At 68.5% G+C, this 40672-nt stretch carries 42 protein-coding genes; 17 read left to right on the top strand and 25 right to left on the bottom strand.

Features of this window, described 5'->3' with window-relative positions; all coding sequences use genetic code 11:
- The coding region (locus WBA97_RS06115; protein ID WP_424229708.1) for a LuxR C-terminal-related transcriptional regulator at positions 1–1637 on the top strand (1637 nt) is incomplete at its 5' end.
- On the top strand, positions 1638–2837 hold the full coding sequence (locus WBA97_RS06110; RefSeq protein ID WP_424229707.1) for a D-arabinono-1,4-lactone oxidase: 1200 nt from the start codon (positions 1638–1640) through the stop codon (positions 2835–2837). It abuts the gene before it with no gap.
- 385 nt (positions 2838–3222) lie between these two features.
- On the opposite strand, the gene WBA97_RS06105 is transcribed toward WBA97_RS06110, so the two are convergent.
- Positions 3223–4707 (bottom strand): FAD-dependent oxidoreductase, encoded by a 1485-nt coding sequence (locus WBA97_RS06105; RefSeq protein WP_424229706.1) that lies wholly within the window; start codon positions 4705–4707, stop codon positions 3223–3225.
- Between the two features lie 161 nt (positions 4708–4868).
- Between WBA97_RS06105 and WBA97_RS06100 the strand changes: the two genes are divergently transcribed.
- From WBA97_RS06100 to WBA97_RS06080, 5 genes are all read left to right on the top strand, one after another.
- Positions 4869–5492: a response regulator gene (locus WBA97_RS06100; RefSeq protein WP_424229705.1), complete on the top strand. Its 624-nt coding sequence runs from the start codon at positions 4869–4871 to the stop codon at positions 5490–5492.
- Positions 5493–5582: 90 nt separating this feature from the next.
- Complete coding sequence (locus WBA97_RS06095) at positions 5583–5981, top strand: ATP-binding protein (protein ID WP_424229704.1); 399 nt, start codon at positions 5583–5585, stop codon at positions 5979–5981.
- Positions 5982–6018: 37 nt separating this feature from the next.
- Positions 6019–7452: a PAS domain-containing sensor histidine kinase gene (locus WBA97_RS06090; RefSeq protein ID WP_424229703.1), complete on the top strand. Its 1434-nt coding sequence runs from the start codon at positions 6019–6021 to the stop codon at positions 7450–7452.
- The gene (locus tag WBA97_RS06085) at positions 7449–7844 is read left to right on the top strand and encodes a response regulator (protein ID WP_424229702.1); all 396 of its coding nucleotides are present in this window, start codon (positions 7449–7451) and stop codon (positions 7842–7844) included. Before WBA97_RS06090 ends, WBA97_RS06085 begins: the two co-directional genes overlap by 4 nt.
- A gap of 198 nt (positions 7845–8042) precedes the next feature.
- A complete protein-coding gene (locus WBA97_RS06080; RefSeq protein ID WP_424229701.1) occupies positions 8043–8441 on the top strand; it encodes an STAS domain-containing protein in 399 nt (132 codons plus the stop codon).
- 50 nt (positions 8442–8491) lie between these two features.
- Here the strand turns inward: WBA97_RS06080 and WBA97_RS06075 are convergent, their stop codons facing one another.
- Complete coding sequence (locus tag WBA97_RS06075) at positions 8492–9067, bottom strand: PRC-barrel domain-containing protein (RefSeq protein WP_424229700.1); 576 nt, start codon at positions 9065–9067, stop codon at positions 8492–8494.
- A gap of 138 nt (positions 9068–9205) precedes the next feature.
- On the opposite strand from WBA97_RS06075, the gene WBA97_RS06070 reads away from it, so the two are divergent.
- A complete protein-coding gene (locus tag WBA97_RS06070; protein WP_424229699.1) occupies positions 9206–9415 on the top strand; it encodes a CDGSH iron-sulfur domain-containing protein in 210 nt (69 codons plus the stop codon).
- A 246-nt stretch (positions 9416–9661) separates the two neighbouring features.
- Here WBA97_RS06070 and WBA97_RS06065 read toward each other — a convergent pair whose 3' ends face one another.
- The 3 genes from WBA97_RS06065 to WBA97_RS06055 are packed head-to-tail and all read right to left on the bottom strand — an operon-like array spanning position 9662 to position 12113.
- On the bottom strand, positions 9662–10594 hold the full coding sequence (locus WBA97_RS06065; RefSeq protein ID WP_424229698.1) for a carbohydrate kinase family protein: 933 nt from the start codon (positions 10592–10594) through the stop codon (positions 9662–9664).
- The gene (locus tag WBA97_RS06060; protein WP_424229697.1) at positions 10591–10920 is read right to left on the bottom strand and encodes a hypothetical protein; all 330 of its coding nucleotides are present in this window, start codon (positions 10918–10920) and stop codon (positions 10591–10593) included. The genes WBA97_RS06065 and WBA97_RS06060 overlap by 4 nt, the downstream gene beginning before the upstream one ends.
- Entirely contained in the window at positions 10920–12113 is a 1194-nt protein-coding gene (locus WBA97_RS06055) for a hypothetical protein (RefSeq protein WP_424229696.1), read from the bottom strand. The genes WBA97_RS06060 and WBA97_RS06055 overlap by 1 nt, the downstream gene beginning before the upstream one ends.
- Before the next feature lie 214 nt (positions 12114–12327).
- Between WBA97_RS06055 and WBA97_RS06050 the strand changes: the two genes are divergently transcribed.
- On the top strand, positions 12328–15264 hold the full coding sequence (locus WBA97_RS06050) for a BTAD domain-containing putative transcriptional regulator (protein WP_424229695.1): 2937 nt from the start codon (positions 12328–12330) through the stop codon (positions 15262–15264).
- Here WBA97_RS06050 and WBA97_RS06045 read toward each other — a convergent pair.
- The 4 genes from WBA97_RS06045 to WBA97_RS06030 all read right to left on the bottom strand — a co-directional run bounded on the left by WBA97_RS06045 (position 15261) and on the right by WBA97_RS06030 (position 16795).
- Positions 15261–15422, bottom strand: coding sequence for a hypothetical protein (locus tag WBA97_RS06045; RefSeq protein WP_424229694.1), 162 nt, complete (start codon positions 15420–15422; stop codon positions 15261–15263). The two genes, WBA97_RS06050 and WBA97_RS06045, sit on opposite strands and share 4 nt — an antisense overlap.
- A 463-nt stretch (positions 15423–15885) precedes the next feature.
- A complete protein-coding gene (locus tag WBA97_RS06040) occupies positions 15886–16035 on the bottom strand; it encodes a hypothetical protein (protein ID WP_424229693.1) in 150 nt (49 codons plus the stop codon).
- A 93-nt stretch (positions 16036–16128) separates the two neighbouring features.
- A complete protein-coding gene (locus tag WBA97_RS06035) occupies positions 16129–16347 on the bottom strand; it encodes a hypothetical protein (protein ID WP_424229692.1) in 219 nt (72 codons plus the stop codon).
- A 157-nt stretch (positions 16348–16504) separates the two neighbouring features.
- Positions 16505–16795 carry a hypothetical protein gene (locus WBA97_RS06030; protein ID WP_424229691.1) on the bottom strand — a complete coding sequence of 97 codons (291 nt, stop codon included), beginning with the start codon at positions 16793–16795 and terminating at the stop codon, positions 16505–16507.
- Between the two features lie 584 nt (positions 16796–17379).
- Here WBA97_RS06030 and WBA97_RS06025 point away from each other — a divergent pair.
- Together WBA97_RS06025 and WBA97_RS06020 are read left to right on the top strand one after the other, a co-directional pair.
- Positions 17380–18420, top strand: coding sequence for a zinc-dependent alcohol dehydrogenase family protein (locus tag WBA97_RS06025; protein ID WP_424229690.1), 1041 nt, complete (start codon positions 17380–17382; stop codon positions 18418–18420).
- Positions 18421–18437: 17 nt separating this feature from the next.
- Positions 18438–18683 carry an aldo/keto reductase gene (locus WBA97_RS06020; protein ID WP_424229689.1) on the top strand — a complete coding sequence of 82 codons (246 nt, stop codon included), beginning with the start codon at positions 18438–18440 and terminating at the stop codon, positions 18681–18683.
- On the opposite strand, the gene WBA97_RS06015 is transcribed toward WBA97_RS06020, so the two are convergent.
- From WBA97_RS06015 to WBA97_RS06005, 3 genes are read right to left on the bottom strand one after another with little or no spacing between them, the layout of a single operon-like run.
- Complete coding sequence (locus tag WBA97_RS06015; RefSeq protein ID WP_424229688.1) at positions 18659–20023, bottom strand: dipeptidase; 1365 nt, start codon at positions 20021–20023, stop codon at positions 18659–18661. The genes WBA97_RS06020 and WBA97_RS06015 overlap by 25 nt on opposite strands.
- 12 nt (positions 20024–20035) lie before the next feature.
- Entirely contained in the window at positions 20036–20470 is a 435-nt protein-coding gene (locus WBA97_RS06010; RefSeq protein WP_424229687.1) for a hypothetical protein, read from the bottom strand.
- Positions 20467–21927 carry an APC family permease gene (locus WBA97_RS06005; protein WP_424229686.1) on the bottom strand — a complete coding sequence of 487 codons (1461 nt, stop codon included), beginning with the start codon at positions 21925–21927 and terminating at the stop codon, positions 20467–20469. Before WBA97_RS06005 ends, WBA97_RS06010 begins: the two co-directional genes overlap by 4 nt.
- A 204-nt stretch (positions 21928–22131) precedes the next feature.
- Here WBA97_RS06005 and WBA97_RS06000 point away from each other — a divergent pair, with 204 nt between their 5' ends.
- Positions 22132–23637 carry an MFS transporter gene (locus WBA97_RS06000; RefSeq protein WP_424229685.1) on the top strand — a complete coding sequence of 502 codons (1506 nt, stop codon included), beginning with the start codon at positions 22132–22134 and terminating at the stop codon, positions 23635–23637.
- Between the two features lie 90 nt (positions 23638–23727).
- On the opposite strand, the gene WBA97_RS05995 is transcribed toward WBA97_RS06000, so the two are convergent.
- Positions 23728–24504, bottom strand: coding sequence for a hypothetical protein (locus WBA97_RS05995; protein ID WP_424229684.1), 777 nt, complete (start codon positions 24502–24504; stop codon positions 23728–23730).
- Between the two features lie 155 nt (positions 24505–24659).
- On the opposite strand from WBA97_RS05995, the gene WBA97_RS05990 reads away from it, so the two are divergent.
- Positions 24660–25310, top strand: a complete 651-nt coding sequence (locus tag WBA97_RS05990; protein ID WP_424229683.1) for a D-sedoheptulose-7-phosphate isomerase — start codon at positions 24660–24662, stop codon at positions 25308–25310.
- Between the two features lie 12 nt (positions 25311–25322).
- On the opposite strand, the gene WBA97_RS05985 is transcribed toward WBA97_RS05990, so the two are convergent.
- The 5 genes from WBA97_RS05985 to WBA97_RS05965 form a co-directional block, all read right to left on the bottom strand.
- Positions 25323–25991, bottom strand: coding sequence for an HAD family hydrolase (locus WBA97_RS05985; protein ID WP_424229682.1), 669 nt, complete (start codon positions 25989–25991; stop codon positions 25323–25325).
- 20 nt (positions 25992–26011) lie between these two features.
- Entirely contained in the window at positions 26012–27502 is a 1491-nt protein-coding gene (locus tag WBA97_RS05980) for a trehalose-6-phosphate synthase (protein ID WP_424229681.1), read from the bottom strand.
- Positions 27503–27987: 485 nt separating this feature from the next.
- Positions 27988–28377 (bottom strand): hypothetical protein, encoded by a 390-nt coding sequence (locus tag WBA97_RS05975; protein ID WP_424229680.1) that lies wholly within the window; start codon positions 28375–28377, stop codon positions 27988–27990.
- A gap of 165 nt (positions 28378–28542) precedes the next feature.
- Positions 28543–29358 carry a pentapeptide repeat-containing protein gene (locus WBA97_RS05970; protein WP_424229679.1) on the bottom strand — a complete coding sequence of 272 codons (816 nt, stop codon included), beginning with the start codon at positions 29356–29358 and terminating at the stop codon, positions 28543–28545.
- A 41-nt stretch (positions 29359–29399) separates the two neighbouring features.
- Positions 29400–29873: a hypothetical protein gene (locus tag WBA97_RS05965; RefSeq protein WP_424229678.1), complete on the bottom strand. Its 474-nt coding sequence runs from the start codon at positions 29871–29873 to the stop codon at positions 29400–29402.
- An 81-nt stretch (positions 29874–29954) separates the two neighbouring features.
- On the opposite strand from WBA97_RS05965, the gene WBA97_RS05960 reads away from it, so the two are divergent.
- Positions 29955–30695 carry a maleylpyruvate isomerase family mycothiol-dependent enzyme gene (locus WBA97_RS05960; RefSeq protein WP_424229677.1) on the top strand — a complete coding sequence of 247 codons (741 nt, stop codon included), beginning with the start codon at positions 29955–29957 and terminating at the stop codon, positions 30693–30695.
- Between the two features lie 103 nt (positions 30696–30798).
- Here WBA97_RS05960 and WBA97_RS05955 read toward each other — a convergent pair whose 3' ends face one another.
- From WBA97_RS05955 to WBA97_RS05945, 3 genes are all read right to left on the bottom strand, one after another.
- Positions 30799–31020: a hypothetical protein gene (locus WBA97_RS05955; protein WP_424229676.1), complete on the bottom strand. Its 222-nt coding sequence runs from the start codon at positions 31018–31020 to the stop codon at positions 30799–30801.
- A 25-nt stretch (positions 31021–31045) separates the two neighbouring features.
- Positions 31046–32518, bottom strand: coding sequence for a hypothetical protein (locus WBA97_RS05950; protein WP_424229675.1), 1473 nt, complete (start codon positions 32516–32518; stop codon positions 31046–31048).
- A 135-nt stretch (positions 32519–32653) separates the two neighbouring features.
- Positions 32654–33742: an FAD-dependent oxidoreductase gene (locus WBA97_RS05945; RefSeq protein ID WP_424229674.1), complete on the bottom strand. Its 1089-nt coding sequence runs from the start codon at positions 33740–33742 to the stop codon at positions 32654–32656.
- A 227-nt stretch (positions 33743–33969) separates the two neighbouring features.
- Between WBA97_RS05945 and WBA97_RS05940 the strand changes: the two genes are divergently transcribed.
- The gene (locus tag WBA97_RS05940) at positions 33970–34992 is read left to right on the top strand and encodes a DUF6801 domain-containing protein (protein WP_424229673.1); all 1023 of its coding nucleotides are present in this window, start codon (positions 33970–33972) and stop codon (positions 34990–34992) included.
- 39 nt (positions 34993–35031) lie between these two features.
- The gene (locus WBA97_RS05935; protein ID WP_424229672.1) at positions 35032–37677 is read left to right on the top strand and encodes a TIR domain-containing protein; all 2646 of its coding nucleotides are present in this window, start codon (positions 35032–35034) and stop codon (positions 37675–37677) included.
- 60 nt (positions 37678–37737) lie between these two features.
- Here the strand turns inward: WBA97_RS05935 and WBA97_RS05930 are convergent, their stop codons facing one another.
- The gene (locus tag WBA97_RS05930; RefSeq protein WP_424229671.1) at positions 37738–38712 is read right to left on the bottom strand and encodes a hypothetical protein; all 975 of its coding nucleotides are present in this window, start codon (positions 38710–38712) and stop codon (positions 37738–37740) included.
- Positions 38713–38845: 133 nt separating this feature from the next.
- On the opposite strand from WBA97_RS05930, the gene WBA97_RS05925 reads away from it, so the two are divergent.
- Complete coding sequence (locus WBA97_RS05925; protein WP_424229670.1) at positions 38846–38986, top strand: hypothetical protein; 141 nt, start codon at positions 38846–38848, stop codon at positions 38984–38986.
- A 9-nt stretch (positions 38987–38995) separates the two neighbouring features.
- Here the strand turns inward: WBA97_RS05925 and WBA97_RS05920 are convergent, their stop codons facing one another.
- From WBA97_RS05920 to WBA97_RS05910, 3 genes are all read right to left on the bottom strand, one after another.
- Complete coding sequence (locus WBA97_RS05920) at positions 38996–39745, bottom strand: AzlC family ABC transporter permease (protein ID WP_424229669.1); 750 nt, start codon at positions 39743–39745, stop codon at positions 38996–38998.
- Positions 39742–40059 (bottom strand): AzlD domain-containing protein, encoded by a 318-nt coding sequence (locus tag WBA97_RS05915; protein ID WP_424229668.1) that lies wholly within the window; start codon positions 40057–40059, stop codon positions 39742–39744. The genes WBA97_RS05920 and WBA97_RS05915 overlap by 4 nt, the downstream gene beginning before the upstream one ends.
- Positions 40056–40672 (bottom strand): hypothetical protein (locus tag WBA97_RS05910; protein ID WP_424229667.1); only part of this gene is annotated, 617 nt, incomplete at its 5' end. The genes WBA97_RS05910 and WBA97_RS05915, both read right to left, overlap by 4 nt.

Here is a 40672-nt window from a genome sequence, read left to right as displayed (position 1 = left end):
CCGCGGCCCACGCCAACTACGAGCGGGCGCTGCGCCGCTGGCCGGACGTCGCCGACCCCGAGACGGCGACGGGCATCGACCACGACACGCTGCTGGAGCGCGCCGCCGAGGCCGCGAGCCTCGCGGGCCACAACCAGCGCGCGCTCGAGCTGACCCGTGAGCGGCTGACCGGGCTACGCGACCCGGAACGGATCGCGCACGCCTACGAACAGCTCTCCTACCAGGCCCGCAGTGTCGGCAACTGGGAGCTGGCAAGGCACGCGAGCGCCGAGACCGTGCGGCTACTGCCGGACGGCTCGCCCGCCCGGCTGCGGGTCGAGTCGTGGCAGATGATGCTCGACATGCTCGGCGCCCGGCACCTGGACGCGGTGCGGCACGCCGAGCGGATCCTGCCGCAGGCGCCAGAGGATCCGGCGGAGGACCTGGTGCCGCGCAACCGTGCGCTGACCGTGCTCGGCACCGCACACGTCATGCTCGGCCACGTCGACGATGGCGCCGGGTTCCTCGCGCGGCACCGCGAGTTCGGTGCGCGGACCGGGGTGCCGAGGTTCGTCGGCGTCGGGTACGTGAACACGTCGGAGAGCCTGATCTGGGCGGACCGGCACGACGAGGCGCTCGCGCTCGCCCGCGACGGCATCACACGGGCTAGTGAGCTGGGCTTCGCGATCTACCTGCTGCCGATCCTGGGCAACGCCGTCCGGGCGCTCGCCGAACTGTCCAGGTGGGACGAGGCGCTCGACACCGGGGCCGACCCCGACGACCCGGCCGCCGACCCGTTCAACTGGATCTTCGTGGACCTGCCGCGCGCGGAGGTCCTGCTGCGACGCGGAGATCTCGGTGCGGCGGCCGCACTGCTGACCCGGGCGGGCGCGGTGCTCGACGGCCAGGACGACGCGCAGTACGGCACCGAGCTGGCCCACCTGCGGGCGCGGCTCGCGGGTGCGGAGGGCAGGCACGTCGACGGGCTGGCCGTGGTCCGGGCGGGCCTCGAGATCGCCCTCGCCGCGCACGACATGTGGCTGGTCGCGCGGCTCGTGGCGACCGGCGCGTGGCTGGCGGTGGCCGCCGGGGACGCGACGACCGCGGACGAGCTGCTGTCGGCGGGCCGGGCGCACCGGGAGAACCTGACCGCCCAGGGCGCGGTGGCACTGCCGAGAACCCGGCGGGCGGAGGCGTTGGCGGTGGCCGAACGCAGCCGTCTCGGCAGGCCGGACCCGGCGGCGTGGGCGGCGGTCGACGGTGGCCCCGACCGGTACCTGACCGCGTACGCGCGGTTCCGCGAGGCTGAGTCCGTGTTGGGTGCCAAGGGCTCCCGCACCAGGGCGGCGGAGTTGCTGGCGTCGGCGGCCACGACCGCGGCGGGACTGTCCGCGACACCGCTGACCGCACTGGTGACCGCGCTCGGCGAACGGGCCCGGCTCGCCCCGCCCGCCGCGACACCGGTACTGGGCCTCACCGCCCGCGAGGCGGAGATCTTCTCCCTCGTGGGGCAGGGCAAGACGAACGCGGAGATCGCGGCGGAGCTGTTCATCAGTACGAAGACGGCGAGCGTGCACGTCTCCAACATCCTGCGGAAGCTCGGGGTCAAGAGCAGGATCCAGGCTGCCGCGCTGGCACACAGACAGGAGCGGTCGTAGGTGGAGCACAACTGGGCAGGCAACATCGAGTACCGGGCGCGGGAGGTGGCGCGGCCTCGGTCGGTCGGCGCGCTGCGGGAGCTGGTGGCGGACCGGGACCGGGTGCGTGCGCTGGGGTCGCGGCACTCGTTCAACGACCTGGCGGACGGGCCGGGCACCCTGGTGTCGCTGGAGGAGCTGCCCGACGAGATCGTCGTGACCGGGCAGCAGGCGTCGGTGCCCGCCGGAGTCCGGTACGGGGTGCTGGCGGAGTTCCTGCAGGAACGCCGGCTGGCGCTGCCGAACATGGCTTCACTGCCGCACATCTCGGTGGCAGGCGCGATCGCGACCGGCACCCACGGCTCCGGCGACGGCAACGGCTGCCTGTCGACGACGGTGGCCGGGCTGGAGCTGGTGACGGCGTCGGGTGGGCTGCGCACACTGTGGCGCGGCGACCCGGAGTTCGCGGGCAGCGTGGTCGCACTGGGCGCGCTCGGCGTGGTCACCAGGGTGACCTTGGACGTACGCCCGACCTTCGAGGTGCGCCAACAGGTCTACGTGGACGTGCCGTGGCCCGAGGTGATCGGCGACCTCGCCGGGGTGTTCGCCAGCGGGTACAGCGTCAGCGTGTTCACCGACTGGACCGGCCCGGTGCAGGTGTGGGTGAAGAGCACTGCGCCCGTGACACTCCCGTTCACCCCGGCGGACGGCCCGGTGCACATGCTGCCGGGCGAGTCGGTGGCGGCGGTGACCGAACAGGGCGGGGTACCTGGCCCGTGGCTGGACCGGTTGCCGCACTTCAGGTTGGGACACAAGCCAAGCGCGGGCGCGGAGCTGCAGAGCGAGTACCTGGTGCCAAGGGACTCGGCCGAGGAGGCACTGGCGCGGATGCGGGAGATGGCACCGAGGATCGCCCCGCTGCTACAGATCACGGAACTACGCACGGTGGCGGCCGACAACCTGTGGCTGTCCCCGGCAGGCGGGCGGGACGTACTGGGCATCCACTTCACGTGGAAGCTGGACGTCCCGGGCGTGACCGGACTACTCCCCGACATCGAGGCGGCCCTGCTACCACTGGGCGCCCGCCCTCACTGGGGGAAACTGTTCCACACCAACGAAATCAGCAAACTGTACCCCCGCTGGCCAGACTTCACAGAACTACGCACCCACCACGACCCCAAAGCCAAGTTCACCAACCGATACCTGGACCACCTGACCTAATCCACCAGTTTCTCGGTCTGGTCGCGCGATGGACATCGACCTGGTCAACCCCGCACCCACAGGGTGCGATGCCGATGTCCCGAAAGGCGTTTTCAGGTCATTGAGCGTCCCAAAAGCGCCTTTCGGACATCGCGTCCGCGAGGGCGCAAGCCCTTCACCCACAAGGGGCTCCCTGCCATCCCGGAGACCTGCCCCTCCGGCGAGGAGCCGCCGGAGGCAAACCCGGAACCGACCTATCGAGGCCCGCCAGGCCCGAGAGGGTCCGGTTCGGACGGAGGCCTCGGGTCCGGACCCGGGGGCACGGGCGGCTGAGGCGGGTCGGTGGGCACAGGAGTGGGCTCGCCAGGCTGCGGAAGCGGTTGCGGCGCGGGAGGAATCGGCTCGGTCATCGTTGTTCCTTTCCGTTGACTGGGCGTAGCGGATGTACCGCGGGCCCCTGGATCACCTGTCCGTCCACATCGAACCGGGAGCCGTGGCACGGGCAGTCCCATGTGCGCTCGGCATTGTTGAACGCCACCAGGCAGCCGAGGTGCGTGCAGTGCGCACGCACGGCGTGCAGCGCCCCGCTCTCGTCCCGGTACGCGGCGACCATCGACGTCCCCTGCCGGGTCACCGTCGCCTCGCCCGGCGGCAGGTCTCCCAGGCCGGCCGCGTTGAGCGCCCGCAGGTGGTCACCGGCCAGGAACTTCGCCACCGTCGCGTTGGCCGTCACCAGCCCGGCCGCGGCACGCAGTGAGAACCGGTTGGGGTCGTACAGGTCCTGGTACTCGTTGTCGTTCCCCACCACCAGGTCGCGCAGCAGCAACCCCGCCGCGGTGCCGCCCGTCATGCCCCACTGGCCAAAGCCCGTCGCCACCCAGAGGTGCCGGGCGCGCGGGTGGTAGCGGCCGACGTACGGCACGCTGTCCACGGTCGACAGGTCGTGCGCCGACCAGCGGTAGCGGACCTCCGTCATGCCCACGTGCTCACGGGCCCACGCCTCCAGCCGGGCGAACCGGGCGGTGACGTCGACGTGGTCGCCGACCCGGTAGTGCTCGCCGCCGACGATCACCTGCTGGCCGTCGGGGGTGGGCACACCGCGCACCGAGTGGTGGGTCCGCGCGTCCAGGTAGGTGCCGGTGACCGTCCGGGTCGCGGGCCCGGCGACGACCAGGTCCCTGGTCGGTTCCAGCCGGGCGAAGAAGAGCCCTCGGTCGAAGACCGGGTAGTGGGTCGCCACGACGACCTCCGCCGCGCGCACGGCGCCCGCGGTCGTCCGCACGATCGACGGGCTGCCTTCCTGGAGGCCGGTGGCGCGGACCCCCTCGATGATCCGCCCGTCGGCCGCCTCCGTCAGCGCGGCGAGACCGAGCAGCCACTTGCGGGGGTGGAACTGCGCCTGGTCACGGAATCGCACGGCACCCACCGCACCAAGCGGCGGTTCGATCCCGGCCACGAACTCGGCGGGCAGCCCGGCGGCGACCGCGGCCGCCGCCTCCGCACGCAGCGTGGGCAGCTGCCCGGGGTCGGTCGTGTGGACGTGACTGTCGGTGCGTTCCAGGTCGCAGTCGATGCCCTTGGCCGCCGCCGTGGCGGCGATCCACTCGAGCGCGGCCAGCTGGCTTCCGCCGTACCGGGCCGCGGCGGGCCCGAGGCGGTGGTAGATCAGCTCGTGCTGCGCGGTGACCTTCGCGGTCGTGTGGCCGGTGACCCCGCCGCCGATCTCGCCCGCCTCCAGCACCAGCACGGACCGGCCCGCCTCGGCGAGCAGGTACGCGGTGGTCAGGCCCGCGATACCGGCGCCGAGCACCACCACGTCGGCGGTGGCGGGCAGCGGCGGTTCCCTGCGGGCCGTCCCTTGCGTGGTGTCGAGCCACAGCGAGCGGGTCATGGGGGCGGAATAGCCAGGTCATCCGAGGGCTAAACGGACACCGGGTTGGGTAGCCCGTCCGTGGACGGGGGAGACTGACAAGCGCTGACGCGCTCTCACAACCACGCGGGAGAACCTTGCCACCGGGAGACAGTCCATACGCGGACGAGAAGGATCGGGCCGTGACGCCGACTCGCGTCGTCCTGGTGGAGGACCACGACATGGTCGCCGAAGCGATGACGCTCGCCATGGCGCGGGCCAACGACATCGAGATCGTCGCCAGGGCTCACTCGATCGCGACAGCCGTCGAGTCGGTGCGCGAACACGAGCCGGACGTGGTGCTGCTGGACCGCAGGCTGCCCGACGGCGACGCGATCGAGTCGATCGGCGTGCTGAGCCAGTCCGGCGCCCGGGTGCTGGTGCTGACCGGGGAGGCGACGGCGACGGTCGCCGCGCGGGTCGCCGAGGCGGGCGGGTCCGGCCTCGTACTCAAGTCGTCGGGCCTCGACGAGCTGGAGGACGCGGTCCGGCGGGTCGCCGACGGTGAGGCGGTGTACGGGGCGGAGTTCCTGGCCGGGGTGCTGAACCGGCTGACCGGCCGCACCCCGAGCGCGACCCTCACCACCCGCGAACGGCAGACGCTGACCCTGCTCGCGGACGGCGCGAGCGCCGCCGACGTCGCGACCCGCATGGGCATCGCCCACAACACGGCCCGCAACCACGTGCAACGCGTCCTGGAGAAGCTGGGCGCCCGCTCGAAGCTCGAAGCGGTGGCCATCGCCCGCCGGGAAGGTCTGCTCGACTGATCGTCATGGGTGGAACTGATGCACTTGCACTATGACGCAGGCGACAGCCGCATCTCGCCTGTGGAGGGGTTGTCCATCGAAGGTGGTGTCGTGGAGACACGTGCACCGGCGGTAGCCGAACTCCGCCTCGCTGAGCGGGACACCAGTGCCGCTCTCGCACGCCAGTTCACGCGGTCCACACTGGCCTCGTGGCGGAGCCGCTGCTCGCATGACGACTTCGTACTGGCCGTATCGGAGCTGGTCACCAACGCTCTCCTGCACGGGCACGGCTCCCCCTTGGTCCGGCTCATCGAGGGCGACGACCGGGTCCGCGTCGAGGTGTGCGACGACAGTCCCCTGCTTCCGGTGTCACACCGGATGACGCCGACGACCGGCCTCGGCCTGCGGGTCGTCGAGCAGATCTCGTCCGCCTGGGGTGCCTCGCGCCGCGGCCGAGGGAAGGTGGTGTGGTGTGAGCTGGCCACACCCGCGAACGGCAACCCTGCCTGACGGGCCAGACCGCCAGCAGGTGGTGCACAGTTGGGACATGCAACCCGATGACGGGTACCGGCTCCTGGTGCGCAATGTCAGGGACTACGGCGTTTTCCTGCTCGACCCGGCCGGTCACATCATCAGCTGGAATATCGGCGCCGAACGCATCAAGGGCTACCATGAAGAAGAAATCCTCGGCAAACACTTCTCCGTCTTCTACCCACCGGAGGACATCGCCGACGGAAAACCGGAACGCGAACTCCGCAAAGCCATCGCCGACGGCCGAGTCGAGGACGAAGGCTGGCGCCTCCGCAAGGACGGCACCCGATTCTGGGCCAACGTGGTCATCACCGCACTCTTCGACGACACCGGAAAACTACGCGGCTTCGGCAAGATCATCCGCGACATGACCGACCGCCGCATGGACGACGAAGCGCTGCGGGCGAGCGAGGAACGGTTCCGCCTGCTCGTTCAGGGCGTGCGCGACTACGGCATCTTCATGCTCGACCGGACCGGCCACATCATCAGCTGGAATATCGGCGCCGAACGCATCAAGGGCTACCGCGAACAAGAAATCCTCGGCAAACACTTCTCCGTCTTCTACCCACCGGAGGACATCGCCGACGGAAAACCGGAACGCGAACTCCGCGAAGCCATCGCCGACGGCCGGCTCGAGGACGAAGGCTGGCGCCTCCGCAAGGACGGCACCAGATTCTGGGCCAACGTGGTCATCACCGCACTCTGGGACGACACCGGGAAACTACGCGGCTTCGGCAAGGTCACCCGCGACATGACGGAGCGGCGCAACGCCGAGGCGACTCTCACCGAGCGGCGGCGGCTGTTGAGCCACCTCGTCGAGGCCCAGGAGCTGGAGCGCCGCCGCATCGCGTGGGACGTGCATGACGACTCGATCCAGGCGATGGTCGCCGTCGGCATGCGGCTGCAACTGCTCGCCGCACGCCTGCCCGAGGAGCAGCGCACCGTCGCGGCACAGCTGGAGGAGTCGGTGCGGGCGTCGGTCGGGCGGCTGCGCAGCCTGGTGGTGCACCTGCGGCCGACCGCGATCGACGTTCACGGTCTGGTGCCCGCGCTCACCGGGTACCTGACCGACGTGGTGGCGGGGTGGGGGTTCGAGGCGGACCTGTCGACGGCCGGCCTGACCACCGAGCCGCAGACGGCGACCGCCATCACGATCTTCCGGATCTGCCAGGAGGCACTCAGCAACGTGCGCAAGCACGCGGACGCGGCCCGGGTCGACCTCAGGCTCTCCACCAGGGACGGCGGCACGCTGGTGCGGGTCCACGACGACGGCCGCGGCTTCCCCAACTCGGTCACACCCGAGAAAAACCGGCATTTCGGGCTGATCGAGATGCGGGAGCGGGCCGAGACCGCGGGCGGCTGGTGGTCGGTGACCAGCTCGCCAGGGAACGGCACGACCGTCCAGTTCTGGCTGCCCAACCCGCCTGCGTCGGCAGGGGATGGGTCATGACGTTCGAGATGCGGATGCCGCTGCGGGTCCTCGTCGCGGACGACGACCCGATGATCCGGCTCGCACTGTCCGAGGTGCTGGCGGCGGAGACAGACCTGCAGGTGGTGGCGATCGCGGAGGACGCGGTCCAGGCCGTCGACCTCGCTGTGACACACAGCCCGGACGTGGCGGTACTGGACGTGCGGATGCCCGGTGGCGGCGGCTCGCACGCGGCACGGGAGATCCGGCTCCACTCGCCACGCACGCAGCTGCTGGCGTTCTCCGCCTACGACGATTCGGGCACAGTGGACGAGCTGAAGCGCCTCGGCGTGCGGGAGTACCTGGTCAAAGGCGTCACGAACGCCGAGATCGTGGCGGCGGTGCGCCGCGCGGGTGCGGCCATCGAGGCCTGACCTGCGGTGGTGGACACGTCTGCCACACCATGGGATCCTGGGGTGAGGTTGAGCAGACAGCCGAGTTCACGAGACGCTAAATCGCGAAAGTCCTCTGCCAAGGTGGCAGGCGGCGGTGGCAGAGCCGCACCACCAGCATGTCAGCTGTGGTGGTTCTTCCTTTCTGGCGCTCACGATCAACCGGTTCAGGGAGATCCGATGAGCAACAACACGCACAGGCGTGTTACGCGCAGGGAAAGCGCGCTCCAGCACCTCACCGTGATGCAGATCCACGCCCGCGATGACATCGAGCAGATTCATCCGGTTGGCGAGATCGACCTTTGCACAGCACCCGCCCTGCGGGACGCACTCACCGACACCGAGCGGCGCCAGGTGCCGAACGTGCTGGTGGACCTGTCGGAGGTGCACTTCCTCGCGCTGGTCGGCGTGCAGGTTCTACGGGCGGCGGGCGAACGCTGCGCCGCCGAGCAACGCAGGCTGGTACTGGCCGCCCCGACGCAACCCGTGCAGCGGGTACTCAGCCTCACCGAAGCCACGAACGACCTCGAAGTCCACCTGACGCTGGCGAGCGCGCTGTCCGCGCTGTCGCACGTCTGACGCACACCCAACCGGGGTCCGCGTTCTTCGCGGGCCCCGGTTTCGTGCGATCAGCGGCCCTTTTTCGGACCGTCGCCGAGATCAGTCCGTTTCTCGCGCGTCACGGGCCGCTGCTGTTCGGTGACCACGTGCTTCACGAGCCGGACCCTGCCGGTCTCCACCTGCCCGGTGCCGGCCTTCGGCTGCGTCGTCGTCCCGCCGCCGGGCGGCCGGGGGTGACTGGTGGGTCCTCTGCCACGGCCCGGGTACTCCCCTGGCTGCTGGCTCATGCCCGGCCGTCGAATGGGGTGCCGGTCCCTCGGCCCGCCCTGCGGGCCGAACCCGTAGTGGCGGTACAGCGCGGCCTGCTCGTCATCGGTCATGTGGTCGTGGGTCGCCTCGATTCTCGGCGAGCCCTTGACCTGTTCCTTCTCCACCGGCACCCGAAGGTGGTCGTCGCGCAACTCCGCACGCTGCAACGGGACGAACGACTCCTTCAACCCGAACAGGCCGGTGTGCACGGACGCCCACAACGGGTCGCCGGTCTGCCCGTCCAGCCACACCCGCTTGACGGAGCCGATCTTCTCACCCCTCGGGTCCACGACTTGGCAGTCGTACAACCGGTTGACCATGTCCTGACCGATCACGGTTCTCACCCTCCACTGTCGACGTCGAGCTCTGCCGCTCCGGCTTGCCCGGCCAGCACAACGGCTATTCCTGGGTAACCGGCATCTCACCCGCGGGTGACGGTGTTTGACCTGGTCAGGGGGTGGCACCCTGACGCCATGTCACTGACGCCGGAGTCCGCCGACCGCACGCCACGCAGGGTGCGCGTCGTGCCGGACGGCCCGCTGCTCGTCGAGGGGCCGGTGGAAGTGGTCACCGAGGACGGCAGTTCCGTCACGTCCGACCGGTTCGTGGTGGCGGTGTGCACGTGCCGCCGCAGCAAGCGCTACCCGTTGTGCGACACCAGCCACCGCAAGCGGGTTCGGTAGTGCCCCGTCAAGGTGAAGTGGGTCGTTTGTCCGTGGATCCAGGTGGTCGCTGGCAAGGCGCGGGAAAGCCGCTCGTACCGGGTTGTACTTGGGCTTTCCCGCAACGCCGCCAGCGGCCGCCTGGGCCGCGGAGAAACGTGCCCTCCTCGCCTTGACGGGGCACTGGTGCCCCGTCAAGGCGGATACGGCACGATTCTCGACGGCCCCGCCGCCCATCACCCCAATCCAACTGGACGGGGCACCAGATCATCGCACTCGGTGTACTTCTGGTTCACCGTGCCGGACACCCAGGTCCGCGAGTTGCCGGGCCGACAGGTCGAACTCGTAGTCGGCACCGCCTCCGATCATCCACCCGGCGGCCAGCGCGGCCGAGCGCAACGCGGGCACAGGCTCACCGTGATCGAGGTAGTGGTAGAGGAACGCGGCGAGCAGAGTGTCTCCCGCTCCCCCGACGTATCGGACGCCACGTGTCGGCGCAGCGGCGACATGCCACACAGCACGGTCGTGGCACAAAGCGACAAGCGCCCCGTCGGCACCACAGCCGACGATCGTGACTGGCGTCGCGAACCGATGCCACAACGCCTCGATCCACGCCATCGGTCCACCGGCCAGCCGCTCATGCGAACAGCTGATGATCGTCGCCGCGCGCAACCAGTCCTGTTTGCGTGGGTAGTCCGCGTCGATCACGCACTGCATATCCGTGGCGATCGGCACCTGCCTCGCCACCGTGACATCGATGAGCGGCCGGGTGAACCCCACGCTGCCCAGCAGCACAACCTCGGGGTTCTGGTCGTCCAGTACCGATTCGTACACGTCCACCGGATAGCGCAGATCCCATGTCGCCCGTAGATCCGAGGTCGCGCAGCGGGTTCCGGCAGCGTCGTACAGGACCAGGGACCGTGGTTGCTCGGCGCACAGCTGAATGCCGTTGTCGAACCATCCCCTCGCACGAAGACCGTGCTCGACCATCCGCCCAGGCAGATCAACACCCACGTACGTCACGAGGCGCACATCCGCACCGAGGGCGCGCAGCGCGGTCGCCGCGGCCCAGCCCGCACCCGCGACACGCAGTCCGACCCCGCCGCTGATCACGTCGCTGGATACCAGCGGCACCGGAAACCCCTCCACCTGCTTGCTGAGCCGGACGCTGACCACGCCGGCGACGACAACACGAGTCATGAACGACCTCCCACACCACATATCCAGAGCTGATACACGAGCCGGCCGACCTCGGCGGCGTGAGCCTCGCCAGAAGAACCAACCGGTAGATGGATGGCGGGTCCGGGCCACCCGAGCACCATCCAGCGGCCACGCCGCGACCAGGACACGGCGACAACACAGCCCGGGAACTGGCGGCGGATCGACTCCACCCATCGGCGAGCCCCTCGACGACTACGGCGCTGCCCGATGATCACGTCGGCAGCCTGCAGCCGGGCGCGGTCGCCGGTACGGACGTCGACGACGACCACGTCGATGGGGTCCACGTGATTCTCGGTCACGACCATCACCTCCTCACCAAATCCGGTACCGGCACGGGCTCGGGAGCGCGATGACGGCCGGGTGCCGGCATTTTCAGCAGCCGGTACATCTCCTCGCGGAGCAACCGATGCGCCTCGCCAGGGCGCGAGGTGAGCCGGGCGGCGATGCTGCCGTCCGGCTGTGATGCCAGCCAGGCCGCGGCAGTCCGGAGCTGAGCCTCGATGGGCTTGGCACGGACGAGCCGGGGTGCCTCCATACCGAGCAGCGCTTGCGGAGACCTCGGATTGAGGTGCTCCAGCGGAAGGTCCGCGCACAGAACCGGTTTCCCGATCGCGGCGGCGTAGGCGGTCGTCGAGCCATGGTCACCGACAACGTAGTCGGCGGCGATTGCCGCTACCCGCCAGTCCAGTTCCGGATCGATCAGCATCAATCCGGCCGCGCGTGCACCCGAAAGCCAGGCCCTCAGCTGCCGGCGCCCGTGCGCGGCCCACACTCCGGGATGCACCAGCATCGCCACCTGATGGCGTTCCGGATCCAGCTGCTTGATCAGCTCGGGCAGATACTGCTCGAGCCGCCCGAACAGCGAATGGCGGCCCCACGTTGAAGCGATGACGATCAGCTCGCTATGGGCGCGGACGCCAAGTGCCCACCGGTATTCGTCGCGGTGCGGAAGGCTCGCGACCATCCGGTCGTAGCAGGGATCCCCTGCGACGCGTGCGACGCTCAACGCTTCCGGACACTGCTCCGCCAACACCCTTCGGTCGGCCTCGTGCGACAACACGAGCGTTGTCGGTATCGGCTTGCCGTCGCGGAGCAGCCGGCCCGCGTCCAGTCCGTAGACCTGCCCGGTCCCGCCTGATCGCTTACCCCAGGCCGCACCGTGCTGGATTGCCATAACCGGCGCGTGCAACTCGTCAATCGCCGCGTATGCGGCGGACAATGCAAGATCGAAACGCTCACGCACGGCTTGCGCCCAGGGAATTTGCAGCGCCCCGACAGAATCCAAATACTCGGACACACCTGCGCCGAGCACTGCAGGAGCCCTGCTGTATATGAGCTGAATCCGCGGATCAGTCTCGATCAACTCAACGACGTCCATCAGCCGCTGGGTCGAGACCAGCGTGTGCGCTGCCACCAGCACCGTTGCCTGCGTGTCCCTGGACACCCAGTGCTCAGCACCGAAACTGACCGGCACTTGCCGCCACTCGTTTCCGACCACTTCCACTCCCCTCCTGAACGACTCCGAGAGCCAGAGTGAGGCGATGTTTGGCAAGCACCTTGCAGATCACTTGCAGTGCATTGGACATCTCCGTAACGGTTCGATATCGGAGGATGTCAACAAACGAAGTTGATGTTTTTAGGCCCACACACTCAGAACGCGGCCACATCGCGACGAGCTGGGGACACAGGTGAAAATACACATTCTTGGGCAGGTGCGCCTGCAGATGCACGGGCATGTCCGCGTCGACTCGACCAAGGTGCGCGGCCTACTGGGGTACCTGGCCTACCGCGCCAACGAGTTCGTGCACGTCGACCGCATCTCCGAAGCCTTGTGGGATGACGACCGGCCTCCCGATCCGGCCAAGACGCTCCAGCCCTATGTCTCGCGGCTGCGCCGGGTCTTCCGCGAAGCGGGATGCCCGGCGGACCTTGATCGCGACAACAAGTCCTACCGGCTCACGACAGATCCATCCATAGTGGACTATCATCAGCTGCGGACGATCGTCCGGAAAGGACATCGTGCGCGCGGCGGCGGGCAGGTTCGTGAGGCAGCCGAACTGTTCTCCGCAGCACTCCGGTTATGGACAGGCCCGCCACTGACCGATCTCGACACTACGTGGGCCCGGCGCCTTCGTGACACCCTGACGAACCAGACTCTCGTTCCCGCCCACTGCGCACTTCTCGACACCAAGCTCGCGCTCGGGGACCACGACTTCGTCCTGGAGCAGCTCCCGCCTCTGCTCGCCGAACACGAGAACAACGAGCAGTTGGCCGGCCAATGGATCCGCGCACTCGCGGCGGCAAACCGCGTCGGCCAGGTTCCCGCGTTCTACCGCGAGTTCACACAGCGACTGCTCGATGACCTCGGAGTGCGGCCGTCATCCGAACTCGCCCAGATCTTCAACGAGGTGACCAACCCGAGCAGGCCCGCACCATCCGCCACGAACAGGGCAGGCACCCCGCGCGTGACGCCGTACTTCACGGGCCGGGCAGACCTCCTCCATAGGCTGGACGGACTTCTCCTCGGCGAGGATCGAGGAGCAGACGTCGTCGCGCTCGACGGACCGCCGGGCGTGGGCAAGACGACACTCGCGAAGCACTGGGCACGGCGACGACGTGACCAGTTCTCCGACGGGATCTTGTTCGCCGATCTCGCCGGCTACTCGAACACCCCGCTCGTCCAGCCCCATACCGTCATGATGTCGTTCCTGGAAGAGCTGGACGTCCACCCGTCCCAGATCCCCGACGACACCACCGAACGCGCCAACCTGTTGCGACGCACGCTGTCCACCCGGCAGGTCCTCGTCATCCTCGACAACGTACGCGACAGCGCGCACGTGCGCCCCCTTCTGGCGGCCATCCCGAGACCGACGTTGATCACCAGCCGTCGACGACTGACAGGGATCGTCTATCGGGAGGCCGTCCGCGCGGTCGCTGTTCCGGCGCTGCCACAACAGGACTCGGCGGACCTGCTGGACAAGCACCTCGGTGGGCGAGTCGCCGAGTCACCGGTCGCGATTGCCCGACTCATCGACCTGTGTCAGGGACTGCCCCTGGCGCTGTGGATCGCCGGGGAACACATCGCCGCCCGTCCGCAAGCGCCGATCGACGAGCTTGCCGAAGATCTCGCGCACACCAGACGGCTGCTCGACGCCGGCTCACACGGCGACGACGACACCACCACGCTCCGCTCCACGTTCTCGTGGAGCTACCACGCTCTCCGTGCCGACGAACGACGCATCTTCGACCTCATCGGCCTGCATCCCGGTACCCGATTCGGCATCCAGGCCGTCAGCGCTCTCGCCGGTGATGACACCGACAACGTCGAACGCTTGCTCGACTCACTCGTCGGTGCTCACCTGGTCACTCAAGAACGCAGCAACCGCTACCTGGTCCACGACCTGCTCCATGCCTATGCGACCGCGATCCCCCACGAGCCCGCCGAGACGTTCTCCCAGGCCACCCGCCGCATGCTGGACTGGTACCTGGCGACCGCCCGCCACGCCAGAGTCCACCTCGTCGGCGACGACCACGACGTACCCGAACTCGAACTCGCCGACGCGGTCGAACCGATGAACTTCGACGGCCCGAACCCAGCGCTCCAGTGGCTGGTCAGCGAGCGCGCAAACCTCGTCGCCTGCACCTACCGGGCCGCCAACCTGGGATATCACGAGCACGTCTGGCGTTTCTCGGCCTGCCTCCACCCGCTCAGCCACTACGAGGCGCCACAAGATCTCGTGGAGATCCACGAACTCGGCCGGCAAGCTGCCGAGCACCTCGGCCACACCGCCGCCGCGGGTGGCTGTCTCAACAACAAAGGATTTGTGTTCGCGCTGCTCAACGACCACGCGAGCGCAGGCCTCTGCTTCGAGATGGCCTATGAGGCCTTCACCCAAGCTGACGACACTCGCGGGCTTGCCGTCACTGTCCACAACACGGGCGTCACCTACCTCAACCTCAACCGACCAGCCGAAGCCATCACCTGGCTCACCAGGGGCCTGGGCCTGAACACCCGCATCGGCAGCGAGTGGGGCATCGCGAACAGCCACCGCCGCCTCGGCGACGCCCACACTGAACTCGACCAACTCGCCGACGCCCAGGAGCACTATCGCCAAGCCAGCTACGCCTCACAACGCGCACACGACCCAGCGGGCCACGGTACGGCCCTGTCCTGCCTCGCGAACCTGGCGCTGAAACGCAATCACATCGCGGAGGCCATCCGATACGGGGAAGCCGCACTGGACGAACTCGACCGCGCGCAAGTCAACCGGGGCGGAACCGCGATGGTTCTTCTCACGCTCGCGACCGCCTACCTCGCCGAGAACTCGCTGACGAAGGCCAATTCGATGGCCTATGAAGCCGTCAACACCTACCGCGACACCCAGAACGTCTCCGGCGAAATCGACGCCCTGGTCCTGTTGGGACGGACGCTCGCGGCCACCGGTGAGACCACGCGAGCGGCAACCGCCTGGACGGACGCGACCGTACTGCTCAGCTCACCCACCGACCCGCGAGCCAGTGTCCTCTCCGAACTGCTGACGACTTCGGCCAGCCTGCCTGTGCCACCTCCACGAAGCGTGGCACAGGCAGACAAAGCATCTTCGAGAAACAAGGTCACCGGGGTGACCGATCCACAGGCGAGTCGCTAGGCCGCGACACTGGCCGGCGTGCTGCCGAAGAAGCGCAGCATGTCGTACCAGTTCAAGCTAGAAGCGGTCTGTACGGCCAGCGCAGCCTGCAACACGCGGACACCGAGACTCAGGGACAGTCCCTTCCTCACCGCGGGGATGAATTCGTCGAGGGGCATGCGGAGAGTGTGCCAAGGGGACATTTACGATTATCATCCGATCCAGTGATTCCGAGCCCCCAACGGGGGACTATTTGTAGATCAAGGTATCACCGCGTCAACTGTCTACTTGGTTGGGGCAGCGCGACGCAAATGTGAACGATAATCACATCAGGACGACGCGAACCTACTTTGCAGTATTCTGGCAATTCACCCTCTACCAGTGTCCGATGTCAGCCGTCAGCCATGCCTGTTTGCGTTGACCTGAAGTCGCGGGATGTGTGTCCTGCCTGGAGCGTTGAGGCTGGAGTGGTCGGCGTTGAGACTGCAGGTCCGCTGCCGTTCTGGAGGGTGCTGCGAATGAGGAGTGCCGGGGCTCTCGCGGGCAAGTTTGCGTTGGCGCCCTGAGGTCGGGTCTGCAGACGCTGTTGAGCATGCCGAGTTCGACTTCGAGATTGAGGAGGTTGGCGCCACCTGCGACAGGTCAATTCATCGCGCAACAGAGGCCAGCGATCCCCGTTCCGATGATGGTCAGCCCTGCTGCCGCGACGAGATCCGGCAGCCCGTCCACCGAGTTGTGCGCCATCACGCGGCCGCCCAGCATGCCGACGAGGCGCCTGGCGATCAAACCCAACGACGGGCGGAAGTCGACGAGCAGCAGCAGTCGGCCCCTCCGGCCGGAGCACGCGGCACACCTCGTGCGGCGCGACCTGCCGGAGGTCCAACTTCAGGTGGTGAACGCCATGCTGGGGACCATGACGTCGTATGCATTGTCGGACAGCAGTAGCCTTTCAGCGCCCGCGATCACTAACCGGTAGCTCGGAGGCGCGGTGCGCGCGGCGTACTCCACCACGGCCTCCGGTCGCGAGCCTGTCCGGACCGGTCGCGCGAGCGGCTCGCTTGGCGAAGTACCCGGCACCCACCCGACGTCGAGCACTTCGCTCATGTGATCAATCCGCCGCTGTTTGTGTGTGTGGCCGCCTCGATCACCGAGAAATCCCGCTCCAGCCCAATCAGCGCACCTCCATCCGGTGACCGCAGCCCGCAGGGGCATGCGGCTGGACAGGGCAGCGACAATGAGCTCAAACGCACATTAATTGCAACTACGGTTTTCCCGCGACAGTGTCGTCGCGTGCGATGTTGCCGACGATGAGCAGGTGGGCCATCCGCCCCATGAACAGCACATCCTCGGCCTCCTTGCGCAGCAACGCTTCAGCCTGGTCGATCGCCTCGTTCCACGTCGCCTCCGCATCGTCCGGCCGGACCCGTCTGAGCGTGGTGATCTTTTTGGCGGCTTGTTGCCAGACATTCGCGATAGCGCGTGGATCAATGTGCTCGGCCATTCGAACCCCCTTCTCGACTTCCCGAAAGGGTGACAGGTCGAACACGCGCACTGAAGCTGTGTCCGATCAAATTCGAGCGAGATTCCATCGAACAAGACCGGACGGCCGGTTTTCAGATCACGAAACAGCAACGGGACGCCCTGTGGCATCCATCCTCCACTTCCCCGACGTCTCTCTGTGCCGCCCAGGCCGGAGCTTCGCCGTGGCGAAGTTTCGCCACCTTGGATACGCAGCCTGACCAGCAGCGATGACTTCGCGCGGTACAGGATTCGCGCTCGGACAATTCCACGGGAATTCATGAGGGGACAAAGTTCTCCGTGCGGATCGGCTCATTGCACCTCACGACACGCCTCGAATCACTACTGAGACGGTTCCTGCGCCGACTCGACCACCCACGCGTGCTGTCGACGGTCGGTCGGCGGCGTTTTGGGGATGACGAGGTCGAGGTGCTCAGCCTCCGATGACCGGCCATGGCGTGGCTGCGGCGCGTCGAGCTGCGGTGATCCGGCGCGGCAGGCTCCGTGAGGGGTACTGCCATTACCTGTAACGACGGGCCCTCCCGCCGCCGTACCTGTCGGAGTTTCCTGGAAGACGCCCGGGGTATGCGGGCAGGCACAGATCAGCGAAAGGACATCATGCGAGCGACCTTCATGTACGGCCCCGGTGACGTTCGGGTGGAGAACGCACCCGACCCGGTCCTGCGGGAACCCACCGACGCGGTCGTGCGGATCGTGCGCTCGTGCGTGTGCGGCAGCGACCTGCACCCCTACCACTCCATGCCCGCCGCCGAGCAGGGCACGCCGATGGGGCACGAGTTCCTCGGCGTCGTGGCGGATCTGGGCTCGGAGGTCTCCGGGCTGCGCCGCGGTGACCTGGTGGTGGCACCGTTCGCCTACGCGGACAACACCTGCGAGTTCTGCCGCGAAGGCCTGCACACCTCCTGCCCCAACGGCGGGTTCTGGGCCGCGGGCGACGTCGGCGGCGCACAGGCCGAGGCCATCCGCGTGCCGCAGGCACAGGGCACGCTGGTCGCCCTCCCGGGTGTCGAGGAGGACTCGGCGCTGCTGCCCTCGCTGCTGACGCTGGCCGACGTCTACGGCACCGGCTACCACGCCGCCAAGCAGGCACGGGTGCGCCATGGCATGACCGTGACGGTGATCGGCGACGGCGCGGTCGGCCTGCTCGCGGTGCTCTCCGCCCGGCAACTGGGGGCGGAACGGGTCATCCTCATGGGACGGCACAAGGACCGTACCGATCTCGGCCGCGAGTTCGGCGCCACCGACGTCGTGGCCGCGCGTGGCGAGGAGGGCATCGCGGCGGTGCGCGAGCTGACCGGCGGGCGCGGCACCCACGCGGTACTGGAGGCGGTCGGCCACCTGCCCGCCTACGAACAGGCCGTCGGCGTCGTCCGCCCCGGCGGTGTCATCAGCCGGGTCGGCGTACCGCAGTACGAGGAAGCACCGATCGGGTTCGGCAGCCTCTTCGGCCCCAACATCACCCTGACGGGTGGTCCCGCCCCGGTCCGCGCCTACCTCGAGACCCTGCTGCCCGCGGTCCTGGACGGCACCGTCGAGCCCGGCAAGGTCTTCGACCTCACCATCGACCTCGACCAGACGCCCGACGGCTACCGGGCCATGGACCAGCGCGAGTCCCTCAAGACCCTCATCCGGCTCTGAGCACAGGAGGAAACACCGTGAAGCACGTCAAGCTGGGTGACCTCGACGTCTCCCGCATCGGTCTTGGCGCGATGGGCATGTCCTTCGGCTACACCGGCGCCGGTACGGACGACGACGAGTCCATCCGCACGATCCACCGGGCACTGGAACTGGGCGTCACCTTCCTCGACACCGCCGAGGTAGGACGCGTCTGGGGCAGGCTCGGGCCATACCTCCCGCTCAAGCTGTTCGACCGTGCTCACGACGTCCCGTTCGACGCGTAGCGGGTGAGGAACAGCGCCTCGGTGAGGGCCACGTGTTCGATCTCGCTCGGGTCGACGCTCTCGTTGGGCGCGTGGATGAGGCACCGGGGTTCCTCCACGCCAAGGAGCATGATCTCCGCGTCCGGGAACGTGTCCGCGAGCACCGTGCAGAGCGGGATCGACCCGCCCTGGCCCTCGGTCGCCATCGGGTGCCGGAACGCGTCCTCCATCGCGGACCGCATCGCGTCGAAGGCCGGTCCGTCGAGAGACCCGACGAACGGGTCGCCCACGGCGACGCGGGTGATCTCGCACCGCAGGCCCCACGGCACCCGCGAGCGCAGATGCTCGACGAGCGCGTCCTGCGCCTGCTGCCCGCTCGTGCCCGGTGGCAGGCGCAGACCCACCCGCGCGGCCGCGGATGCCTGCACGACCGCCGACGAGTCGAGCACGGACGGGATGTCCATCCCCAGCACGGTCGCCGACGGCCGCGTCCACAACATGTCCATGACCGAACCGTCACCGATCAGCTCGACACCGTCGAGGACGTTGGCGTCCTTGCGGAACTGGTCGACCGGATAGTCGACGCCGTGCCACTGCTCGCTCGCGCCGACACCGTCGACCGTCGTGTTGCCGCGCTCGTCGTGCAGCGAGGCGAGCACCTGGATCAGGCCGGCCACCGGGTCCGGCGCCGGCCCGCCGAACATTCCGGAGTGCATCTCGCTCGACAGCGCCGAGAGCCGCACGTCGACGCTCGTCATACCGCGCAGAGTCGTCGTGAGCGTCGGGACGCCCACGGTGAAGTTCCCGGTGTCCGCCACGAGGATCGCGTCCGCCGCGAGCAGTTCGGCGTTGGGCGGCACGAAGGCCTCGAGCCCGCCGGTCCCCTGTTCCTCCGAGCCTTCCGCGATGAGCTTGATGGTGCACGGAAACCCGCCGGCGTGTTCGCGTAGTGCCCGCAGCGCGGTGAGGTGCGCGACGATATTGCCCTTGCAGTCCGCCGTGCCCCGGCCATACCAGCGGCCATCCCGTTCGGTCAGTTCCCACGGCGGCGTGTGCCACAGGTGTTCGCCGAGCGTCGGCTGGACGTCGTAGTGGCAGTACAGCAGCACAGTCGGCGAGCCGGGCGGGCCAGGCGCGACGCCGTGCACACACTTGCTGCCATCCGGGGTTGGCGACGCGACGACCCGCTCGAGGCCGACCTCGGTGAACTTGTCGATCAACCAGTTCGCCACCTTCGCGCACTCGGCAGGCGGCTCGATGTCCGGGTTCGCGACCGAGCGGAACGTGACCAACTCGGCGAGATCCGCGCGTGCGCGCGGCATGAGCGAGCTGACCACCTGGCGCAACGGGTCGACCGCCATGTGCTTCCCCTCTCAGTTGTTCCCGACGTCGTCGAACTCGTAGCCCTCGACCGAGTCGCGGAACGCGGCCACCTTGTCGGGACAGTAGACCTCCAGCACGAGCACGGCGCCGCTCACGAGGTCGACCTCGCCGATGATCGGGCGCTGGCCGACCGAGGCCGCACCGTTCACCAGCTGCGAGTCCGCGATCGCCTTGCGCAGCGCGGAGCCGGGGTCGGCGCAGATCGCGCCGCCGTCGGCGCCGAGGACGTTCGTGATCGTCTCGCGGCTCGCGGGCACCGGCAGGCCCGCGTCCTCGAGCTTGGTGACGAGCTGGTCGGCCTTCTCGTTCGCCTCCTTGTCGCGCTTGGCGTACCGGAAGCTGGCCAGGCCCACGACCAGGAGCCCCACGAGCACGACGATGATCACCCAGCGGTGCGCCTGCGCCCAGCCCCGTGCCTCGGTCATGAGTCCACCTCGGCGTCCTCGGGTTGTGTCCGCCACGCCGGCTTACGCAGTGCGTAGAGCAGCAGCGGCGGCAGGAGCCCGATGATCACGATTCCTCCCGTGATCACCAACGCGTACATGCCCGCGCTGCCGCTGCCGAACTGCGACGGTGGCACGAAGCCGATCGCGAACGCCGCCAGCGACGCCAGGAAACCCACGACGCAGAGCAGGTTCAGCATGGGGGCGCGGTAGCCGCGCGGGTGGTCCGGCTTGTTGCGCCGCAGCCGGACCGCGGCGACGAACATCAGCAGGTACACGACGAGGTAGACCTGGGTCGTCATCACCGACAGGATCCAGTAGGCGCTCGACACGTTCGGGATGAACGCGTAGAGCAACGCGATCGCCGTCGTGACCGCGCCCTGCGTCACGAGGATGTTCACCTGAATGCCCTGTTTGTTGACCTTCTGGTAGAAGGGCGGCAGATAGCCCTGCTGTTTGCCGATCAGCAGCAGGCCCTTGGACGGGCCGGCAAGCCACCCGAGCATGCCACCGGTCGCGGCGCAGACGAGTGCGATCGCGACGACCGGCACCAGGAACGACAGTCCGAAGTGGCCGAAGAACTGGCTGAACGCCTGCATGATCCCCGCCGTGAGGCTCACCCCGTCGGCAGGCACGACCCAGCTGACCGCCAGAGCGGGCAGGATGAAGATCAGCAGCACGAGACCGAGGGCCAGGAACATCGAACGCGGATACTCCTTGCCGGGATCCTTCAGGTTGCTCACGTGCACCGCGTTCATCTCCATGCCGGAGTAGGCAAGGAAGTTGTTGACGATGAGGACGAGGCTCGCGATGCCCGTCCAGGCAGGCAGCAGGTGACCGGCGTCCATCGGCGCGGCGGACGGGTTCCCCTGTGCCAGATAGACGATGCCCATGATGACGAGGAGGGCGCCGGGGATGAGCGTGCCGATCACCAGCCCGCTGGAGGCGAGTTTGGCGATCTCCTTCATCCCCTTGGCGGAGACGAAGACCCCGGCCCAGAAGACGATCACGATGATCGCGCCGGTCCAGACCCCGTTCGACGCGAGGTCCGGGTTGATGACGTAGGCGAGGGTGCTCGCCACGTACGCCAGCAGGGTCGGGTAGTAGAAGATCGTCATCGCGAACTGGCACCAGACCGCGAGCAGGCCCATCCGCCCGGAAAGTCCTTCCGTGACCCACCGGTACACGCCACCGGGCCAGCCCGACGCCAGCTCGGCGGCGACGAGCGCCTGAGGCAGCAGGAACAGGATGGCCGGCACGACGTAGAGGAACACGGCCGCGAGGCCGTACACCGCCATCGTCGGGGCCGAGCGCAGGCTGGCCACCGAGCCAGTGGTGAGGAAGGCCAGCGCCAGCCAGGTGATCCACTGGTGCGGCGGTCCCACGACCATGGCGGGTGAGGATCGACCGGCTTGCTCGTTCGCGGAAACATCGCTCATGGCAGGACCTCCCAGTCCTTGGGCACTCGCAGGCGCACGCGGGTTGCCGAGAGAGCCTGCAAGGATGGTCGTACGGGATGCCCGACGTCGCAACCTCACCTCGGGCGGAGGCACTCGCCGGCCAGGCGATCTTCGGTTGGCACCGTCCACAGTCACCCGAAACGGGTGATGTCGCCACCCCGCCGACCGTCCACACTCGACATGATGAGCACGAACCAGGCCGGCGACGTGCCGGACACCAGGGCGCCGAAACGGGTCGGCGCGGGTGTCCTGGCGGCGACCTGCATCGCCACGCTCGTGGTCAACGCGAACACCTCTGCCGTCAGCATCCTGCTGCCCGCGATCAGCGAGGACGTCGGCGTCGGCACGTCGACCCTGCAATGGGCCGTAACGGGCTACTCCCTCGTCGGCGCGGCCGTGATCGTCACCAGCGGCGTGCTGGGGGACATCGTCGGCCGCAGGCGGGTGTTCGTCGGCGCCCTGCTGCTGTTCGTCGCCTCCTGCGTGCTGATCGCGCTGGCGAACAGCGGCGCCGGTGTCATCGCCGGGCGCGCCATCCAGGGCGCGGCAGGGTCCAGCCTGCTGGCGTGCGGGCTGAGCCTGCTTTCGGTCGCCGCGCATGGCCAGGCACAGCTGCGTGCCGTGTCGCTCTGGGGTGCCGCGTCGGCCGTCGGCGCCGCCGCCGGTCCCCTGATCGGCGGCGCGCTCGTCGACACGACCGGATGGCAAGGGCTGTTCTGGATCGACGCTGGCATCGCGGCGGCCTGCGTCCCGCTGACCCTGCGCACGGTCAGCGAGTCCCGCGACCCGAATCGCCCACGCACCATCGACATCGCGGGCACCCTGCTGGTCGCTGGCGTGCTGGTGCCGTTCGTCCTGGCGCTCAGCAAGGGCGCGGACTGGGGCTGGGGCTCGGTGGCCACCATCGGGTGTCTCGTCGTCTCCGCACTGGCCTGCGTGGGTTTCGTGCTCGTGGAGCAACGGGTGCGGGTGCCCCTTGTCGACCTGCGGTTGCTGCGCAACGCCGTGCTCGTCGGGTCGACGCTGGTGATCCTGATCGTCGCGGGCGCAATCAACGGGCTCATGTTCGTGATGAGCCTGTACTTCCAGGACCCGGCCGGCCTGGGAATGAGCCCGCTGCAGGCCGGCCTCGCGACCCTGCCCGCGTGCGTGGGCCTTGTGCTCGCGACCCCGTTCGTCAGCCCGCTGGCGACCCGGATCGGCTCACGAATGGTGGTGGCCATCGGGTTCGTGATCACCACGGCGGGGTTCGCCGCGCTGTTGTTCCTGTCCGAGTCGTGGCACTACGGGCTGTTCGTGCTGCCGCTGGTCGCGGTCGCGGTGGGCATGGGCTTCTCCAACGGCTGCGCGTCGGCCGCGGCGACGGCGTCGGTGCCCGACGACGAGGTGGGCGCCGCGAGCGGAATCTCCAACATGGCGCGGTACATCGGGGCCGCGATCTTCGTTGCCGCGACGGCCACGCTGTACGGCACCGCGGCGAACGCCTCCGGCGTGCCGCGCGACGAAGCGGTGGCGAACGGTGTCGTGCGCACCGCCCTGCTCATGACCGTCCTGTCAGGACTGGGGATCGCGCTCGCACTGTGCTACGGCCGCCACCGGCCGGCCAGGTCACCCTTTCGTGGCACCGTGGCCGCCGGTGTCGTGCACACCGTCCCGGAACGGGGACACCAGTCGTCCGGCAGGAGCTGAGCGTTTCGTGGCTTACGCCGTCAGGCACGAAACGCCAACTCAGGGGTCCCGAACCGAAGACACGCGGGTCCTGAACCGTGGACTCGCGGGTCAGGTGACGCCGGCCCCGTACTTCTCGATCTTGCGACGGTGCGGGTAGTCGCCCGCTTCGTACAGGCCGTCCCAGCCGTCCTGCTGAGGTGGCGTGAACGTGTCCAACTCCGCCACCTTCTCGGCGGCCAGCCACATGAGCTGGTCCCGGTTGCCGCCCGGTCGCCTGATCCGCCGCCCGCCGATCGTCGTGTAGGCCGTGTAGCGCACCTCGCAGCCGTTGAGTCGCAACGCGCTCAGCAACGCGAGCGGATTGAACACATGGATGCCGTGGCCGAAGTACCCGTTCACCGGGACGTGCAGCAGGTACCAGCCGCCCACCGCGAGCAGGCGAATGCAGTTCTCCACGCATTGACGTGTGTCGAAGATGTGTTCCAGCGACCCGATATCGATCAGGGTCCGATACCGGCCGTGTTCGGCTTCCGGAATCGGCTTGTTCATGTCATGCCGGAGCTTCGCCTTGGTATCGAACAGGTCCAGGCAAACGGCCTCGTCCGCGCCGCGACCGAGGAGCAGTTCGGTGAGATCGCCGCATTCGGTGTAGTCGACCGGAAGCCGGTGCGCGTCGCCGGTGGTGATCATGCGTCGTGCGATCGCCGAGGCCGATCGGCCGACGACATACCGCGGCAACTCGATGTACTGCACGCCGAACGTGAGTACCGGTCCCCGCACGCTCGCGACCTTGGTGAAGATTTCCTCCCAGAGACGCGCGTGACTCAATTGTTGTATGGTCATGGATCCTCCGTGCCAGGCAGTATTCCGGCCGACCCGAATCATGAGCGCCGCAAGCTACCGGATCGACCCAGCCACGACATGACGGCTCCTGCTACCGGCGCACATGCGGACCCGGCCGGCGACCTGAGGTTGTCAGATTGTCCCGACCCGGTAAAGTTCGCGTGCCATCATGCGGCACACAGGTGAAGAATCGCCGCATGGGCTGCGAGACTGGAGCGGTGAATCAGGGCGATCTCATAGCCGCATATCTCGATCACTTCGCCACGGCAGCCTTCGCAGCGCCAATGATCGAGCTGGAACAAATGGCGGACGCGATCTGGGCGACGTACCTGTCACGCGACACCGTCTACGTCTTCGGAAACGGGGCCTGCGCCGCCCTGAGCGCACACATGGCTACCGACCTGTCCAAGGGCACCGCCGTCGGCCTCGGTATGCCGCCGCAGCAGGCCACCGCGCCACGGATCCGGGTGGTCAGCCTCGCCGACAACACCGCGCTGCTCACCGCGCTCGGCAACGACATCGGCTACGAGTACGTCTTCGTCGAGCAGCTTCGCGGCCTGCTGCGGCCAGGAGACGCGGTACTCGGCCTGAGCGGCAGCGGTGGCTCGCCGAACGTGCTGCGGGCGCTGGAATACGCCAGGACCGTGCGAGCCCGGCGGCTGGGTCTGACCGGCCGGATGGCGAGCGCCACCGAACTGGTCTCCCGGTGCGAGATCGCGGTCCAGGCCCCGTCGTCGATGATGGAGCAGATCGAGGACTGGCACGTCATCTACAACCACGTGCTCACCGTGCTGCTCCGCGCGCGGCTGCGCGCACACATGGCCGCGGCACACGCCGCACCACGGTGACGACCTGGGGACTCAGCCGGCGCCGACCAGGTCGCACACCGGTGCCAGCCCGCGCTGACCGCCCATCGGCCGGTCGGGCAACAGGTACACGTGCAGGCCGGACCGGACCGCGGCGCCGTCGCGCACCGGATCGTCACCGACCATGAGGGCGTCCCCCGGCCGCACCCCGAGTTCCGCGCAGGCGGCGAGGAACAGGGTCTGTTCCGGCTTCTCGGCGCCGTGCTCGCACGACAGCGCGAACCCGTCGACCAGGCCGCTCAGCCCGTGATGACGCAACGTTGGCCGGATGTCCCAGCCGACGTTGCTGACGATCGCGATCGGAATCCCGGCGGCGGACAGCGAGGCCATCGTCGCGGCCACGTCGCTGTAGGGCGTCCAGCCCACGGGGTCGGTGAGCCGGCCATAGAGCGCGTCGGCGACCGGGCCGTCGGCACCCGCGCCGCGAAACCACGAATCAAGGGCGGCCCGGTGCGCCCCCGGCGAGCGCTGGCAGCCACGCTGGGCCTCGATCACCTCGGGCCCGTCGCGGGCGGCCTCGATCCGGTCGTACAGCGCCCGCACGTCGGCCGGCTCGGTGTCCCGGCCGAGCCGGCGCAATGCGACCTCGAGCCACGCGATCGAGTCATCGAACTGGAACAGGGTGTGGTCGAAGTCGAACAGCACGGCGTCGAAACGGCTCACGCCACCACCTCGCAGGCCGCTCATGCCAGCCCAGCGTCCAGGATCGGCAATGCGGACCGTGGTGCGCACTTCGGTGCCTGGGTGGTGGGCGCCGAGCCGGCGGCGGCCGCCAGCACGTCAGAGAGCTGTCGGTCGAGCCAGTTGGCGGCGTCCATCCCGACGATCGCGGCGCGCATCCGCCCTGCCCGGTTTCGCCGTTCGGCCGGGGACAGCGCCAGCGCCGCCGCCAGCGCGTCCGTCGTGGCTGCCACGTCCCGTGGCTGCTCCAGCAGGACCGCGCCGGTGAGCAGGTCAGCGGCGCCCGCGCCGGCGGACAGCACCACCGCACCGTCCTTCGTGTTGATCACCGGACCTTCCTGGGCGACCAGGTTCATCCCGTCGGTCACCGAGTTGACCAGCAGGACGTCGTAGCCCCGCAGCACGCCGAGCGCCCGGTCCTGGTTCTCGCCGTGGTGGACCATGACGGCGCCGGGGTACCGGTCGTTGATGTCGTCGACCATCCGCCGCACGCGTGCCGCATACCGCTGATACGACGGCAACCGCTCCCGCGACGGGACCAGACAGGCCACGAAGCGCGCCTCGCGCGCCAGGGCGGGGTGGCGCCGCAACAGCGACGAGTACGCCTCGAAACCACGCAGGGCGTTCTTCGCCGGATCGAGCCGGTCCACCCGCACGATCCGCATCGCCCGGTCGTCTGCCGTGGTCCGCGCGGCCCACCGGCCGACCTCTGGCGTCCTCGCCCGGTCGGTCAGCGACGGGATGTCCACCGACACCGGATAGCACCGGACCCAGATCCGCCTGCCGTCGTGGCGCACCCAGCCGCGCTCCTGATCCACATCGAGCCCCAGTCGCCGGCAGCAGCGCAGAAACCGGTCCGCCCATTGGGCTCGCTGGAACCCAAGCAGGTCCGCACCCAGCATCCCGTGCACCAGGCTACGGAGAAGCGGCGCCGGGACTCCGGCCAGCGACCCGGCGTCGGGAAACGGCGTGTGACTGAAGTGCACGAGCCGCACGTCCGGCCGCAGCGCCCGGATCATCGCCGGGGCGAGCATCAACTGGTAGTCCTGGACCGCCACCACCGCGGCCGGGGCCGCCTGCTGCGCGACCCGCTCCGCCATCCGCTGGTTGACGTGCTTGTACGAGGCGAGCGGGGCGAGCCACCGGTCGGCAGCGGTGCGCACCGGCACGTCGTCCTCGATGCCGTGCCAGGCCGACCAGATGATCTCGACCCCGGTGTCCAGGTAGTACCGGTCGTATTCCTGCTTGTCGATGAGGACGACCTGGGGCGAGTACCCGAGTTGGCCGGCCAGGTCCCCGAACAGACCGCGCCGCATGGCGTGGCCATCGGTGGCCGAGGTCGACGGGGCCAGCCAGGCAACCGGATACCCGGCCGCGCCGGCGACCCGGTGCAGCAGCGCGGTGACACTGCCGGAGCAGAACTCCGGCACCGGATCCTCGATCTGGCCCGCGAACCGCACCGGCCCTCGGTCGGACACCAGGACCACGTGCACCGGCAGGCCGCACCCGTTCGACGGCGGGGCCGGGCGCGCGTCGCACGGTTCGGAAGATTGATTCTCGGCGGACCTCCCGTTGGGAGAGTCACCGGTGTGTCTGCCGCGGTGGACATTGGCGTCAAGTCGCGTCATGGAATCCTCAATGGCCATCAATGAATAGCAGCATTAGGCCGAATGTAGACGCGGTTGTACCCATGTGTCCCCTTAGTCAACCCCGCGCGATACAGCACCAACCTCCATAAACATATTAGCACATGAATATGGGCAAAGAATTAAGTGGACATCGCTTGGCGGCGTACCGCGGGTCTCGAAGATCCGCTGCTCGAAGCGCCCATGGACGATCATGCCACGCACAGCCGAACCCACGTCGCATTGACCGTCGGCACCACGGCACCAGGAAATAGTGGCAATTCCGATTGCACCGCACCACTTTCGCCGGTTTCATGGAGCTACTCATCGGCCCCTCGAAGGAGGCCGGGGTGTCAGCCGCGGTCGTCGCGGGTCTTCTCGCCGGATACGGCATCGCCATTCCGGTCGGGCGGCATGTCCGTACTACTGATCGTCATGCTGTCCTCGTCCTCTTCGGACAGACCATGCTCGGGCGACCTACGTCCGGACGGGGTCTCCTCGGTCCGTTCGGTGGCGGCCGTCGAGGTCTGGTCCATCGTGGCGGGCAGGGACGCGCGGTAGATCGGCATGGCGGCGGCCGTGGTCACGATGGCCACGGCGACGAGGATCTCGAACAGTTCCGGTGTGACCATGTCGTAGGCGAGGCCGATGTTGATGAAGATGAGGATCATCAAGCCTCGTGCGTTCATCAGTCCGCCGACCGCGGAGGCGTAGCGCCACGAGAAGCCCTGCAGTCGCACCACAGCGCACTGCCGACGAACAACATGTACGTCCACATGCTCGCGCCTTCGGTGGCGAGCGAGGTGAAGAACAACGCCGCGGCACCCGCGCCGATCACGAAACCTCACTCTCCGTGGTGAACCCTTGGCGGTGCGCACGCGTAATACCGGTCTGTGGTCCCGCGGGGACTACCGGCCGATAGCGCCGGTGAAATCCGCGCCGGCCACGTGGGCGTCGGTGAGATCGGCGCCGGTGAGGTTCGCCTTGTTCAGCCGCGCATCAGTGAGATCAGCGGTCACGAGATGGGCGTCGGTGAGATCGGCGGAGTGGAAGGTCGCGCGGTGCAACACCGTGTCCGGCATGCTCGCGCCTGACAAGCGCGCCTGGTCGAAGTTGGCATCGGTCGCGTCCGTCAAGGCAATGAACGCGTTCCGCAGATTGGCCTCGGTGAACTGGGCGTTCCACAGGTCGGAGAGGGAGAGATCGACCCTGGTGAGTTCGGCTTCGGAAAGGTCGGCGTTGTGCAGGCAGGTCCGACTCAAGTCCAGCCTGCCGCCACCGTCCTGACCAGGATCGCGTCGGCCGAGCACGGTCAGCGCCGCTTGCACGTCGGCCGCAAGGGGATGATCCAGTCCGTGCGGGCATCCGGCGCTGATCGGGGCGTGGTTGCGGACGAACGAGGCCAGCACCTGCACCACGACCGGTTGATCTCGCACTGAGTCCTGGCCGAGCCGTTCCAATGAGTAGATGCCGCCCATGCGTACATCGGCTTTGTCGGACCCCAGTTGCTCCACCGCACGTCCATAGCGTTCCGCCAGCTGGCTTTCCTGGGCCAGCGCGATCTGCTGGTTGGTCGCGAGCAGCGACTTGTTGGTGAACCACAGCGCGGCGATGGCGGTTGCCGCGGTCGCGAACGCGGCTAGATGGCTCCAGCCCGCCCAACGGAACACCTTGCCCGCCACGGACCGTGAAGTATCGTTATCGACCACCTCGATCTCCGGCACACCGGCATTCTCGCAGGATGACGACCGGCATCGCACGAGTTTCATCGTGTGCGAGTGCTCTGCCTTACCGCGAACGCAGCTGCCGACGGGAGCAGGGCCAGGATCAGGCTGACCACTGTCATGACCGCGGCGCCGCACGGAACGCCGAGAAAGAGGAAGAACACCCCGCCGTCCTGAGGATCTCCCGCCACCTCGCCCACGGCATACCATCCGTAGGCCACGCACACCAGGAGTTCCATCACGCCCCCGGTGAACAGCGTGCCCCGGCCCGTTCCCGTCGCGAAGCGCCTGGCGCCGACCAGCAACAGCACGCCCGTGGTCACCTGAACGATGGCGAGCACCGTGGTGATGGTCGTGACCTGGTCCGACCCGGTGGGATCGAACAAGGAAACGGCGAGATAGAAGAGTCCGAACAAGGTGCCACCGCCGACCACCGCGGCCAGCGAAGCGGACACCGTGACCGAGGACGGCACGGGGCCTCGTGTGTCGAGCACCGCATTGTGGCGCACCGCCATGAGTCATCACCTCATCGAATGAGCCCCACCCACTCATGTCGCCAGAACGGCCCGGACCGTTTCATGACTATCTTTGTCGCTGTGGAGATATTCGACGACCTGGTAGCCGAGTACGACCGGGTGGACCGGATTTTCGCGGGTCTGTCGGCGGCGGAATGGGCAAGCCCTTCCGCCGCGGCGGGATGGCGTGTGGTGGATGTGCTGTTGCACCTGGCGCAGACGGAGGAAGCCGTCGCGGCGACGGTGACCGGTTCGTCGGTGCGGCCCGGGGTGACGGGCTCCGGTCAGAACCCGGTCAGTGTGGACGAGGCGATGGATCGCTGGGTGGCCGCAGAGCGGGCCGGGCCCGAGGTGGTGTTGCCGCGGTGGCGGGAGGCTCGGCGCAGGTCGGTGGAGGTGCTGCGTGCTGCTGACCCGGACAAGGCGTCGCCGTGGGCGTCCGCGCCGTTGCGTCCGGCGACCCTGGCCACGACCCGGCTGGCCGAGCACTGGGCACACACTCTCGACATCACCGGTCCGTTGTCGATTCCCTACCGGGACACGGTGCGGCTGCGGCACATCGCGCGACTCGCTGTCCGGTCGTTGCCGTACGCGTTCGCGGTGGCAGGCGAGCAGCCGGGCCCGGTGCGGGTGGAGCTGACCGGCCCGGACGGCGCGACCTGGCGGTTCGGCCCAGCCGATGCCCCGTCGGTGATCAGCGGATCGGCGGGGGCGTTCTGCCGCGTCGGTGCCAGAAGGCTCGCGCCCGAGGAGTCCGGACTGACCACGACCGGCCACCACGGCGCGACCGCACTACGCGTGCTGCGCAACTACGCCGCCTGACCACCTGCCCCAGAGTCGGCGCGCTCCAACGCGCACTGACCGCGCGGATTCCGCGCGGCTCCGAGCAGGCTGGCGGTCGACGACTACCGAGCCCGCGCCGCCATCAGGTGTCGAGCAGGTCTGGACCGAGTGCGGTGACGAGGCGGGTGAGCCAGGGTCGGGCATCGCCGGTGGTGGCAGGGTGTTCGTCCAGGAAGTTGGGCCAGTCGACCTGCAGGCTGGTCAGGTCACCGTGGTGTACCTGATCAAGTGCGCGGACCGCGTCCGGGTTCATCAGTTCCCGCAGAGCACTCAGGGGTTCGGCGACGTGCTCCGCGAGAAGCACCGCGTGGTGACGATCGACGGCGCGGTCAGGTCGCGAGTAGTCCGGCGAGGCTGAGCTGGTCGATGGCCATGTCGACGTTCACGCGCGGCTGGGTGGGGAACAGCGCGGCCACGTCGTCGGGGTTGACCTTGCGGCTGGTGGCCGCGTTCAGGAGTGCCCCGCACTGGGCCGCCCTGTCCGGGCCGACGTGGCTCGTCATCGCCGCCACGGTGTCCTCGACTGTCCTAACGGGAGGAAGGGGCGCGTCGAGTTCGCCGGACGTGTCGGTGCCGCCGCGGCTCCAGCGGTCGCCTGCCCACCAGAAGCAGAAGCTCACCAGGCCATTGTTGTTGCGGGTGTTGATGACACTGTCGTTCACCCAGGCCGGTGCTCCACCGTAGAGGTCGGGCATCGGGCCGGGACCGTTGTAGGCGTTAGCCAGCAGAACGGAGTCCCACCTGCCGCCGGAGAGCACTGCGCGTTCGCCGGGAAGCCAGTAGAGCGTGGACCCGCTGCGGTGATCGTTCTCGTACCACGCGTAGCCGGGGCGGATGCGTGGTCCCCACTCCGACCCGACGCCTGCGTACGCCGCCGAGATCACCGCCCAGCGCACCCAGAGGTCGTGCAACGACGGGAGGTCGCGGCACGGGGTGGCGGCACGGCCCTCGGCGGCATCGGCCGCCGCCGACACCGCGGCGCGATGCGGGTCGCGGCCCTGTGCCGCGGGCCCGGCAACGTATCCGGCCAGCCACACCGGCGTCCGCCTGCGCGGGTAGCGTGCCAGGTCGTTGCGGTAGTGCTCGGCGGACAGCAATTGGTCATCGGGGAACGGATCGTCGCCGTAGTCGTAGCTCACCGTCATCTCGCCGCTGTTGGTGACGGTCAGCAGCAACCGCCACCACGGTCCGTCCGGCATCTGCGCCGCGACCTCTCGCTGCGCGCGCACCAGCGTGGCGATCGAGTTCGGCACCGGCACGAGGCCCGACCGGCCGTCAAGGGTCCGGAAGCGCAGTTGGGCGATCTCAGCGGAGACGGTGAACGCGAACGCCGCGTCGAACCGTTCCCATCCGGGCACGCCGTGCATGGCCAGTTCCCGCACGATCGGATCGAGCAGGCGCGAGGCCTCGGCGGCGATCTGCGCCTCGTGCGCCGGGGTGTGGAACGTGACGTCCGGGAAGACAGCCGGGTCCTGGGCCGCGGCGGCGCGGAAGCCGCGTTCGAACTCCACCCAGTGCCGCGATTCCGCGGCGCGTTCCTCCTCGATGAACTCCTTCCGCGCCTGCGGAGGGGGCACCGACGAGGTCACTTCCTTGATACGCCCGGAATCGCCGACCAGGAACACCGACCGCCCCACGGGCATGTCCAGGAACGCCATCGGATCGCTCTCGTCGACCGCCACCGGGGCGTACACGCTCCACCCCGCCTCGAAACGGTCCGCGGCCAGCCCCTCGGTGGGATAGTCGATGCGGTGGGTCCGGATCCACTCCACCACCAACGAGATCGCGTCCTCGGCGTCCATCAGCCTCCCTTTCCTACGGTGCGGCGACCATCGCGACAACCGAGGTCCGAGGCTGGTCTCGACGGTGTCGTGCAGGTGCGGCATGCGATCGCTCTGGATCACCATATCGGGGCCGGTGCCGGGTGTAACCGCCGATCACGCCTCCGGCAACGCGAACCGCGGGTCCGGGCAACGGCCACCGAGCGCGAGCTCCGCGAGCACCCGGCCGACGGCGGGCACGAACTTGAAGCCGTGACCGGAGAACCCGGCGCCGACGACGACCGGGCCCGCACGGTCGAGCACGAAGTCGCGCCTCGGGGTCGAGGTGTAGGTGCAGCTGATCGGCGTGAACACGTCCGGGTCGAGGCCGGGGAGCCAGTCGTGCACGTACCGCCGCAGTTCCTGTAGCCGCGCGGGATCCGGCCGGTAGTCGCGCCGGTCCGGGTCGACCCGAGGGCCCGTGCCGTGCTCGCCGACCTTCACGCCCTCGCCGGGGGTATCGAGCCCGTACACCTCGTCGGTCCGCCTGAAGTGGATGAACGCGGGCCAGACGAGGTCGGCGTTCCTGGCGAAGTACGCGGGTTGTTCCTGGGTGACGACCAGCGGCGGCAACGGCACCAGCCGTCCCAGCAGCTTCGCCGTCCACGCGCCCGCCGTCACCACGGCGACGCGGGCCCGGTAGGTCCGGTCCCGGGTCCGCACCTCGACGCGGTTCTCCCCGCGCGGCACGATCTCGGCCACCGGGGTCTCGAAGTGGGTGACCGCGCCCGCCTCCTCCGCCGACGACCGCAGCGCCGCCACCGCGTCGTCCGCGTGCACCCGCGCGGTGTGCCGGTGGAACAGCACCCGCCCGTCGAATCGCATACCCGGCCACCGCTCCATCGCGGTACCCGCCTCGAGCCAGGTACCGGGTTCACCGGCCGCCGCGAGGGTGCCGGCAAGCGCGGTGAGGTCGGCGGGTCTGCCGTGGTGCACGCCACCGGTCGTGGTCAGGAGCGTGGTACCGGACCCGTCCTCCAGTTCGTGCCACAGGTCCAGCGCACGCCGGGCGAGCGCCACGTAGACGAGGTCGGGGTATGCGAGCCGGAAGATGCGCGACGCGCCGTGCGAGGCACCGAGGGTGTGGCCTGCCGCGAACCGTTCCAGCAGCACCACATCGACACCGCGGCCCGCGAGCTGCCACGCGGCGGCGGACCCCATCGCCCCGCCACCGACGACCACGACGTCGGCGTCCCGGTAGATCATGCGTTCAGTCCACTACGTCAGGAGCCGGGGCGCCACCCCAACGCGGGCCCAGCCTGCCAAACCATGGTAACCAAGCAATACCGACAAGTCATTACTACGCGACTTGTCATGAATCGGTGCGTGTGGTGACAAATAGTGGACAACCCTCCCAAAAGAAGGGCGATTCATTGGCGCGCTCCCGAAAGCTGAGTTGTACTGGACGACCAGCGTGAAGGATCGGCACGTCGATGGGATCGAGTCACATGACACCACTGGCGCGAATCACTTCCGGAGTCGTGCTGGCCGCGGTGATGGCGGTCAGCGGCGGGGGAATGGCGGCGGGCGCGGGCTCTGGCGGAACCACATTGCGGTATCGGTGTGCCATACCGCTGCTTCCCGAGCAGCCCATGACGGTGCGTCTCACGTGGAACGCACCGAAGTCCGTGGCAGTCGGGCAGAAGACGCCGATCGTTCCCTTCGACGCCGTCGCGACCATGGGTGATGCCGTGACCCAGGGGCTGGCCTTCATCGGTGCGGTCACCGTCGAGGGCAGCGCGACCGCGACGGGCGTCGTGGCCGCTCCGGAAGGAAACACCCCGGTCAGCCTACCGCTGACCGTGCCGAGGACCCCGGTCCCGTCGGCCGGCTCGATCACAGTGGTGGCGAGCGGGAGAACACCCGGACTCGTCTTCCACCGGCCTGGCCACGCGTCGGTCACCGTCGGCAATGAGTTCGCTGTGCGACTCGTGCCCAGGACCGCCGACGGCGGCTCGACTTCGTTCGACGCGTCGTGCACGCTGGAACCGGGACAGAACACCGTGCTGACCTCGTTCGAGATCACCGCACCGCAGGCGAATCCGGCGCCGACGCCCGGCAGGCCAACGGGACCGGCCGCCACCACGGGGGGCGGCGGCCCGAGCACCCCGGAAACACCGGGAACAGCCCCGCCGACCGGTCCCCCGACCGCCCGGAGTTCTTCCACCGCACCGAGTTCGGAAATCCCTGTGACCGGTGACCCGAGTACGCCCGCCACGCACGACACGGCCTTCACCGCCGTGTCGACCGCTGGCCTGACCAAGGCCGCGGCGCCGTGGCTGGTGGCAGGCGCGATCCTGGTCGCGGGAACCGTCCTCGGCTGCTGTTCTGGCTCAGGCGCCGACACCGGCGCGGGCGGGATCATCCCGGCTCACTGTGAGACACGGTTCAGGCCCCGCCAACTCCCCTGGCTTTCCAGCGCCTGCCAGGTGTCGCGTTCGATATCATGCTGGTGAACACGCATAACGGCAGACAGCGCGGCGAACGTGGTCACCGTGGACGCGGGGGCAACGACCTGGGAGTTCACGGTGAGCGGTGGGGTGTTCATCAACTATCGGGGCGAGGACACCCGTAGCTACGCGGTTTTGCTGTACCGGGAACTGTCCTGGCATCTTGGCGACGATCTGGTGTTCCTGGACAGCGAGTCCATCAAAGCGGGCGCGGATTTTGAACAGGAAATTCTCGGCCGCGTACGGTCCTGCCAGGCACTACTGGCAATTGTCGGCCCCTACTGGCTGACCGCCACCAACCCATCCGGACAACGCCGGATCGACGACCCTGAGGACTGGATTCGTCGTGAACTGGTGGTCGCTTTCGCCGTCGGCACAAAGGTGATCCCGGTCCTTACCGACGACGCCGTGCTGCCCTCCGTGGCAACGTTGCCTGCCGACATCGCCGCGCTGGCGGGCCGTCAGTTCCGCCGGTTGCGGCATCGCGACGCCAACATGGACCTGAGCCGCATCATCACCGAGTTGATCAACGGCGATCCGCTGCTCGCCGACGCGGCCCGGCTGCAGAGCAGACATCGTCTCGGTCCGGACCGCATCGCGCGGCCGAGTACGCTGACCGCCCCGCCCGCGGACGACGAGGTCGCGTCGGTACAGGCGAAGCCCGACCGGCTGGCGAAGATCGCCGACGAACTCGCGGAGGCGGTCGAAGACCGCTGGCGGTTCGAAGAGGAACGGCGCAAGATCCAGGACCCGGTGCCGCTCCCCGTGCGGTGGGAGACAGCGAACGAGGCCGTGATGGACCACTGGTCCAACATCTGCCTCGCCCATACCGGGGAGACGGCCGAGCCACTGGATCTGGACGGCGGTCTGGACCAGGTCGCCGATGTCTACCGGCGGATTCCGTCCCGTCGCCTCGTCGTGCTCGGCAGAGCGGGCTCTGGGAAGACGATCCTGAGTCTGAGGTTCGTGCTGGACCTGCTGGCAACGCGCGCCACCGGGGAACCCGTGCCGCAGATCTTCAGCGTCGGGTCGTGGAATCCCGCGATCGACTCGCTGAAGGACTGGCTGAGCGGCCAGCTCATTCGTGACCAGCCTGGCCTGGCCACGGTCGATGCCAACCGGGAGACGCTGGCCGCCGCACTGGTCGGGAAGGGATTCATCCTGCCGGTCCTGGACGGATTCGACGAGATCGCCGACGGTCTGCACTCAGCCGCGCTGTGGGAACTCTCCGCCACCACCCTGCCGCTGGTGCTGACCAGCCGTTCCGAGGAATACGTCGCGGCCGTGGCGGGAACCAGAGGACTGACCCGCGCCGCCGCCGTCGAACTGAACGACCTCACGCTCGAAGGCATGGCGGACTATCTGCTGCGCAGCAGCCCGAAGAACACCATGCCCGAATGGCACCACGTGTTGACCGAACTGCGGCGCAATCCCGATATCCCGGCCAGCGCGAACCTCACCAGTGTGCTGAACACGCCCCTGATGGTCGCGCTCGCCCGCACCGTCTACAGCGAGGGCGACAGGACCCGGCGCGACGATCCGCAGGACAGGCCGGTGATGCTGCTGGACACCGACCGGTTCAGCAGCTCCCAACGACTCGAGGACCACCTGCTGGGCGGCTTCATCCCCTCGGTCTACCGGCCGCGGCCCGGTGACCCGGCCACCAGCCGCCCCCAGAACTGGAGTCCGGAGCGTGCGCAGCGCTGGCTCGCGTTTCTCGCCGCACACCTGGACCGGCTCGGTACCCGCGACCTCGCCTGGTGGGAGCTCGGCAAGTCGGTGCCACGCGCGGTGCGCACCGCGGTGAGCGGGTTTCTGGCGGGATTGTCGTTCGCGGTCGTGACGGCGGTCGGCAACCTGCCGGTGATCCTGCTCGGCACGTCCCACGGACTCGGCTTCGCGATCCGGCGCGGACTGGTGGTCGGATTGCTGCACGGGCTCGTCGCCGGACTGTTGTTCGGCCTCATGTACCGGGTGGCCGACGGCAACCAGGCACTGAAACCGTCGCCGGTCCGGATACGGCTGTTCGGCGGCCCGAAGCAGCTGGGTACGCAGTACGCCGCCAGGATCACGTCCGGAGTCCTGATCGGATCCGGGGTGGCGCTCGCGCTCGTACTCATCGACCGGCTGGTCGTGCCGCGGCTCGGGCTCAACGACGGACTCGGCGGCGAGAACGCACTCGTGGCCACTATCCAGTTCACGGCCACGATCGGACTCGCCGCCGGGCTCGTGTTCGGGATCATGGCATGGCTGGAAGCACCCATCGACGTGAGCGCCGTGGTCAGCCCCACCAACCTGTTGAGGTCCAACCGCACGAACGTGATCACCAACTTCTTCGCATGGGCGATCGTGCTCGGCTTCGTGGCCGGGCTGGTGAACAGCATCACCGACGGCCTCGTCCGCGGCATCGAGATCGGGCTCGTGTTCGGCATAGAAGGCGCGTTCGGGGCCGGGATCGGCTACGGGCTCTGCCTGACCGCCTGGGGACAGTGGGTGGCCATCGCGCGGATCTGGCTCCCGTTGACGGGCCGACTGCCCTGGCGACTGGTCGCCTTCCTTGACGACGCCTGCCGACGCGGTGCGCTACGCCGGGCGGGGGCGGTGTACCAGTTCCGCCATGCCCGCCTCCAGGATCATCTGATCGGGGTACCCGAGTTGGGCCGAGGCAAGCCCGAACCCGCCGCGGCATGAGGGCCGGTTCAGGGAGTCACCCGCCTTCTCGATGCCACGATCAGGGCACGACGTGCCCACTCACCACCGCGTGCGCCTGGGGCGCCTTATCCGGGGACGGAACCTGGACAGCTTCCCGGGATTCGTGTCAGATGGGATTCGCACGGCCATCAGCTCGTCGACGACCTCCGCCACCGCCCGGCCATCGCCCGGATCGATGGCACCGGCGATGAGGAGCTGGGCAGCCTTGCCCAGCACCGAGCGCCGAGCTCGGTTGTCGACCACATCCTTGCCGTTGGCGGCCCCGATGTGGCGCAGGCTCAGTCCCTGTGCCAAACCGGTCAGCATCACCGTCAGCTCGTCGAGGGAGATTCCCGGGCGCAGCGACACACCACGCGTCTCCAGGATCTCCGCGTACACGCCGCGCCAGTAACCGAAGGAATGTTCGTACACGCCGGCGAGCGCCTCCCGAATCTCCTCGTGGAAGTCGGCCAGGCCGGTCATCAGGTGCTGGAAACGCGCCGAGATCTCGTTGGCATACACGACCTTCATGTCCTCGTACGCGACCTTCTCCACCGCGGCGGAGAAGGTCGCCGTCTCACTCAGTTCGGCACGTGTCGTCTCGTCGAGCATTCCCTCGGTCAACGAGTAGCGCTCCCGAAGCACGTATCTGACCAGGTCACCCAGGAAGTAGGGGAGGATGTCCCAGCGATCGCGGAGCGTGCCCGCCGACGGCTTCGTCGTGGGCCTCTCCTTCTCTGGCACCGTCCCGTAGAGGGCACGCGCGATGTTCTCGTTACTCCGCGCCTGCCGGAAGACCGCCTTCGCCTCGTCGATGACGCGCCTCTTCGTCAGCGTGGCCAGCGGACGGAACGTGCGCTTCTGGTCGCGGACGTCGCCCATCAGCTCGTTCTCGGCCAATCGCCTGCCGCCTTCGAGGCATGCGCGGGTCACCGGACTGTTGGCCAGTTCGAGGCCGGAGGATGTCTTGCGACTCTTCGTGCGCACGTTGATCGCCACATCGTCAAGAGGGCCGTCGTAAATGCTGTCGTACATGTGGCAAGTGTCGCGGATCTCGGCTGAGTCAGTTCCTCCGCTGCGGAGGGGATTGTGTGCGCGGCGCGGAGGACGTGTCCGGCCTCGATCCGCGCTTTCCTGTGCTCACCGGTTCTCCCAGAGAGGTGATCACTTGAGCAAGCACTCTCGCAAGCCCCGTCGCCAGTCGCGTCTCGTCCTCGTGTTGCGGGCCGTCCTCGTCGTGGTGCAGCTCGTCCTTGTTCTGCTCGAGAGCGCGGCGGCGATCGCGAGTCTGCTCGGCGACCTGTGGTGATCTCCTCGATCAGGACCGGTCGTCCGACCTGACGGGCTCGTCGGAATGGGCATCGCTGTTGTCCCGGGGGAAGAAGTGCTCGGCGACCAGGCCGGTGGCGATGCCGCCGACGATCGCGATGAACAGGCCGCCCTGGTACGGGATGCCGAACAGGCCGACGGAGAGCAGTCCCGAGGAGGTGCCCGCGGCGATGGCGCGGAAATCGGTCAGTGAGGACGCTGCCAGGGCGATGTAGGTGGCGATCAGGGCGAAGTCGAGGCCGAGTTGTTCGAACTGCTTGAGCACGTCACCGAAGGCGAAGCCAGTCCACGTGCTCGCCAGCCACACCGCGAACAGGGCCGCCGAGGTGCTGAGCATGTACCAGTGTTTGCTGGTCGAACCGTCCCTGGTGGCGTAGCGGTGTTCTGCCAGCACATAGATCTGGTCCGTCATGCCGTAGCTCAGCACGAGCCGCCACCACAGCGACAGTTTGCGCATGTGCGGGGTGAGTGCCGCGCTGTAGAACGCGTGCCGGGAGTTGACGATGAAGGACGCGAACGCGACCAGGGGCCAGCTGGTGCCGATCGTGATCATGTTCAGGCCGATCATCTGCATCGTGCCGGAGTACACCAGCAGCGACATCAGCAGACTGTTGACCAGACCGAAGTTCGCCTCCGCCGCGAGTGCGCCGAACAGCACACCGAACGGGACCGCGCCCAGGATGATCGGGACGACGTCGCGGGCGCCCCGGCCGACCTCGGCGAGCCGTTCGCGGGTCATGCCAGCACCACCTTCGCCAGCGCGAACGCGACCACGCTCGCGCCGAAGATCAGAAAGAAGCTGTCCTGCTTGAACACACCGACGCCGATCCCCACCCCCGCGCCGATCAGGTACGGGTTGGCGACCGGCCGGAGCGCACCCTCCGCGTCGAGGAGCACGGACGGGAACACGATGGCCATGAGCACGGCGGGCAGCACGAAGCCGAGCGTGCGCCGCACGGCCGGGGTCATCAGCTTGTCCTGCGGCAGCGCGAAGAACGAGAACCGCATCGCGAACACGATCACCCCCATGACGACGATCGTGAACACGGTCATGTGGTCACACCCCCAATGCCGTCACGTACGCATTCCGCGAGGAACGCGGGCTTGGTCGCGTTCAGGTAGTGCCCACCGTCGGGGGTGACCCGCACGTCGAGGTCGCCGAACCGCGCCCAGTTCTCCACCGCCCGCTCGTGGCCGCGCACCAGCTTGTCGTCCGCGGCGTACACCGCGGTGACCGGTAACGGCGCGGGCCGAGGCGCGCGTAAGGCCGCCGCGTAGGCGTGGCTGGCCTCCGCGGTGTCGTAGCGGAACGCGCGTGCCAGGTCGGACCGGCCCTGGGCGGAAAGGCCGTCCAGCTCGGCGAAGCCGGTGTTGTCCACCAGCCACTCGACGATCCCCGCCTCGGACATCCCCCGCACCTCGTCGCTCGTGTGGTCGGCCGGGGCACTGGACTTGAGCACCTTCGCCACCAGGAACAGCCGCTCGGCCTCGACGCCGCGCTTCCGCAGCGCCGCGGCGGCGGTGAGCACCGGGCCGGTGCCCGCGCAGTGCCCGAGCAGCGCGACCCTGGTCCGCACCGAGCGAGCGATCTCGTCGGCGAGCTCCTCGCCGAGTCGCGCCGCGGCGACGGCCGCCCGCCGGTCGCCGCTCGTCCTGGCCGGGAGCT

The sequence above is a fragment of the Actinophytocola sp. genome, assembly GCF_049647105.1.
In the GTDB taxonomy this organism is placed as follows: Bacteria; Actinomycetota; Actinomycetes; order Mycobacteriales; family Pseudonocardiaceae; genus Actinophytocola.
Note: the sequence above shows the minus strand (reverse complement) of the source record. Positions and strands in the feature narration are given on the sequence as shown.

What these genes read in the sequence shown, in the direction of transcription:
- WBA97_RS06105 (WP_424229706.1), bottom strand. Translation starts at nt 4,707, where the DNA reads ATGACCCGCTCGCTGTGGCTCGACACCACGCAAGGGACGGCCCGCAGG.
- WBA97_RS05990 (WP_424229683.1), top strand. Translation starts at nt 24,660, where the DNA reads ATGGGCTGCGAGACTGGAGCGGTGAATCAGGGCGATCTCATAGCCGCA.
- WBA97_RS06000 (WP_424229685.1), top strand. Translation starts at nt 22,132, where the DNA reads ATGAGCACGAACCAGGCCGGCGACGTGCCGGACACCAGGGCGCCGAAA.
- WBA97_RS06090 (WP_424229703.1), top strand. Translation starts at nt 6,019, where the DNA reads ATGCAACCCGATGACGGGTACCGGCTCCTGGTGCGCAATGTCAGGGAC.
- WBA97_RS06085 (WP_424229702.1), top strand. Translation starts at nt 7,449, where the DNA reads ATGACGTTCGAGATGCGGATGCCGCTGCGGGTCCTCGTCGCGGACGAC.
- WBA97_RS05920 (WP_424229669.1), bottom strand. Translation starts at nt 39,745, where the DNA reads ATGACCCGCGAACGGCTCGCCGAGGTCGGCCGGGGCGCCCGCGACGTC.
- WBA97_RS06070 (WP_424229699.1), top strand. Translation starts at nt 9,206, where the DNA reads ATGTCACTGACGCCGGAGTCCGCCGACCGCACGCCACGCAGGGTGCGC.
- WBA97_RS05965 (WP_424229678.1), bottom strand. Translation starts at nt 29,873, where the DNA reads ATGGCGGTGCGCCACAATGCGGTGCTCGACACACGAGGCCCCGTGCCG.
- WBA97_RS06035 (WP_424229692.1), bottom strand. Translation starts at nt 16,347, where the DNA reads ATGAGCGAAGTGCTCGACGTCGGGTGGGTGCCGGGTACTTCGCCAAGC.
- WBA97_RS05915 (WP_424229668.1), bottom strand. Translation starts at nt 40,059, where the DNA reads ATGACCGTGTTCACGATCGTCGTCATGGGGGTGATCGTGTTCGCGATG.
- WBA97_RS06010 (WP_424229687.1), bottom strand. Translation starts at nt 20,470, where the DNA reads ATGACCGAGGCACGGGGCTGGGCGCAGGCGCACCGCTGGGTGATCATC.
- WBA97_RS06045 (WP_424229694.1), bottom strand. Translation starts at nt 15,422, where the DNA reads ATGCCCCTCGACGAATTCATCCCCGCGGTGAGGAAGGGACTGTCCCTG.
- WBA97_RS06005 (WP_424229686.1), bottom strand. Translation starts at nt 21,927, where the DNA reads ATGAGCGATGTTTCCGCGAACGAGCAAGCCGGTCGATCCTCACCCGCC.
- WBA97_RS06025 (WP_424229690.1), top strand. Translation starts at nt 17,380, where the DNA reads ATGCGAGCGACCTTCATGTACGGCCCCGGTGACGTTCGGGTGGAGAAC.
- WBA97_RS06080 (WP_424229701.1), top strand. Translation starts at nt 8,043, where the DNA reads ATGAGCAACAACACGCACAGGCGTGTTACGCGCAGGGAAAGCGCGCTC.
- WBA97_RS06015 (WP_424229688.1), bottom strand. Translation starts at nt 20,023, where the DNA reads ATGGCGGTCGACCCGTTGCGCCAGGTGGTCAGCTCGCTCATGCCGCGC.
- WBA97_RS05945 (WP_424229674.1), bottom strand. Translation starts at nt 33,742, where the DNA reads ATGATCTACCGGGACGCCGACGTCGTGGTCGTCGGTGGCGGGGCGATG.
- WBA97_RS06065 (WP_424229698.1), bottom strand. Translation starts at nt 10,594, where the DNA reads ATGACTCGTGTTGTCGTCGCCGGCGTGGTCAGCGTCCGGCTCAGCAAG.
- WBA97_RS05950 (WP_424229675.1), bottom strand. Translation starts at nt 32,518, where the DNA reads ATGGACGCCGAGGACGCGATCTCGTTGGTGGTGGAGTGGATCCGGACC.
- WBA97_RS05930 (WP_424229671.1), bottom strand. Translation starts at nt 38,712, where the DNA reads ATGTACGACAGCATTTACGACGGCCCTCTTGACGATGTGGCGATCAAC.
- WBA97_RS05940 (WP_424229673.1), top strand. Translation starts at nt 33,970, where the DNA reads ATGGGATCGAGTCACATGACACCACTGGCGCGAATCACTTCCGGAGTC.
- WBA97_RS06060 (WP_424229697.1), bottom strand. Translation starts at nt 10,920, where the DNA reads ATGGTCGTGACCGAGAATCACGTGGACCCCATCGACGTGGTCGTCGTC.
- WBA97_RS05995 (WP_424229684.1), bottom strand. Translation starts at nt 24,504, where the DNA reads ATGATTCGGGTCGGCCGGAATACTGCCTGGCACGGAGGATCCATGACC.